Source organism: Pseudomonas sp. yb_9, assembly GCF_043103635.1.
Classification (GTDB): domain Bacteria; phylum Pseudomonadota; class Gammaproteobacteria; order Pseudomonadales; family Pseudomonadaceae; genus Aquipseudomonas; species Aquipseudomonas monteilii.
Genome location: NZ_JBICKA010000006.1, coordinates 171,317 through 228,987, shown reverse-complemented (window position 1 = coordinate 228,987; position 57,671 = coordinate 171,317). Strand labels below are relative to the sequence as shown.

Here is a 57,671-nt window from a genome sequence, read left to right as displayed (position 1 = left end):
CGTTCGTAGTGCATGGTTTTCCATTTTCGTACGACCCAGCCCTGCTATACAAGGAATATCGAAGAAGCTCGACAACTGTCGCTCCGTATGACAGCGATGATGTGATTAAAATGATCATCCATCGCATTACAACTGCAAATCGAGCGGACGGAAGATCCGATTCCGTACTGGGCATGGATGAAATGCTCAGCCTCTACTATCCGAACATTGTGGACATGACTGCCATCCTGATGTTCATGATGTTCCAAAGCGGCTGGAACAAAGAAACTGCTTTGGCAATTGACCAAAATGACTTCGAACACATTCTGACAGGTACGATCGAGGAAGCTATCAAAGTTGTATGGTCGGAGAAAAATCGCTCCCAAGGCGCTGGTAAACCGTTCGAGTCGCCAAAACGCATCAGCTTGCCAACTCGCAAAGGCGACCCGTTGAGCTTCTACACGCTGATTGAAATGGCAAAAGAGCTCTCCGCACCACTCGCCGACTATCCGTGGGATGTCATCCCCGCCCTGCAAACCGAAGAGCGGATGAACCCGATGTTTGCGTGCATTCGTCCGTGGGGCGAATGGGAAAAGGGTGGGCGTCATACCTCAATTGCTCACCCCAAGACGTTCCGTGTTGGCGTACAACAATTCTTGCGGCAGTACGAGGTCATCGACGATGGTAAAAGGCTGACATCAGCCTCTGAGCTGACCCGCCGCTTCCGGCCAACCTGGCTCCTGTACAAGAAGAAATTCAACCCCGTCGCCCTGCTCTCCCAGACCTTGGGCCATGCCGACCGGGAAACCACTGACATCTTCTACGACAACTCCAGTGCGGCGCACATGGAGCGGCTGAAGCGACTGCGCTCAGAGCTTGAAGAAGTTATCAAGCTGCTACGAACGCGACAATTTAAAGGTTTGCTGGGTAAGCAAGCGCAGGCTGACGCGAAGGCCAACCTCAAAGTCTTTCACATTCCCGGCAAAACCCAACCGCTGTGGAGCTGCGCCGACCAGATGAGGCCCGACTGGACAGGGTCTGAGATCATTGTGAGCACAGGCCGCAAGTGCTTCGCCATTCATGAATGCATCTTTTGCAGCCAGTTGCGTCTGTTTGCCGACTCTCTGCCTTACCTAATGGAACGGGAGGCCCATTTGTCCGAGCTCTTGAACGAGGAGAACGCAGATGGCTTCCGCTCACGCCTTGCCAAAGAAAGGGAGGTCATCCAGTACATCATCGACGAATGGGGGGACGAGGACGATGTGGAGGCCGCTGAGCGCTACCGCCGATACCACTCTCCGCTGCTACCACGCGACCTGAAAATGCTGGAAATCATCTTTGAGAGCGAGGCCCAAAATGTCTAATAACACCGAGCAATTTGACCTGCGTTACACCGAAGATGCCCACCAGCTTGCTGCTGCCAGCGAAACGACGCCTCATCGCTCTGAATCCTATCAGGCCACCCTTGATTTGCAGGAATCTAGCCAGGAGGAGAAGCAAAACCAGAAGCCAATCAAGAACAAACAAAAACCCAAGAACGAAGACAACCCAGAGGATGAACCAGAAGACGATGGCGAGCTCAGCGAAGAAGATCGCCTGCTACAAGAAGCTGAGGAGGACTCTGCCGAGTCGGAGCTGGAAGAAGTTGAAGGGCTAAGCGAGGAGCTCGACACTGCGGTTGCAGAGCCGTCCATCACGCTTGTCAAAAAACTGGAGCTTGCAAATGGAAATTTCCCTGTTTGCGAGGCTTCCAACTATACGGACGCTATCTGGCGCCTTCCCCACGGCCAGCATGCATTCCCTAACAATATTCGTTTCGACCGCAAGCTCCCTGGCTCCAATGATCTCAAGCGGGCATTGATCTATCACGTCGTTCCTGAATTTTCCCCCTTTAGCTACATTCGCTCAGCAGTTACCACAAAACAATGGGCTAATGAGTACAAGAACCTTGAGCAATACCTGTTCGAGCCGAACAAGATCACAGCGCGCCCCGAGCACATCCAGCTAGTTTCAACCCCGATGGTTCTGAAAGCGTTTGAGGCGGCCAAGAATCACGGATCGAAGAACCACTACTTCTCGCTGTTCAAAACAATCCGACTTTGGATCAACCTGTCCCAACACAAGCTGATACCAGAAGAACTGCGTCTCGACATCCAGCTAGAAGAAATCGACACCCCTGAACGCCGCAAAGAAGTGGTCAAAAGCCGCTTCCAGGGCACCATGGACGGCTGGGTGAGCTACTCGGAAGAGGATCTTGAGGCCCTGATGGACTACTCGATGTTCTGGCTCGAAGGTGTGATGCCCAAGCTCAAGGCGTTCAAGGACTACCTTGTAGACACTGAGGTGGCTTACCTGGCCGACCGCGTCTTGACGCGCTCCACTCGTCAGACCGAGATTGAAAGGTTGATGACCATCACGGTCGATGAAAAGACCGTGATGACACCGCAGATCCGTAATCATGTCAAAGATGGCATCCAACAATATTCATACACTTGGTTTGACGGCTATACCCGCGTGCTGGAGGGCATCCGCAACTCAATCTTCGTCTTGACTGCACTGATCACTGGAGCCCGGAAATCAGAGCTTGCGATCATGCACTTTGACGACCTCACCCAAGACGCAAACGGCGATTACTGGATGCGCATTGTGCGCTTCAAGACCGCCAAAAATCCGAAACATGGGGAAGAAGATCAGCTCCCGATCCCTAAGTTTCTGGGTGACATGATCCGGCAGTACCAAGACGTCCGCAGCATCGAACCCTTTAAAAGGGAAGGTTGGCTGTTCCAGGCCCAGCGCTCGGTTCGCGAGGTCAAAAAAGCGACCCCAGGTCTGATCAACTACATCATCCTTCAGTTGAAGGAAGCGCTCCCAATCGAGCGCCTGCACTGCCACCGCTTCCGCAAGACCATCGCCGAGATCCTGATCAACCGGGACGAACGCAACATCGACATCATCCGCGCACTGTTCGGGCACCACAGCTACGCCATGACGCTGCGCTACATCGCTCGCAACCCACTGATGGTGCGCACGGTGGCGATCGCGATCGAGCAGAGCTATACGCGGGAGTTCCACGAGATCGTTGCCGGCATTCGCCTTGGCGCGCACTCCGGCGACGCAGCCAAACGCATCTACAGCCAGATCTTCAAGCGTCCTGACGAGTTCGCCGGCAAGCAGTTCAAGCTGTCGCTGCTGAGCTACATCTCTCACATCCTGGCCAGCGGCGAACCCCTGTTCGTACGTCGTACTGCCGTCGGCACGTACTGCCTCACGGGCGAGCAGTTCACGATGGAAACCCTGCCGCCCTGCCTTCACGGGCGTAAGATCGAGGGTGACTTGATCATGCCAGATCCGAACAACTGCCAATTGGATTGCAAGAAAATCATTGTGCTCGAAACGGCCAAGCAAGCGTTGGTCGACAACGAAACCTTCTATAACCAGGTACTCCAGGCCGGTAATGGCAAGCTCGCCCACCACGTTGAGTATGAACTGCAGCGCCGGATTGCCTCCATTCAGGTGCACTTGGCCAACCTGAACGCGACTGGACATTCATCATCCCAGCTGATCGGGGTACAGCATGTCTAAAATCAAGAGCATCCCCGCCCAACCAACTCCGCCCCCCAGCGCAAGCGGAGTGCCCATAGGCGATTCTGTTGAACCATGGGTCGCCGACCGGCGCGCCCTGCTAGTCAAGCTGATTGTCGACCATTACCTGGCGGGCAATAAAGCCAAGCTCAAGTTAGTCAATCTGGCCAAGGATGCCGGCATTAGCCGGCAGGCGCTGGATCGCTACTACGGCGACCTCAAGCCCTACATAGCTGGCAGGCGTGACGTGGTTGAGTTAGTCGAGGGTACGCCACTGCGAGAGCAGGTCGAAACGCAGACCGCGATCAATGAAATTGAAGCCAAGTACGAGAAAAAGCTCGAAAAGCTGCAGGTCGCCCACGAAAGGGCATTGGACAAGGCCCTGAGCTCGCACATCACGTCCCTCATGAACAGCGATGTCGTGCTTCTCGAAGGCAACAAGATACGCAGCGCCCTGGAGAAACAGACCCTGCATAACGCCGAGTTGCTGAAGCAGATTAGCAGTCTGGAACTCAAATTAATGCAATCTGGAGGTCTCATTGCAGGCGCGACCGCGTTAGGAAGAACGCTGCCTGACCAAAACAAGCTCATATTCAATGTCGATATTGAAACTTTGAGCATGTCCTTCAAACGCAATGCAACGCTTGAGGCGTTCGAAACAGCCAAGTCCAACGAAATCCGCACCATTCGCGACAAAATTTCAAAATATCAAAATACTCCTGACGTACACGTAGTGATGTTTGCCGACCGATACATATCGCGGTTTAGCACCTTTGCCGAAAACTACACAAGCTTGCGCAACGAGCTCAGCATTATCGTGAGACTACCTCTATTCAGTCGCAGCGAATTTCAAAATTTCATTAAACAAATTCCCACCGAATTCAAGCGAAGCATCCACATACCCTACTCCGCCTCTGATAATGAGAAAAAAGCGCAGCGCACCTTTATTTATCAAAAATTCCAACTCCCCCCAACTGAAATCAAGGGCGCCGACACCGCGACGAACCCTAGCATTGAATGGGGCATCGACGAAGTTGTATTTTTTAAAATAAAGCAAGGCGACTGACCAAGGCCTAGAAGAGTACTCACAGATGCTAAAAATCACTACAAAAGACATTACCTATCACAGCCTGGAAATCTGCAAAGAGGTAACTCACACCATTTTAATTGCCGAGCAGCGTGGTCAAAAAATTCTTCTCAGCCATCCAAATATTTTTCTTTACCAAAGAACACGTAGCTCGCTGAGAACCTCAAATCGATATGCGTCAATCATATCCATGTTTTACCGCTTCCTCTCGACTCAGCCGAAGTTCAAGGGGCAGGAACTTGGCGTATACCATATGCTTGCAGACAATCGCGACATCATGCGCTGGCAAGTTCAGCGTCAGGTGGAGCGGATTCAGAGGCAATCTCTGGGCCCAAGCCTGGAAACAACTTTTGAAGACGCCAAGATTCTATTGACATTTTTTGACTGGCTGAATAACAGGGGCTTTCTGACCAATGTCGATGTGTTATTCAAAACCTGGCGTGCGAATTTTCGCAGCACAAGAATGTTGAATTACATTCAAACCCGAAGTCGCATGAAGATCGATAGTGACAACATCAGGGTTCTGGAAAAGAAAAGTCGCCAGCGAAAATCCAATTTCCTCATCACTGATCAGGAAATCGAGTTACTGCTCGGCGCTTACCCTGACCCCGTTTATGCAGTTCTATTCAATTTGGGACTAGGGACGGCGATGCGCCCCATGGATCTTGTGAAGTTTCCACTGTATGGAAACGGTAAGAACATTCATATAATGCCATATTCTGAAATGGATCATACGGGCCCAACCACGAAATACGAAGTCATCGATAGCAAAGGGAATAAAGATCGGCAGATCACCATTAACATGGACGATCTGAAAGCCCTGGAAGATAACTACATTACCCCCTACTATTCGATTCGTAAAAAGCTCTACAAAAAAAGGTACGGACATGATTGCCCACCGAGCATTCTTTTCCTCAATAAAAATGGCAAGCCTGTCAGTGAGTCATTGATTTCCTCACGCACCAATGACGCAAAAGCAAAACTTCTGAAGGAAGGCAGACCATTTCGAAGCCATCTCACATTCTATCAAAACAGACACTGGTGGCCGACACAACACATTATCGAAACCTTTGGCGACCGGTTGCTTACCGAACCTATGGAAGTGCTGTATGCAGCCACGTCACAGGCCATCATCCAGCAGCTTGGGCATGAGGACATCGAGACGACCTACAAGTATTACATCGATATGGCTCGGGTGATCATGATGGTGCACAAGGGCAAAACCTTTGACCTCATTGAGTCGCCCGCTCAAACTATTCGAGGCTTTGTCAAACACCTTGAACTGCCGAAGGACATTGCGGCGGGTGGGCCTCCTGATGGAGAAGCCGAAGAAGCTGCGTGATGCATGCAAACGGCTCCAACCACAAGACAAGCCCACCAATCCCACCGATCGGTCTCTTGGGCGAGACCGGGCGGCGGCTTCGAGCTAGAAGCAGCAAGTCAGACCAACCTTTTCAACCAGGTTGCCAAGGGTTGATGCTATCGAAGCCACTTATACAGACGATAGCCACCGTAGCCAGCCACAGCCACTGCAGCAGCAGGCCATGCAGCAGCTGTGGCTACAGCCATGACCCCAGCCGCCATCCCGCCACCACCCGCCGCTACGGCACCTCCACCCAGTGCTGCTAACGCAGAACTGGTAGCCGCTGCACCACTGAGCCCGGCAGCATTGGCTGCTGCAACCGCACCTCCGTAGACCAACGAGGCATTAGCTACGCCTGCCGCTGCCCCTGTAGCGATCGCAGAGCTCGCTGCTGCTTTGTCACTGAGTGCCATGTGCATACCCTTCCTGGATGTGAAAATCTATTGATATCATTTTGATACCGCTCGGTAAAGGCTCCCGCGATGGGAAAAGATATGCGTATGAAGCGTCACACAGCCCGTGCCTTGTAGGCGAATTAGAGCCTCGTCAAGCAAAGGATACATTTGTACTCCACGCCTAGAAGCCTGCCCGATTGGTTCATCGTTTCAATAAAATTGTGGCTGACGTCAGGACAGGCCAGCGTGCCAAATGAGCCGCCTTCCAAGGCGTCTTAGCGCTAGCGACTGGCTGGCGGGGCAAGTAAGCCCCCTGGGCGGACAAATGGCTTATGCCAATCTCATCCCGCCAGCCCGGCTGTCCTCGCCTTTCATCCTGGCAGGACAATACCGTACCGCCCCCTCCAGCACTTCAAGCTGCAGATTGCCCATCCGATCTAGTGACCGGCGCAAGGTGCTCTGGCATGCTACGCGGTCGACACTTAGGCCGGCTTGGTCGGCTGCTTTTTTCTTTCGTAAGGATCTTCGCATGCTAAAGGCAGGTACCCGCTACAACCTCGTCAGCACCCTGGACGAGTCCAGCCCAGGCCATTTCATCGGTAACGTTTACTATGAGCGAGAGAACGTCCTTGGTGAGCTGCAGGGCGATCTTTTCATCTATCACATGGACATCGACTTCGCCGGCACCCCGCGCTTCCCAAACCGCGTTGCGGGACGTCTTGATGGGCTAGAGATCGTGCGAACCGGCGACGGCGTACGGTTCAAACTGGTCGAAGTAGAAAGCGAAACCGCCTAACGTGAAGGCCTGAGCCCTGCGGGCTCAGGCTGCCCCCCCCTTTGCGAGTATCAGCCATGGATAAAGCTGTAGCGCAGTATCTGGAAGAGAAAAAAGATCGCTTGCCGTTTTTGTATGACTGGAAGTTCGACGAGGCTTTAGCTGCGGAAAAATTCGCTATCGAATTCACGGGCGCCAACTGGTTTGAGAAAACGCTAGAGCTCAAAAACCATCTGCGCGCCCAGGCTAGCACGAATACACATCAGCATGGGGTGATCGCAACCTACTTCATCCGAGACTGGGGCGGCATCAAACGATTCTCCAGAGTCGACGAGACGCTCAGTCTATTCAGCCAGCACGCAGGCAGCCCGGTAGCGCCAGTCACGTTCACTCCCCCGTTCGCGCGAATCAGCAGCTGGTCAAAGTGGGCATCGGTTGTGTGCCCCGACTGGGCCTGCATTTATGATGCTCGCGTGGCGTACTCGCTGAACGCGATCAACTACATGAACGGCGCTGAGCATCCAATTTTCCCGATGCCAGAGGGTCGCAACACTCGTCTGAGGATACTGGATATCAATACCCTGCTCCTGACTAAGCGCCTAGAAAGTGGCGAGAGCAGTGATCCAAAGCGACTGAAGCAAGCGCACTTCATTCCAGATAACCAGGCCTACCTACAATACCTGACGCTCGTGCGTAACGTGAGCACGCTTCTCTGGGATGACACTGAGCATATTCACGAGGTGGAGATGCTCCTGTTCGCTCTAGCGGATAGCGACATCTATCAGGACATCTTCACGCAGTTGGCGAGAGCATAACTTTGGAGGGTGCGGGACGAACCTGAAGGCCTTTTGCGAGCCGTGGTCGTCCAAAAAGAATGTCTCGGCAAAAAAGCTTGAGCGCACTGGGAGACAAGCCTTCCTCTCGCAACCAACGTGGGTAAACGAGAATGCGCGTGAGGTACTACATCTCCCGAATGCGCTTCTCACCCGATGCGATCAGCTTCTCGATGTAACCCGGATCGTCAGATGTCTTGGGTACATGGCTGTCAGTTCTGAGGGACAAAGCTTGAGATCGCCGTGATCGCCCCAATTGAGCGCTTAACCGTGATGGCCGAATGCTAGGCATGCAGCGTGACACCATGACCTCATCGGCATCGGATTTGCAGATCAATCATCAAAGCGCTGGGAGCGAGCAGATTATGCCGGATCAAGGCAGACAAGATGTAGCAGAAATCACCTATTTTATTGACGAGTCCGGAAATACGGGCGACCTGACCCTTGGTGGGGAGAGTTTGAGCTTCGGAGGCCAACCTTATTTTGGCCTGGGGTGCCTAGGTGTCAGGAACATGGTCGAGTTCAACAATGATATCACCGAGTTAAAGGCAAAACATCGGATCCAGACCAACGATCTCAAGTCAACCAAAATTTACAAGGGGAAACCCAAGTTCATCCTAGATCTTGTGAAGCTCATCAAGGACAAGAAAATTCCTTTCTTCGTTGAGCTGACAGAGAAGAAGTACTTCATCGCTACCAACTTAGTCTTCTACCTAGTATGCCCTCCCTACTTCCGAGGCGGCGAAAGCCAAAAGCTCAATTTCATCCGGAATGTGTTCTCCCAATTCTTGACAAAACATGCGCCTAACGAAGTTTTTAAAAGCTACTTTGACGCCTGCAATAGCCAGAGCAAGGAAGGCCTCCTAATGGCTTTCGAGACCTTGCTCCGGTTCGCCCATTCTGGTTCGACTGAGCTGCACCGATCACTCGTGACATCCGTGACCACGGCGATGGAAGATTTCCAGATCATGCTCACCCAAGAGCCCAGCGAAACCGAGGCCGTTCGGCGTTTCCTACCACTTCCGGACACAGGAAAGAAAGGTAAGGAGGTCTGGATCCTTCCGAACTACTCCTCGCTCACCAACATCTACGCCCGCATCAACTATGCACATGATGGGAATATCGAGCGGGTAAAGATCGTCCACGACGTACAGACGCAGTTCGACGACATCCTGTTTTCGGCCAAGGAAGCAGCAGAAAGCGCCACCGTCACGCGAGAGGTTTCACCAACAACAAACTATCGGTTCCTAGAGCAGGCAGAAATGTCCATCGGACGCTCGGAAGAATCTCTCGGCATCCAAGCAGCGGATATCCTCACTGGATTCTTGGTTCGCTACGCTCAAGACATCGTCATTCACAAAGTCGACCCAGCCCCAGAGCTGGTCGCCGCGTTCTATCTGCTGGCCTTAGCAGAGCAATACTCCAACGGCTACGGAGTAAACTACGTCTGGTCTCACAATGATCTAACAGCGCCGGTCTAGCAAGCTGCTGTGACCGGGGCGCAGCAATGCTGCTTCCCGGTCAGCCTCCAAGGGCGCGGCGCAATCGTAGGATAGCCCCCCTCTTCCCCTCTGCCTGCTCTTTAGGCTTGTGCCTACAGCGCGGGAAGCTGGAAGCAAATCAGGTAATCACCGTACTTGCTTAGCATGGGAAACCGAGCGCTACTGTCAGTATTGGAGAACTGGGAAAACAAGCCAAACGCAACCCCAAGTTGGATTATCCTGCCTGCGCCTGATGTGGATGCCCACCGATTCAAGCAAATCGGCAAGGTCTTTAGTACATATGAATAAGTGACATTGTATGCTTCGCGCAAGGATCGTGCGATCGCTGCATCCAAAACTGTGCATAGTTACCCCAGAGCAGGTGGCGCCAATCCACCTTTGGTCATGGAGCTTCTATCCACAATTGATGTATCAAGCGCAGGCAAGGATATGTTTGGACTCGGCCATTTTTATGTTGCGGAGGTGTCCAAGGTTTTTCGCGACCTATTTTACATAGTGAGACATCGTCACAAGCCTGACCAGCGCGCAGGTATGAAAAAGAGAAATGAAGGCTACTGGGTGATAGACTGAGCTGTTGATGATATCAGTAAATCACGGCTACAGGCAAACATACAATAAACTCCAGCATCGCACGATGCAGAGCAGCCAAACCAATCAAACATTAGCCTCAGAGCATTTGATATAAGGCTTAATCCCCCTCAAACCTTTTGAAACCTTGGAGGCCAACTCAACCATTATTTTGGGGTTGGTATAATAGACTCCATAATAGCGGCCTTTTTTCGTAAAATTGAACCGAAGCTTAGAATATCCTTCGACATCAACCACTCCCTCCGACCCTTCGATTTCCTCAGGCTCTAGCAACGAGATTCCGTCTTCGGACAATACCCTCAAAAGACGTTTGGAGTTGAAATACAACCCTCTAAGAACTGGATAAGCCGACAAGCGAGCCTTATTGAGCATCAATTCATTTAGTTGTAAATAGCCCTCTTTGGACACAACCAAGTCCCTGCTTTTTACTTTCCGCATTGCCTCATCGAACTTTTGACCTACTTGAAAAACCTTCCGCAACTCTTCAACAAATTTACGCAGCCAGTCGACAACGCTAGCGTCGACGATTTCCTGCCGACCCAGCTTTTTTATTTCAACTAAATCTGCTTTAGATATGAGTGACTGAATCGCATCGACAGTCTCATGGTTCGGAGAAAAATTGGCGAGATCGACAGGCTTCTCAAGGCTTTCAATTACCTCAGCAAGGCCGCGTAACTCAGCAGGGCTGAAGGAAAAGTCGCAGCCTGGGGGAACCTGAAACCCCCATTTCCATAGCAAATGGGTGCTTTGAGCAAGGTAGCCCCTTATCTCATTCCAACCGACTATATGAAGTTCCGGCATTGCCACCGCAGGCTCGCAGGCATTTTTAAACGAATCACGCCGCCTTTTAATATTCAAAGCATTCTGCTTTTCTATCCATTCTATTAATGTTTTTCCTACAAAATCCTCACTGACCATGAAGAAGTAATGCGAAACTCCCCCTTTGTACCCTTTAAGCTTCTCAAGTTCAGCCTCAAGCATTTTGCAGCTTATCACGCGCTGTTTTTTACATTGAGCCACGGAGAGCGTTGCCGGATCTCGTATATCGATACCATGCTGACTATCTCCGCTCTTCCCATAAAGACCAATTCGGCCACACCCTGGATTTATCACCGAAATATTTCTGGCCTGGAGCACAAACTCAAAAACGTCTTCGCAAAGCGTTTCGAAGTCTCGGGCCTCAACAGGATGATGAAATTTCTTCAATCTATCTTCTGCAGCATGGGCAACCATACTTCTTGTTTCCGAATCCGGTGAGGCACCAATGTAAACTAGATCTTCAATAAAACCAAGCCTGTGCCCGCAGTTGCCGACGGGCTGAGCAACTGATCTGGCTCAGCGTCTCGGAGCGAACACAAGTCTAAGCCTCTTAGCTCCCGACTCCGGAGCTAGACGAAACGAAGAACCATTTGAATAAATTTTAACTTGGATAAACTCTACGCAAAACATTTATGCCAGTGTAACGCCCCAAGCCCCTTCAACTTTATTACCGAAACCTGACAAAACCCAACCTCATCAAACACAACCCCATCGAACAGAGCCGCAATATAACGAACCACAAACCATCATCCACAAGCATATAATCTATTCCGCAAGATTGGAATTTAAACTTCAGAGCAGATGGGGCCTTGACCATCAGCGCTAGACTTAGAAGGGAACTAAATGATTAGATTCGACATCGCTCTGGCACGCGAGCTTGTTTAGGAGTTAAGCAATCAGATACATTCGGAGATCTTGGACAGCAAGTGATCTTTGGATGCGCGCGCCACGTCTCTGACCAACCTTTGGGGGGAATCGAATGATCCAGGCCGTCATTTTCGATGCGTTCGGGACGACCCTCCACATTACCTGCCGCACAAATCCTTATCGCCAGTTGCTCCGCGAAGGCGCAAAGCATGGTCGACGCCCCGCCCTCACGACCTGCATCACTTGATGACCCATAGTCTTGGACTACGAGAGGCTGCCGATAACCTGGGCATCCAGGTGGCACCGATACGCATGATAGAGATCGAGGGAGCACTACAGCGCGAGCTCGACTCAATCGAGGTCTATCAAGACGCTGTAGAAGCGTTCGCTATTCTCCAAGACTACGGAATCGCCATCGCCTTATGCAGCAACCTTGCAGCTCCGTACGGGCCAGCAGTAAAGGCCCTGATGCCAAACCATGCGGCCTACGCGCTGAGCTATGAACTTGGGATGATGAAGCCTGAGCCCGAGATTTACCGGTCAGCATGCAATGAGCTCGGGATTGTGCCTGAGCACTTGTTCGAGGGCACAACAGAAGTGGTCATGATCGGTGACTCCCCGCGCTGCGACCGCGATGGGCCAAGGACAATTGGCATCCATGGTTTTTACTTTGATCGCAAAGGCTCAGGGCCGATTCACGATTTGAAGCAGTTTGCAGAGTTCGTCGTCAATTCTCCAAGAGATAGCCACAGATAGCTCAACGCCAACCAGAGCTCAACGCCCATGCGATTACGCCTCCCGCGCTGAGACTCGCGCCGAATCTCGCTCCGACTCCCTCTCCGCCTGCTCAGCATCGTGCCTGGCTATCAGCCTTCTGAAGTGCGCCTCCATCGCCTCGGCCTCCTTAACCTTGGCCTCATACTCTTCCCTGGATTTCGGGCGGCGCCCGAACTCGTCCTGGAACACATAACGCCCATCATTAGTCTTCAGGAACATACTTCCGCCCTGCATACATACATGCACAGGGTCAGGCATCAAAAACAGCCCTAACTTATTCCACACTGTGGTCTTGAGGTGCTTTTCCGGGTAGAGGTCATCCTCGCTGTTCCCCGCGATGTAGCGCTGCGCGCGTAGCTTCACAATCAGATTCACTTCCCTGACTTGTTTCGCGGACAGCTGCCTTCCTCGCCTCACGTCGTCGTAGCGTACGATTGGGTTATCGAAGAGGCGAGCATTAGTTCGCTTTTTCACCGCCCGACGCTCACCCTGCTTCCGCGCCCATTCAAGGTGTGTGATGACGAGCAGCTTATCGCGACTTAGCGGGAAGACAGTTTGCGTGCCCATCCACGGATGGAGGGCGTCTTGACCTGCAGGCACTCGCCTGTCCTGAGGGAACACAAAGCGATTGAAGAAGGTGACCGGATGATCTGAAAAGATGAAGTCCACACCTGCATTCTCGGAAGAGAAAATCTCCAAGATGCCTTCGCCCCACATCGTACAGTGCATTCTGCGCAGCCGCTGCATCTGCATCATCAGTTCATACTGATCTCTTGCCCGAGCAATCCGCGCCAAAAACGCGAGTCCTTTGGGAGTACGCAGACGCTGCGCATCCATGTACTCAAACACGTCTGGGTAGGTCTTGTGCATTCCGTCCCAGTCTTCATTGACCAACGCATCTATCGCAGCCTTTCCGGCCAGGTCAATCGCACCAAACAGCATCGTTTCGATATCGCCATTCGCCATGCCAAATGCACGCACAGTGTACAGCTCGGACTCGAAGAACCACGCGTTCGGCCCCTTGTCCAAAATCGACCGGCCATACTTGACGTTTCCTGCCTTGTCCCTAAAGACATCAGGCTTCATATCGAGCACTTTGAAAGCGGTACCACCAGGAGCCAGAAAGCGCCGTTGATACCACTGAGGCACGTAATGATGCCGGTACGACTGCTGTGCTGCCATTAACTACCTCTGCGAGACGAAGCGCGCTGGCCGATGCCAGATCACACAAAAATCGGATCAAAAGTAGAGAGGGGACGGCGTAAACCGTCCCTGACGAACACTGATCAAAGACTACCCTTTAGGAGGATGCGGATCGTTACCGTATGAATCCCTGGCGCGGATCTTGTTGTCCTTTCCGTGAATCAAGACTTCACTCTTCTGGTTCTGTGCGATCGCCCTAGCGGCCTCTGCAGCCTCTTTCTGAGTCCGGTGGTGCGAGGTGTCCTTACTGTTCCCCTCACCGAGCACCGCCCAACCATCCTCACGCTTAACCACATGCTGATTTTTGCCTTTGCCTGCCATATGACACCTCGTAGTGGAGACCGTCACTTGAGATTAGCAGGCAAGGCACAAAACACAACATATGCGACACACTTCTAAAAGAGACACACCATATTGTGCCTAGCAGGGATGACACAACCCTCAGGCTTACTAGATTCAGATGAATTTTTCGTAGTGACTGAACACGGTCATCCCAGGGGCCCGATGAACATGAACAGAGGCGATCCCGCCTTTAATGCTAAGCACTTCGATCCGTCCACTGTTGAGCAGCCTTCGAATTTTCGGCAATTCGACGGTCTGCCCAAAGACCGAGATCTGCTTTTGCTCGAAGGCCTCGAAATCATCGGCAGCGATTGTTTGCCCAACCAGTCGATCCACATGGGGCGCCGTGATGACACAGGTACCGGGCAGCGGGAATGTAAGGGTGTCCAAGTCAATGTAGTAACCGCAGATATTCTCCACACCAGCTTCAAGGTCGGCGTACGAGGTGTCGCTGATGGTGCAGTTAACCTCATAAACGATGGGAACACTCAGAAACTCAGAGAGCTTTTTCGCCAGTCTGATATAGGAAATCACATAGGTAAGCGGCTGAAATTCCCCAGGATCCAAATCAAGTTTCATCCCGGCCATGGGCTCTCCGTCCATCTCGACGGTAAGATCAATCAACCACGCATTGGCCACCGCATCGACAAATGAGGCGATCTTGTTGAACCAAGGCAGCCGGGCGACTTCGCAAGACACCCAACGCTCGGTACTTAGCAATAGCTGAATTCTCGACCGCTGACCATCGTGGTTGGCATCAGCCGTCAGGCTCAACATCCCATTCATGGCCTCCCCTTGAAGGCGACATGATTTCGTACCGGACGTGAGCTTCCCTTGCATATCGTCCAAGAAGATCTTATTCCCGGTCGAGGGCTCCGTTGCACACAGCTTGAACACGACATCTTGACCGTGCGGGGAAAAACGTAGCCTACCGCCGTCCTGTCCCACCATTTCCTGAATCACTTGAAAAAGGGGCGAACCTTCAAAACCGACGTTTTTTACGTCGAGTTCAAAGCCGTGACCGGTTTCCATCAGGGCGGCATAGCCAGCAGCCGCAACCTGGGCGTCTTGGCCGCCGACCCGCATGGCCAGCTTCACATCTTCCTTGGCATTTACCTGAAATGAAGTCCCGTGTTCGGGACTGTGCCTGCTCACAATGTCGAAGCGGCGATCAGCATTTGCCAGCACCTGCGCTGATGCCTCATGCGCTTGGCGTATAGCATTAGGAAGGAACTGCCTAGGCATGCCCGTGAGCGTCATGGCCAAGAGATCGGTCGCATCGCTCGCTTTGGGCAACGCTTTCCCAAGCTCGGACTTTGCTGCAGCTTCAGCTTGCCGCTTCCATTCCTTAAGCAACTGGGGAGGATGAGAATCGATGTCCCGATCGATCTCGGCTGCATGGATGGCACACAACCAGATCCCGTTGGAAAAAGCTTTCCGCTCGTTCGGGGTCATGCTCTCGTCATACCGGGGCCCACCGGGCGATGCAGCGCAAATGTGAGCAGCGTTTCCAACGTTCGTCAGGCCATCCTCATCATGGGGTGCCGAGGTCGGAACCCTGCAGCCCGGCTTGGAGCACCGATGCAACACCCTGTCCCTTAACTTGTTACGAACGTTTAGGGAGAAATCATCGCGAGCCATCGATCTAGCACCTACCCAAATCCACAGTGACCGACGAAGTCTACAACAGCTCGCAGCCCTGATAGAGGGGCGCAAGGGCTCAGCTACCTATAGCAGAGCTACCCTCGACTGAAACGGCACAACCTGCTCACCGGCTTTGAGTAAGGACTCCCTGTAATCGGTTGATGGCCAACACCCGCCGCAAATTCCTCATGCCCAAGCCGGTGCACATAGCCGTCACACGCGCCACTGCTGACTTCTGGCAGAGACTCCCCGTACGAGAAATCAGCACTTTTAGAAGTGGGCCTTTTTCCTGCGCGCGATCAACAAACCTCAGTCACTGCTTGAGCTAAATCATGCTTCAGCTCTACCGACCGAGGTCGTAAAGGTTGCCGCACTCAGGGCTGACTGGCGTAGCTGCAAATCAGCTGAGAGATGATGGGTTCCTGAACATACGAGATCATCGCGCTCAGCAGGGCCATCCCGACCACTGTAGATAGCCAGGCGCGAGCCCTCCCGAAGTCATGAAAGCGTCTATGCATCATCACGACAGCCAAGCTGACGAAGAGCGTGTAGCCGATCAACACCGTGGCGTCCGAGGCCCTTGCGACTGGGCTTTGGAGGATCGCTGTCGTGACCGCCTGATCGTAGCTAATCGAAGTACAGCTCTGCGCCATAGCCTTGAACCTTGCGCCGAGTGCCGGCATCTCAAACATCTTGAGTACCACCAGCCAGCCGGAGAGGTAAAAAAAAGTATTCACCCCCGCCAGCACCTCACGTCTACTCCCTAGTATCCGAGCGGACACTGCGAAACACACGCCGTAACACGCCACAAGCAACCAGTTGGCCAAGGTCATCACCACAGCGAACTCAACGGTTGGTGTAATACCCGCTGATCGAGAGGCTGGTAGCCCCAGCACACCCAACCCGATCGCAACGAAGAGGCCGAATAGCCAGGCGCGCGAGCAGATCCCTTTCCGCGCTTTCATGTCTTCAAAAAATGTTGCATTGGACTGGATGAGCGTTCGAGCGTCGCACGCTGATGCACACACCGTGGGCCACATTTTCTCCAGGAAAAATCCTGCTAGTTTCTCCATATTGCTCTCTCTGCGGTTTGGCGACATATCTGGGCGCTCACACACGGGAATTCCCAGACAAGGTTTTGAAGAGCCATGGGCAGCGTAGCCCCGACCTACCAACGCCGATCTGACACCCTTGAGGTGAAGCGCAATTCCGAGTTTCAATTTCAGCGAAAATCTCTGCAAGCTGCTACTCATTCTGTCGAATCAAGGGATCTGTGATGACTGACCGCTTTTTGCTCTACATCGACATTCTCGGGTTCTCTGAGATGACCCGAAAAGACCCGCGAAAGGTTGCTCGTGTCTACGCGATCCTGAACCAGTTGAATTCCCACCATAACGACAGCTTCAAGACCATCGTCTTCTCAGACACCGTGTTGGTCTATAACGTCAAGCCGGCTGAAGGCGACCCTGACCGGGAGGACTACGTATGGTACCTGACCGAGTTTGCAGAGCACTTGCACCACATGCTGACGGGGCAGGACATCTATTTCAGAGCCGCCCTGGTAGCCGGTGACTTTTTCCATTACCGACTTGATAACGTGGAGTGTTTCTTCGGGGGCGCATTGATTGACGCGTACAACGCGGAAAAAGACATACCGTCGCTGGGCTTGTTCATGGACGCCACATGCGTCCGCTACAACCGTTTTTTTCGCCTGGCGTCGTTCAACGACAAATTTTCCTTCGTGTACCTGAACCGGCATCTCGAATACCTGAACCAGCGTTGCAATGGGCAATACCCTGCGATTCTTGGCCTTCTAGAAGACAGCCCCGCGCCGTTTCTTCCATGGCAAGTCCGTTTTCTCCAAGACATTCACTTTCAGATGCGAAACCACCCTTCGCCTCATGTCAGAACAAAGTTTCTCACCGCTTGGGACTTCCACTACAAGCGGTACCCCGAGATGCTACAGACCCTGCTGCAGCACGACTTTTCCCTGAACGCACTGGCGTATCCAGGCGCCTGGAATGCAGAAGCGAGTGCGCTGGAAAAGCACATCAAATACTACAAGCGCATCGGTAGCGGCACTGACCTTTCGATGACGATCTCGGGCAAGAAATCCAAAAGCTCGAAGCTCCCGGTCACCCAGTCGCGCAAGAGCGCTTTGAAAGCCGGCGAGGATTCCAGCTCTCCTATGCGACCACCACCTTCGAGGAAGCTCTGATTCATTTCCTCCACCACAGGCGGTTGACCTGACACCTTTGTTACAGGCCGTTAACCGCCTTGATGTGGTTCACCACTTCATCAGTTATCTGAGGAGTGCTCCACCCTACGACAGTGAGGATAGTGCTCTCGGGGTAGTGGCTTTTTATATGCGAAACGTGGTCATGCAAGCATACAAACAACACGTCATTATTCCTAAGGCGAGCTTTGAGCGCAGGCAGGTAGTCAGGGGGGCTCTCCGAGCCAACGATCATGACCCGAGGAGAAGCGAAGTGCGCGAGAGCTGGTCGATCGATGATGGTGATTGATCGGTTTGAACAACGAATAGCATCACACGAAAATGCACTTATCAGCGATGTGACCAAAGCCACCTCATTGGAATCAAAGATGATATCAATGTACTTCTGAAACCATGCAACATGCCCTACGGCTGAAGGCTCCAGCTCTTGCGCGGTAAAACATGCGCGAACCAACATTTGTGCCAGCTCAGTCAATCTGCCATCGAAATACATCGACTTTGAAACAAGCTCATTGTATTCGTGTTTTTGGACAGGGCTGTTGAGGTTAAGCACCTTAACCGGGTCGGCTTGACCGTAACCTTGTGTGGGTTTCAGACCAAAGTGGGTCGCAACATACGACTTACGTAGCATCTGCAGTTGATGCTCAGAAATCTGGCTCAGGGTGATGATCAGGAAACGCCTACTGCTGCCTTGAACCAGCCCCGCCCCGATAGACGCAGCCAGCCGCCCATAATATTTGGCCTTTTCGTTCTCCATGTCGGCCATGCACCCTGACAGCAAGGCGGTGTAATCATCGGCAGTGAGATGCTCAGTCACCTCAGGGGTGATCTCTCCAGCAAACACGCTCTCGATGAACTCCTGGTAGCGCTGCTCTGACCGACGCTCCATCTGCGCAGCCGCTTGCCGTGTCAGGAGTTGCACTGCTTCATAGCTGGCGGTGAGCAGCCCACCACCGGGAAGCAAGCCGATTCCGGCCTTGGTTGCAATCGAGATCAGCTCGGTAAGGGGATGTTGCGCGTCCTTCGACATTCCACTTCTCCTACTGGGATTCTGGGCAGTGATTACGCCACGCAGGATAGGCTGGCTGCGCGTGGTTAACAATTACCCTCCCTTAGCCGAAGCCCTCTCTGTGCAGCCGGGAAACCTGCGCCCCTCCACTAAAAGTGGATAACAATGCGTGAAAGCTCACAAAGAGTGGATGGCTAAACAGGCTTTCTGGAAAACGGTGCAGAAAAACAGAAAACCTGTACGCGGATGGTTTAATCCATCCACTAAAAGTGGATCGGTACACATTACGTGTAATTTTAACGTTTTGTAAAAAACTCCAACCCACAAAGCGTACACCACGAATTTCGGGGCCTGCAGCGATTATCAAACAAATTGCTTGCCCATCAAAATTTTCTCGCTAAAGTATTCTCGACACGAATCAAATCCATAGGTTAGCCAAGAGGCCGGCCTAACTGCGCCCTTTTAAAAATCCATGAGGAGCCCGCGAGTGGGAGAGTGGTCTAAAAGTATTGGTGAGCACGGGGAAGACATCGTGTACTCGTTCCTCAAATTCATTGGATGGAAAGCAGCAATCAAAGGGATTGACGTGGGCTGCGTTCGCCCTCCTGCTCATCAGGTATCGAGCTCCGAGCGGTCTTCCCATGGGATTGACTACGTATACACGGGACGTTCTCCCTTGGAAGATGGTGTGCTAAAGCACCTGTGCATTTCCTCGAAATTCTCGACCCAAGCCTACCCCAGCTCTCCAACGAATACGTTCAAAAGCCACTTCACAGACTTGGCCATGGCCATCGAATGCTTCAAGCGCTGGCCCCAGAAAAGGCAACTCAACGCCGGGCACACGGGCGTCAGCGCGGAGGTGGTCTCTGGGGTGCTGTTCTGGATCAATGACAAGGACTCCAAAGACCACGACGTGGTCACCGAAGTCGCGAACTGCAAAGGCATAGACGCGTTCAGCTACGGCACGATTTACGTGGTCGACAACCGACGAGCCAGCTTTCTCTACGAAGCCATTTCCTAGGTCCGAACCACCTTCGGGGCAACAAATGTAAAGTTCCTGTACCCGTCTACCGGGAAAAATGTCGACCCCTCTCAGCGCGTCGCGACCGGCGATGTGCTTCCAGCCGAATACCTCACGAGCGGGATCATTCCGTTCTTCATCGATGACGGCGGAAAGAAAAAGCTGGCCGTGTGCTGTGATGACCCATTCAGTGAATGCTTCTCAACACCCCACACACGCTGACGGTAAGGGGCATCAGGCGTACCTAGCGGATAATCCACTCTCTGATGGAGCGCGGTTGACTCTCGACGATTCAACGCACTGGTATACGCAAGCCGACCGACATAGAGCATCGCGTGTACTTCGCGTGCAGATCGCTGCACGCGATTGGCTTTCTGAAAGCCCCACGATTCGTCTAGCCGCTGCAGTGCTTGTTTCAATCCGGCCTCTGAGCGAAAAACATTCCTCTCAACTGACCAAAGCTCTTCCTGAATCACCTGCATTGCATTCGCCAGGTCAGCTCCATTGGCAATCAGTTCTGACGCAGTTCCCCCAGCAGGTACCGCTTCACCTTGCGCGAGGGCAAAGCGAGCCGCCGCTTGGCCAGCCCAGCTACCTGTAGCCATAGCCCAGGCAGCATTCGGCGAACCTCCGCCACTACGGCCACCCACAATGGGTTCACGAGACGCTGCGTCACCGGCGGCGTAAAGACCGGGGAGATTGGTCGAACAATCTCGACCACGCAGCTCAATTCCCCCAGTGCCGCGAACAGTGCCTTCAAGCCGCAGAGACAACTCGAAGCGTTCCCTGAAAGGATCAATTCCCATGCGGTCGAAAGGCATAAACGCAATGGCTTGGCCGCTACGTAGCCATCGTTGAACATCAGCACTTGCTTTGTCATAGCAAGCAAAAACGCGTCCACGACGACTGGCTCTCGCTATTGCAACAAATGGCTCTTCTGCCCCGAGATCAATCTCATACCCCTCTTCGTCGTAATAGCTGGCCCAGTGAAACGGCAAGCCTTTGGTGAACGTGGAGAAAGAAGCAGCCATACCGTACTGGTTGCTGAACTCCATCCCAGAGAACGTGACACCAGCCTCTCCAGCAGCCAGGTGACCATCCCCCGTACAAACATTGGTGCCCAATACGCCACTCAGAAAAGCGCACCCCCCTGTGGCAATCACGGTGGCTGATGCTGACACCTGCCACGGCTCACCGTTGAGTCGCTCCCCGCGCGCCCCGGTCACCTGCCCGTCTGCCACCAACAACTGCTGGACAGGGCTGTGGTCAAGAATGCGGACTTTGGCTTTGCGCAGCTGTGAACGCATGAAGCGCATGTAGTCTGGCCCACGAAGCGTTCCGTAATTCCGGGCTCCCGACTCAGTAACCGGAAACCGATAACCACGTTCGCTCATGAAATGGAGCTGTCTGACTGCTGTTTCCAAAACTGCCTCAACCCAGCTCTGCTCGCTGAGCGAACCACCTGCTAGATAGCCCTCCTCAAAGTAGATGGGGTATTGAGTGCTATCTGGGACGTACCAGATGTTGTTGTTAGATGCCGCCGCAGCACCCGACACGCCGCAATAGCCCTTATCTGCCAATGCAACACTGGTGCCGGCACGTGCCGCCTCCAGTGCCGCCCAAACCCCAGCAGGCCCTCCTCCGAGCACAAGGACTTGGGCTTGGATGAGTTCATGTGCTTGCTGCTTAGCCATGCTCGACACCACTGCAAATCGGTAGAATGAATGTGTATGTCACGGAAGCACCAACCTCTGGTAGGTACAAGCTGCCAACTTGTTCGTACAAGCTGGTGGTTTATCGCTACGATAAAGGGCGTTTTTGATACCAATAAATACGTATTTCTTCGATGTTTATGCCATCGAGGAATATCCTTTTAATGTCGTATCGGGTATCCGAGGAGAGTTCTCATTTCATCCCCAATTGCCGACCCCAACCTTTCCCCTCTCTACGGGCAGATTCAGGCCGATTTGCAAGGGGCGATCGAGAGAGGTGAGTACGCGCCAGGCTCGCGGCTACCGTCTGAACATGAGCTGTGCGCTCGCTATCAGGTCAGCCGTTCCACTGTGCGTCAGGCACTGAACGAGATGCTTCGTGAGGGGATCATTTACAAGGCACATGGACGAGGGACTTTTGTCTCAGACCGACGCCCCTTTCGGGATGTATCCACCCTGGAAGGCTTGTCGGAGGCCCTGAGTGCTCAAGGGCACTCAGTCACCAATCGACTACAAAGCTTCAGACTTGTTAGCGCCGACGCACACCTGGCTCTGCAGTTGAAGGTGCCTGAAGGCACTGTTGTAGCTGAGCTCGCTCAGGTGAGGCTGATCACGATGATACCCGTATCCTACGAGGTAACAATCTGCTCCCAGGAGATCGGAGAACACCTGCTGAGCGCAGAACTCAAGTCACGGGACATTCTGGTCATCCTGGAACAGGACTATGGGGTGTTGATCAGCCATGCGGACATGGAACTGAAGGCGGTCGGCGCCACTACTGAGATTGCCGAGTTGTTGCAACTCCCTGTTCACGAGCCGCTGATGCGAATCCACCGCACGGTAGTCAGCACAGACGGGGCTCCGCTGTTGTACGAACAACTCTTCCTTCACGGCGAGCATCTTGACTACCACATGCGGGTCGAACGCTCCCGGCATTAAGAAGGGCCTAAGACCATCAACAGCATTCACCAGGCTGGCGTTGGCACTGTGAACTTCACAGATTTTTTGATCAGCATCGGCAGGAGCCTGCTGATGGTGTTACGCGCCGCCCTGGGAGCGAGGATTGGTTTTCTGGTGTCCTGGTGGTAACACGACCTGGAGGTAATGAGCTCAGGGGGCATTATTACAGTGCTTTGCTACGCCGGATTCACACGTGTGGTTTGTGTGGTGCCCCGCCTGGACTGATGAAGTGCTTAGAGTTCTTCGGGCAGTCTCCCGATACAGCTGAGCTAGATCAGCCCTCTCACAGCTGTCCCGACCTATTCGGCATAGAGGCACTGTAACGGTGAGTTCAAAAGTGGTTTCCCAAAAGCCCCCGCAAGGTCAATCGCTGGCCTCGGTAATCGCAGCTGGAGAGATACCTCAGCCTGTACTTCATCGCTGACCTGGTCGTAAGATCAGCTGAATATCATTGGTTGGAGTAATCATCTTGCCGAACGTGTTTTTCTCCTATTGCCATGCTGATGAAGCGCTGCGCGATCAGCTTGAAAAGCAGCTGGCGATGCTCAAACGCCAAGGCGTCATTGAAACGTGGCACGACCGCAGGATCGGCGGGGGCGAAGAGATCGATGCTGCCATCGATGACCACATCAACCATGATGAAATCATCCTGCTCTTGGTCAGCCCTGACTTTATCGCTTCAGACTATTGCTACAACATCGAAATGAACCGGGCTATGGAGCGTCACGCGGCAAAAGAAGCGATCGTCATTCCCGTGATTCTCCGAGCCTGCGATTGGCACCACGCACCATTTGGCAAGCTGCTTGGCACCCCGCAAGACGGAAAACCGGTGACACTCTGGCCGGATCGTGACGAGGCATTCCTGCAGGTGGCCAAGGTGGTACGCAGTGCAGCAGAGCGGTGCCGTCGCACGCAGCCAAGCGAAGTGGCACCGACCGAACGCAATGATTACTCGCCCTCTTTACCACCACCCCACCCTACCGCTCCAGGCCCAAGGTCTAGCAACCTGCGGATGGCCAAAAGCTTTACGCAGCTGGATAAAGACCGATTCTTGCTAGACACCTTCGAATACATCGCCCGCTACTTCGAGAACTCACTCGTGGAGCTTCAAGTGCGCAATCCTGGGTATGAAGGCGTTTTTCGACGGATCGATGCAAATCGCTTTTCTGCAGCCATTTACAGAGATGGCCGGGACGTTGCAAGAGCAACCGTTTTCACTGGCGGCCAATTGGGTGCAGGGATCTATTACAGCCAAGGGGAATTGCTTGGCAGTAATTCCTACAATGAGGCACTCTCGGTACACGCAGACGACCAAGCGCTTTATCTGCAAAGCCTGGGAATGTCATTTCACGCGCGCCAAGACCAGAAGCTGTCTCAGGAAGGCGCTGCAGAAATCCTGTGGGGGATTGTAATCGCCCCTCTACAACGAGGCAGGTAAGCTACACGTCTGCTAGGACGAGGCCTCCTAATCGGAGGCCTTACCCGGTAAAGCCAGATTACTTGCTCAGCCAGCTCTCAACTTCGTCGGCGCCATATTCCGCCTTCCATTCCTTCAGCAGCTTATGATTGCCGCCTTTGGTTTCGATAATTTCGCCGTTGTGCGGGTTTTTGTACTGCTTGACCTGACGCTCACGACGCGGCGCCTTGTCAGCAGCCACGGGAGCTGCCGAACGACGACTGGCTTGCGGATCCAGAATATTGATGATGTCGCGGAGGCTGAAACCATATTTATTCAGCAAGTCCCGCAGTTTGGTCTCAAATTCAATTTCTTTCTGCAGTTCGGAGCTTCCTTTCATCGCTTCGAGCTCTGCGAGCTGTGCGGCCAAGGTTTGCTCCAGCTTACGGAATTCTGCCAAACGAGACATAAGTAACCCTCTGTAATTTATAAAGTGACGCTAGCCTAACGCAATTGGAGGCTCAAAGCCTAATGAATATGAGCCTGTATTGCTGAGTTAGTTCGTAAATTAAGGCGTCACGCCATAGCCACGCAGATGAAGTCGACCATCACAAAACTAAATATGCGCCCATTTTTCATGCACCAACCTGAGCCATGCCCTGAACGTCTAACCTGATGAGCGTCCCTAGTCGCCGCGTCCAGCCATGCGGCACTGAACTTTGCCAATGCTCTGGGGCCGTGGATCTCGGGACTGGCCATCAATACGGGCTGGGGTTGGACTTCAACGGGCTAATGGGGGCGGGTTGATTGACCAGCAATAGCCATGAGACAGGGCGATCCAGTGATCACGCAGGCGCACGCTAATCCCGACATCCATTACGTTCAAGGGGAGATTCACGGAAACGCTGAGAAGCCTAGGGAAACCCTCAGGGTAGTCACGAGCAGCTGAGCTCAGCTTCGTAATCATATGCAGAGAGGTCGATAACGGGAAAATTGGTGGTATGCATCATCACGCAATGCATAAAACCTTGATCAGATCGGACTAGCCGCTTGACCTGGTGGGGCGAATTTTAGAAACCGCTTCCGAAAAACGCTGGGTGAGATTCCAACGCGCTGACAGAACAACCGCCTGAACGAATTACTGTCTTCATAACCCACCCTGTCTGTGATGGAATCGAAGCATAGCCGGGTCGTTTCGAGCAATTGCTTTGCCTTCTCCAGACGAAGCGTTTGCAGATATTCAAGCGGGGAGTAGCCGGTGGCCTCTTTAAAACGACGCTTGAAATTTCGCTCACCAAAACCGAAGCGCGTAGCTATGTCGTCGATTTTACATGGTTTTTCAAAGTGTTCTTCCATCCAATCCTGTACTTTGAATATGGCGCTATCCGCATGGCCCCGGGGCATTGACCAAGTGACGTACACAGATTGACTCGTACGCACCCCGTCTAGCAAAAGAAAACTGCTACATTGCTGAGCTAGCTCGCGTGAAGCGAACCTACGAATTATATGCAACATCATGTCCACAACCGAGCTGGCTCCAGCTGAGCTTATGATGCGGCCTCGCTCGCAGAGGATGCGTTGCTCCTCTAAACGAACCTTCGGGAATTTTCGACGGAACAAGTCTGCAAATGCCCAATGGGTGGTGGCCTCAACGCCGTCGAGCAAACCTGCGTGAGCGAGCATGAAGGTAGCAGTACACATCGATGCAATCACCGCACCTTGCTCATGCTGACGGCGCAGCCAGCTCCGATAGTTGCCGAAGGTTGGTAAGGCATCCCGCAGGGTGAAAAGAAAGCCTGGGATGATCACGAGGTCAGTCCGCTCTATACCACTCAACGCACCGTCCACGGCCATGGAACGACCAAGCGCATTGCGCACGGGCTGCCCTTCGAGCGACGCAACGTGAACCGAAAAAGGCTCAGCAGGTACAGCCAGACGGTTCGCAGCATCTAACATCTCAAGTGCCAGCGCGGCGGAAGCGTGTGAGCTGAGATCTGCTAACAAAACTGTTACGTGCATCAAGAACCTCAATGCTGGATCGGCATGGTTTAGGTCATTTCTGCATCTACTTTACGACACTTGTAAAGCCTAAAGTAGGCCGTTTCCAGCCTTGGATGGCCTTGAATATGAATCTCTGGTTCCGACTTTTTTTGATGCTCTTGCGGCTTCCTTGGCGCCGCCCTGTTCCAGGGCTTAGCACTACAACCGTCCGGATGCGCGTTTGGCCTTTGGATCTTGATTTCAATCGGCATGTCACTAATGGCCGATATTTCACTCTGGCTGACGTAGGCCGTATGGATTATGTGTTGCGCAGTGGTGCTTTTCGCGCTGCGCTCCGCCACCGCGCTATCCCGGTCGTTGGAGACGTCTGCGGTAAGTTCCGGCGCGAACTTAAGCTATTTGAGCGCTTTGAAGTTCGCACTCGAATGCTTGGTTGGGATGAAAAGTGGAGCTTTGTGGAGCACTGCTTCGTGAAGGATGGGAGAGTAATCGCTATGGTTGTTATGCGCGGGCTCTTCAGAAGTCGTAGCGGCACAGTCCCTCCGGCAGAACTGGCGCGTGAATTGGGGATGGACGAAAAATCACCGCCTCTGCCTCAATGGCTAACTGAATGGTCGAAAAGCTGTGATGGGCTGAGCATTCAGCTTCGCCAAATGGAGACGCTGTGATCGCGCTCACCGCTAGCAGCAACTGAGCAATCCGAATGTGAGCGCGCAACGATGCCATGCTTTCCTCAACTGGATCGTTTCCCCATCCAGTTGGATCGCCCCAAACCGGCGTACCAGATTACATGCGAAGGAATACGCTGCTGTGTGTGTCACGTTCAGCTGCGCCAGTTCGCTCGGTTCCGCGAACGATGAACGTATGCTGTGCCTGCAGCACTGACCATCCGCTAACGTTGATCAGTTGCCTGCCGATAAAACCTCTATACCCTATCTCGGCAGGACGCCCATGAATTCGCTATCAGCGTTACCGCACCAGGCACAGCCCTTGACGCCCACGCAATCAACCTCTGCCCTTGCCAGCAACGCGACCCCGATCGCCGGCGTCCCCACAATACCGAGCACTAGCGTAACCCTTGGTGAGAACACCACGGTCAACGATTCAGAAACCTACTCGCGGCTGGGCCTTCTATCAGGACAAGTTCGCTATGCCTGGGAAGTCGAAAGCCAGGATAAGCTGACCAGCACGCTTCAGACTGCCTTCGAGGCGTCGAGAACCTCAGGGCGCTTCAAGGGAATTGGCGCAGCCTTGATTGAGCAGCTCGCTCAGAATGGCGGCAAAAATGTGTCTCAGTCAGTGTTTGCTTTCAATGACCGCTCCCTACTCGCTCCTGCTGAGCTGGCACTTCAACAGCAACAGCTGCGCGAGACTCCCGACAATGGCGTTTCCTTCAGTCTCACGACCTCTTCTGGCGCGACCATACGCCTGTTGCTGGCCAGTGGCACCAATGGCTTGGCAGTGAGTGCCGAGGTGGAAGGCGGCACGCTAAGTGTCGAAGAACTCAAGGGGTTAGGTAACCTGGCTGACTCTTTCCAGTCTGCTATCGACGGCCTGCATGAGACGCCACCCCAGCTGAAGCTCGGCGCGCTGGTAAAACTCGATCCCAAGATTTTTACGTCCCTAGAGATGAGCGCGAAGCTCGAAACACCGAGCGGCGAGCAGACATTCGCACTGACGCTTGATGACAAAGAGCGCAGCCTCAGCCTAAAGGGGCCGTCGGGCCAGGTGCAACTAAACCTGGATACACGTGACTCCGAATTGTTGGGCAGTTCGGCCCAGCGCAAGACGGCTATCGACAACTACCTGACCCAATTCGACGCTGCCCAAAATCGAGGACGCGGTGACAAGAACCTGATCAACCTCCTCAAGGTCGCGTTCACTCAACTCAACAGCATCGACGACAACCGTCAGGCTGCGGTACAGCGCCCATCCCCGCTGAACGATAAGGATCGAGCCTTGCTCAGTGGGCTGGCCGACTTCAAAGCATCTATCAGCGAGAACGCGACCAGGCCCAACCCCATGCGCCAGGACGAGGTCGACAGCTTCACCTTTCAAACCTCGCAGACCACCACTATCAAAGGCAGTGCTTTGCGAGACCTTTCGGTTGAGCAGACCCAGACGAGCAAGCTCAACGCATCGTTCCACCGCAGCCTCAACCCGATGACGGAACTAGCGCTAAGCAACGACCGCAAGTCGCAGAACTACACCTATCACCTCATTGAAGATCAGGCGAGTAGCACCACCCGCTTGGCTTACGATGAAGGCCGGCTGGTCGAAGCCAGCGCAACCCAACAGGCGAGTCAGAAAGAGCGGATCCTTTCGTATATGAATGGGGATCTGAAGAGCGACTTGACCACACCTAAATCGGTGACCCAGTCACGCAACGTGCTGAATCTGCTGGAAGAAGCATTTAAACGAGACCGCACCTCCCAACAAAAACTCGGTGTCTCGCTTCTTGATGAACTTTTGCAATCCCAGCGCAGTAGATGGGGACTGCAGGCGGATCCGTCTAAGATCTCCGCGTAATGCAAAGGCATCCTCCTCTTGTGTACCATCTAATGGCGATTGCGCCCGCTTAAAACTACACGAACACGTGAGGCGTGGCCTAAGACCCACTAGCATTGGGCACTTTAAGCTCAAACAACAGCTCATCAGTTGCGCGATCGAAATGCTCGATAAGGAAATCCAGCAATACACGCACGCGGGCAGTCCGGTAACGGTTGCCGTGTAGTACCGCGTAGACACTGGCCTCTGGAACCCAAAAGTCAGGCATTAGGACTTTCAATCGACCAGCACTGATATCGACAGCCGCATCCCAGATGGTCTTACGCGCGATACCATGCCCGGCCAATGCCCATGCGCGCGCGAGTGCGCCATCATTTACGCCAGTACCCCCTTGAATTTCTTCCGATAAGCAGCGGGAGGAATTCCTACGCGCTTGGAGAATAACTGCCTAAAGGAATTGCTATCAGAGTATCCAACCTGTTTAGTTATTGAATCGAACGCCTGATTAGTTGTTTCCAGCAATATCTTCGCACGTTCCAGGCGAAGAGTCTGAATGTAGTTTATAGGTGTATAACCTGTCGCCTCAGAAAATCGCCGCTTGAAATTCCTCACGCCAAACCCGAACATTTCCGCCACGTCATTTACAACAAGCTGAGTGCCTAAATTCCCTTCCAGCCACGTTTGAACTTCCAAAATCTTCAAATCACCGTGCCCTTTCGGCATCGACCAAAGCACGTAGCAGGTCTGTTCCGTTCTAGCCGAGTCAATTAGCAAATAACGGCTACACGTATGCGCCAACTTAAAGTCCGCAAACTTTCTAATTATATAGAGCATCATGTCAAGCGTAGCGGTTGACCCCGCACTAGTAATGTAACGATTATCCTCACTTAAGATTTGATCAGCATTAACAATAACCTTCGGATGCCGACTACTTAAAAGCCCAGCGAATGCCCAGTGGGTGGTAACCCTAATAAAATCAAGCATGCTATTTTCCGCAAGTACAAAAGTCGCCGTACACATTGTAGCTATCTCAGCACCTTGCGCATGCTGCGACCTGAGCCAATTTCCATATTTTTTGAATTCGGGAATCACATCCTTCAATGTTAACAAAAACCCCGGTATCACCACTAAGTCGGTGCACTGAATCTCATCCAAAGATTTTTCGACTTTTATCTGCTGCCCGCCATAGGCATCAACGTTACGCCCCTTCAGCGAGGCCATGCATACATCGAAAATTGGATGTTCGCGCCCCGAAAAATGGTTTGCTAAAGCAAACACCTCCCAGGCAACTGCTGCACTGGCGGCGGAACATTGATCTATGACAAGAATTGTTACATGCATGGGCCAAATTTCACTTATCACATGTTTAATTGCACTAATGACCATTCTCGTGGTAATGGCACATCGCTATAATTAGTGGAAACAACGCGCGCGCCCGTAAAGCGACTAATAGCCTCGGCACCAATATATGTGGCAATTGAGATTGCGTCAAAGGCCGTTGCACCACTGACCCCACCTCAGATAAAGAGCCTTCAATGCTACATATATTGCTGTTGCTACCGACGCTGTTAATCAGTTTCTCTTCACTGGCAGATGAATCTATTGAATTGTACATTCCTAACTCGCCGCCACTGGCATGGTCAAACATTACCAGCCAAGGTATAACCATCACCCCCATAATTACAGCACTTGAGCAAACCAAAAAAAATATAACACTTCGAGAAACTCCTTGGCCAAGAGCCCAGAAGGAGGTCTCCAGTGGGCGGAACAAGTTGATTGCACCTCTTGCACGCACTGCCCTTCGCGAAGATAAATTCACTTGGATAGCCCCGATCTTAGAGACTAAAAATGTGATGTTCACATTAGGCACTCCCGCCCGAAGTTTTTCTGAAGCGCGCAGAATGCATAGCCGTATCGGAGTAGGTCAAGGCTCGGCTCAAGCAGAGACTCTAGTTGAAAATGGCTTTCCACCAGAACAACTCGTACACATCAAGCTCGGTGAAAACCCAGGAAAGCTGCTGCGCTTGGGGCGAATAGATGCATGGTTCACAAGTACAACTGAGGGCAACTACATCTGGCGAAATCGGTTAAACGAGATGAATCCACTGAAATCAAGCCCTATCCTAACGAGCACGACATTATATTTAGCTTGCTCAATTGATTGCGACCCTGAGCTAATCACAGAACTTAGATCCACACTCACCCCCTCAGCCAATCCAACCCAAAACAACCCAGCCAAAAACCAGTGACTGCACATATCAGACACACTTTAAAACCAGGCACCATCTTTTTATACGACCGATATCGCAGCGTCAGGAGTAATCGTGAACCTTAACAACGTAAAAATTGGAACCAGATCCATACTACTTTTTTCTATAGTTGCTGCACTAGTAGTATTAATGGGCGGAATCTCATTATACCAATCAAAAAATATGAACGATGCCTCTGATGAGATAAAAACAGTCTGGATGCCCGGACTCTTCGAGCTATCAGAAATTGGCACAGATATCGGTAGAGGGCGCGCGTTGACGCTGCGAGCATTCCTGCTCAAGAACCAGGAAGATAAAGCATTGACCTTGTCAAAGCTTGCGGAAATCAAGGCTTCAATTCCAGAAGCCTTCACTAGATACAGAACAACCATAAGAAGCAACGAAGAAACAAAAGCATTCGACGATTTCGAAAAGCACTACCTCCGCTATCAAGACCTGCAAGATAACATAGTCAAAAACATCATAAAAAATGATAGCGTCGAGGTAGAAAAGCTTATAAACGGGCCACTTATTGAATATGCGGAATCTATGATATCTGCACTAAAAAAAGTTTCAATGCTCAATTCCGAAGGTGCCAGCGCAGCTGCTGCTGCCAGCGATGATGCCTACACCGAAAATATCATAGCAATTCTAGCAACCATCACTACAATTCTATTGACGATGGTAGCACTGGCAACATATTTCACTAAAAGCATTGTCAAACCATTATCCGACGCAGTTTCAATTGCACATCAAATTGCTTCTGGCAATCTGTGCCAAACAATTAGAATCAGCGGGAAAGACGAAACAAGTGCATTACTAACATCACTTAGCCAAATGCAGCACGAACTGAAGAACACAATCTCTCAGATTGCGAGCTATTCAGATCAACTGGCGTCAGCATCAGAAGAGCTACAAGCGGTAACAGACGATGCAAATAAGGGTCTTCATCAGCAAAACGTCGAAATCGATCAAGCTGCTACTGCCGTCAATGAAATGACTGCCGCAGTGGAGGAAGTAGCGAGAAATGCAAATAGTACTGCCGAGGCGTCTAAGGAAACTGAAAGTGCCACCAAGTCAGGGAGCTTGCAGATTGATCAGGCGTTGTCTCTCATCGAACTGCTTGCCGGCGATGTGACAACAACCTCACAAGAGGTGGAGCTTCTCTCTAGCAATATTGAAGATATCAATAAGGTTCTTGAAGTAATTGGGTCAATTGCACAACAGACAAATCTTCTAGCGCTCAATGCTGCCATTGAGGCAGCTCGGGCAGGAGAGGCTGGTCGAGGCTTTGCAGTGGTTGCAGATGAAGTACGGGCCCTTGCGCATCGGACGCAGCAGTCCACTGAGGAAATTGGTGAGATGATCAACACGATCCTCTCAGGCACCTCTAGAGTGGTGAGCGCGATGTCTACAAGCGAGAAGCGTACACACGAGACATTGATTGCAGCTAAGGCCGGCGGGGATGCATTGCGTGAAATCTATGAATCTATCATGGGCATAAACGAGAGAAACTTAATCATCGCTACCGCTTCGGAGCAGCAAGCACAAGTCGCCAGAGAGGTGGACAGAAACATTGTTAACATAAGAGATTTGGCGACACTCAACTCTGCTGGCTCGAATCAAACAAGCGCTTCGTCGCAAGACCTTTCAAAACTAGCCGTTCAACTCAACAGTATGGTTTTGAAATTCAAGATATGAGGGTTCTCCTGGGTCTTCCGGAGCACGAAAGACCCAGGATACACTCATATTCAAAAATCGAATTTAACTGTTAACCTCTTGCACAGCGGCTTCAGCCTGCTTACGCATCATGAAAACCTCGCAAGCGCACCTGCACAGACTGCAGTTGCAACACCGAAGCTTATGGCAAATGCTTCTGGCGCCTGTAACCACTATCAATGGTGCCTGCGTAGTAATGGAGGCCTGATTTACGGCCTACGAGGGCTCCTTGGGTCTGTAACAGTCGCGTTGCCGACCGTCGAACAAGGTCAACCACCGGCGCTGTACTCACGGCCAGCCCCACCTCAAGCGACAAGTCTGCGCTGCGTTCACTCCCGTCCTATCCGCTATCTGCATGGCATAAGGCTTAAGCACCAAAGACGATGCAGAACAGCCAAGATTGCCAGCATACCTACTAGGTGGTAGGCTTCTGCTGCCTCACGGTGTTGAGCTTGCATTGCTATGCTGCCACAGTGAGAACCTAACGCCAGTCAATGCTTCCCATGGAAATCATCATGAGCAAACAGAAGATCACGTTCCTAAACGCCGAGGGTACGAGCCTTTCAGGACTGCTTGAAGCCCCTGAGTCACCCAGTGCTTACGCATTGTTCGCACACTGCTTCACCTGTGGCAAAGATATTAAAGCAGCTGCGCGTATTGCGAAGGCGCTGGTCGACAATAATATCGCTGTACTTCGTTTTGATTTCACGGGTCTGGGCGGGAGTGGCGGAGACTTCTCCAATACCAATTTTTCATCAAACGTTGCTGACTTGGTATCTGCGGCGGATTATTTACGCAACACGTATCAGGCTCCATCCCTTTTGATTGGCCACAGCTTGGGGGGCGCTGCAGTCATCGCAGCAGCTAAGCACATCCCTGAGGGAAAAGGTGTTGTGACAATCGGAGCTCCTGCTGATGCGACCCATGTTATGAAGCAGTTCAAGGGTCAAGTAGAAGCGATCAGAGACATTGGTGAATATAGAGTTACGCTTGGAGGAAGGGAGTTCACTATAAAAAATCAGTTCCTCGAAGATATTGAAAGTCAGCAGCAGGATAAAAGCATCGCGAACCTCCGACGCGCACTGCTTGTTTTTCACTCACCTACCGACAATGTTGTATCCATAGAACAAGCACAGAAGATTTACCAGACAGCTAAACACCCGAAGAGCTTCATATCGCTGGACTCTGCCGACCATTTACTTACAAACAGCCGAGACGCAGAGTATGTTGCCTCATGCATTACCGCCTGGAGTTCCAGATACTTATAGCCTTATAGAATCATCACATAAAGGAATACCTATATGAGGTACTGCTCAATTTTAATCCTAAAGCAGGCGAGAGAAAAAAGAAGAGTATGTCCTACTTTTTGCGACAGTGAGTCGGCAAAGCGGCAAGAAAAAGCAAATACCGGAAGTAACTCTCTATCAATAATACTCTTGATAATTTTGGTGACGTTTTTCGCGCTAGCTCTAATCGGAGCTAGCTAATTCTTGCGTAAGCTGGGATACGAGAAGTTGGAGCACCGGCTACTAATATTGCGTCCATTCATTATAAGCCCAGCCCCAAGTCTAATCTTGAAGCCCTAGTGCTCTACCGCTGGCCACTCACCTACCGATCAAACCAACCGCAACAGCCTAAGCGCTTACCTGAAATGCCGGATCCACTCACATCCGTTACAGGAGCCGCCTAACCTACCGACAGCGCTGAGAGCAAAGATAGCTGGATCCCAGGGGAGCAGCTACGCACCTGAAATGCATTGAAATCGAGATGTGGAGCCGCTTGCAGACCTCAGGCTCAGCGTCGCATGGGCTGCTCCTGCCTGCTGACCGGACGAATGCAGGTTGAAAAGGGCATTGCGACCTCTACCTACTGGATGGTAGGCTAAGCCTGCACGCAAGAATCCACACTCAACATTTTCATTTCTACGCCTTGGCGTAGCTGCGAGGATCACATGCAAGACTGGAAAAAAGCACGACAAGACATTAATGCTCGCGTTATGCAGCTCGGCTCGCTTTCACCGGAAACCATCAAGGGCGTGATGGCGCTTGGCGGGGCCGGCGCGAAAACCAACCACCTCGATGCGAAGACCCGCGAACTGATTTCTCTTGCAGTGGCCGTAACCACTCGCTGCGACGGCTGCATTGCTTTCCACGTCGCCGAAGCCAAGAAGCTTGGTGTCACAGTTGAGGAGGTCTCAGAAGCTCTCGGAGTCGCAATCAACATGAACGCAGGCGCAGCCTTGGTTTATAGCACTCACGTGCTGGACGCCTTCGACAAGGAATGACCTGAGGAGGCTGCTCCCGTAACGAGCAGCCCATTTTTTCGAGTTCGTCCCGCACACTCATAGCGAGAGTGCTGAGCATCTTAAGGTGATACAAATGAGCGCAGAATCCAAATTAATCACGATTGACGTTTGGTCGGACTTCGTCTGCCCTTGGTGCTGGATTGCGAAGAGCCGGTTCGAAAGTGCTCTTGCCGATTTTGAACACAAAGACTTGGTTCAAGTTAACTACAAGGCCTTTCGGCTCGCTGCTGGCCAAAAAGCCGCACCGATAAAGCAAGTGCTTGTGCAAAAGTTTGGCAATGAACAATCTGCAAACGGGATGATCCAAGCTGTCACTTCTAATGCCAGGGAAGTCGGCCTTGTTTACAACTTTGACACGATGCTATTTGGAGACACTACTAAGGCACACGCTCTTGTCAAAGCGGTCGACGATAACGATACCAAGAAGGCTCTCAGCGAACGCCTTTATAAGGCCTGCACCACAGATGGACGCTCCATCTTCGAAGAGAACTCGTTGTCGGAAATTGCGGCAGAAGTAGGTATCTCAGCAAGCTTCGTACAGCACGCCTGGAATGATCAGACGCTGCCCAATCTAATCGCTAAGGATGAGAAAGAGGCTCGCGAGGTCGCGAACGGCGTTCCTCTGTTTGTCTTCAACAACGGTTTCTACATCTCGGGAGCTCAAACCGTTGACGCGTTCAAACTGGCGCTACAGCGAATGTATTCAAGTGCCACCGAAGGTGAGTCCTTCCAAGGGCAAACCTGCGGCCTTAACGGATGCGACAGCTGATCAACATGTCCGCACGCTAACGATAAATATTAATTTCTGTAGGCCGTCAGTATGAGCAACATTGTGAATGGTATCAACGTTACTAATCTAGAAAACTTCGCTCGCGACCTAGCAGCGGATCACACAAACGCTGAAGCCCGCTTCAATGTCCAGACTAAATGGATGGGCCGAACCAAAAGCGTTACGAATGTTACTCAATGCAGTCTCTCCGGTCGGCAAATGGAGCGAGACTTCCAGATCGTCTCGGACGAACCTGTTGAACTATTAGGTGAAAATACAGCGCCTGGCCCAATGGAGTTGTTACTTGCTGCCTTGAATGCATGTATGTCGGTAGGCTACGTAACAGGCGCTGCGGCGAGGGGCATCAAGATTAAAAGTCTTGAGATTGAAACGGACACTGATCTCGACCTGGGTGGTTTCTTGGGACTTGATGAAAATCTAAATCCTGGGGTCAACGAAGTACGTTACAATGTAAAAATTTGCGCAGACGCCTCACAGGATCAAATCGAAGAGCTTCATGCCCACGTCATGAAAACCTCACCAAACTTCCATAATATGGCGAGAGGGATTAAAGTATCGCCAAAACTGGAGATAATATAAATCTGGCAGCATCACAGCTGAAGGGTCGTCGAAGCATCTGGCGACCTTGCGCTGCACTTTGAAAAAACTGGTACATATATCCATGAATGGAAGTTACGAATTAGATACTGATGGACTCCATAGAGAACTCAGTGCACCCAATAGAATTCATGTTATTTGCTTTTCTTCCCCTTGGTGCGGCCCTTGCACCGGAATGAAGCCAGTTTTCGAAAAACTCGCTGATGCATACTCTCAACTCGCGACATTTAGACACGTTGATGTCTCACAGTCTCCGACGGTCGCGAAAACAATGAATATCAATGGTGTTCCGTCAATCGCAGTATTTAGAGACGGGATTCTCTCTAAGCTGATCATGGGTGCGAGCTCATACAGCGAACTGCAGAAAACTCTGGAAATCGAACTAAAGTACATAGATTGAATCGTCCTGAAAGTTCTGAGGCACGTTCAACGGATGCTCATTTAGGAAATCTCACCCTACCCAGTGGAAGAATTCTCTTGAATACCCCTCTATCTCCAGCTTTGACCACCAAACAAGTACATCGCGTTGTGTTCCTGACGGCCATCGCGATGATAGCGTTTGCAGCGAACTCAGTTCTGTGTCGGGTAGCATTGCGGCACAGCGCCATCGATCCGATTAGCTTCAGTGTCATACGTTTGGTGAGTGGTGCACTGATCCTATGGATGATTCTCAAATTTCAGCGACCAGCAAAAAAGAGCGCAGGCTCTTGGGGAGGCGCTGTATCACTCTATGTCTATGCCTTCGCTTTTTCCTACGCGTATTTGAAACTGGATACCGGTACCGGCGCGCTTGTTCTGTTCGGCGCAGTGCAGCTAACCATGCTTGGGTACGGATTTCTCCATGGAGAGCGCATGGGCGCCTTGGCATTGCTAGGCTTACTGCTGGCGATTGCAGGCCTTGTCATACTACTTCTTCCGGGATCCAGCGCCCCGCCCCTGGCAAGCGCAGTGATGATGCTCGCGTCAGGGGTGGCATGGGGAGTCTACTCAATCCTAGGAAAAGCCTTAGCTGATCCGTTAGCGGCTACAGGTGGCAACTTCATGATGTCTGTTCCGCTAATCGTGCTTACCGCACTGCCCTTCATGTCCTCTTTCCATGCAGACGCTGTCGGTATTACTTATGCCATCGCATCAGGCACCATCGCATCAGGCGCGGGATACGCTATCTGGTACGCGGCGGTTCGACATCTCTCATCTTTCCGAGCAGCCACTGTGCAGCTAACAGTCCCAGTGATTGCCTCCATTGCCGGAGTTCTACTGCTGGGGGAAACCTTCACCACTCGCCTTGGCCTGAGCTCACTGACCGTACTAGGTGGCATAGCCCTGGTATTGTCGGCTAAGCAAACACCTTCGCTAAAGCCGCGAGACTGAAAAGCATCGAAACGTGCAACTCAGTGGATTTTGGGCTGCACGCACTGCATCAATTACTGGAACAAGTTACACACTGCGCTTCACATTGGCACTTACAAAGGAAGCGTCGGACATCTTTTTATCTCTTTGAGAGAAAAGCCCGTATACATCTCCTTAATATTCCCCAAACGGCGTATCTTGTACATAGCCAGCTGATGGAAATCGTCCATATCTTTAACCACCACCTGCAGTAAATAGTCATACTTCCCAGATATATTATGACAAGAGAGCACACTCGGCAGGGAATTTATCCCCTTCTCAAAGTTATCCATCGCCTCCTCTGAGTGTGTATCCAACGTAATACTGATGAAAGCAAAAACATTCAAACCAATAGCTTTTCGGTTAAGCGAAGCGTGATACCCCTCGATCACCTCCTCTTCAAGTCGCTTCAATCGCTTCCAGCTTGCCGGGGCGGAAAGCGAGACGCGAGCTGCGATCTCAGCGTTGGTGAGACGACCGTTCAACTGAACGATCTCAAGGATCATGCGATCCACCTTATCCAGCTCAATCATCGGCATGTCTCGGGCAATGGCAGAAAAATCTGAGTTAATGGGACAAGAATCCGCACTAGAAACACCTAATAATATTCACCAATAATCCGCTTAGCAAGAAATATACGAAAGAAAATTTCTCTGCAGAACAAATATAATTAGCTTATCTAGTCATGTATCGATCAGAGAGAAAAGCCTTGAATAACAATAAGTTAACTGCATCAAGCGCGACGGTCATTGCTCACGCAGGTAGTCACCCTGAAGACCACTACGGGTTCGTCAACCCTCCTATCTACCGAGGTTCGACAGTCGTATTCCCAAACGTCGACTGTATGCAGAATGGCGACCAGCGCTATCAGTACGGGCGGTGGAACAATCCATCGACCGATGCCCTTTGTGAAGCTATATCAGCGCTAGAAGGCGCTACTGGGACTGTTCTGTGCCCTTCCGGCCTGTCCGCATGCGTTACCGCGATACTGTCCGTGGTGGGATCAGGCGAACATATCCTGGTACCTGACAGCGTTTACGCCCCGACACGCCATTTCTTGGATACCGCAGGAAAACGGCTGGGCATTCAGACAACCTACTACGACCCTCAAATTGGAGCAGGCATTTCTGAGCTTTTCCAATTTAATACTGAGGCAGTGCTTACTGAGTCGCCTGGCTCACATACCTTCGAGATTCAAGACATCCCAGCAATCGCCAAGGCCGCACACGCCCATGGCGCGCTGGTTCTGCTCGATAACACCTGGGCGACACCGCTGTATTTCAAAGCGATCGATCATGGCGTTGATCTCTCGATTATGGCCGCCACCAAGTATATCGTAGGTCACTCTGATGCTCTTATCGGCACTATCGCAGCATCATCACGCGCATGGCCTCAACTAAAAGCCTACCATTTCCAATCGGGCACATATGTAAGCCCAGACGACGCGAATCTGGCTCTACGAGGACTCCGGACATTGGACGTCCGTCTGGAGCGCCATCAACGCAGTGCCCTATGTGTGGCCAAGTGGCTGGAAGAACAAGACCAAGTTTCTCGCGTCATTTACCCTGGTCTACCATCCCACAAAAATCACTCGCTATGGCGCCGAGATTTTACCGGAGCAACCGGCCTCTTATCGTTTGTTACCAAATCCGCCCCCATTGAAGCAGTCAAAGCCCTTCTTGATGATCTGAATCTTTTCGGACTCGGCTATTCATGGGGTGGCTTTGAAAGCCTAGCAATGACAGTAGATCCACGGAAACTGCGCACTACAACGCTTTGGGAGGAAGAAGGTCACCTCATTAGACTTCATGTCGGCTTGGAGAACCCAGAAGATCTTATCGCCGACCTAAAACTTGGCTTTGATAGATTCGACCTAATTCGCCATCAGTCTTAAGAATGATCTATCACTAGTTAAACGAGCATGAGAACGAACCTTGGCACATGTTACGACCAGGGACACCGGCAGCTTACACCCGTCATCACGCACTGCCGCAAATAATAAAACTGGAGGCAAATGTGAGCATTTTTAGAACAAAAAGCTTAGAAGAAATAAGCAAATTACAGCACTCCAAAGCATCTCTGAAAAAAGTACTCGGGCCAGTCGATTTGATTTTTATCGGTGTGGGCGCCATTGTAGGAACAGGTATTTTTGTGTTAACGGGCACAGGAGCTCTAACAGCTGGGCCCGCATTAACAATTTCATTTATCATCGCTGCTTTAGCATGTGGGCTTGCAGCACTCTGCTATTCAGAGTTTGCATCAAGCATTCCAGTAGCAGGCTCCGTCTATACGTACAGCTATTTCACACTTGGGGAGATCGTTGCATGGATGATCGGCTGGGATCTTATGCTCGAATACGGCCTGGCGAGCGCAGCAGTCTCTGTTGGTTGGTCTGGTTACTTTCAATCCCTGCTAAGCGGGTTCGGATTATCGTTACCCACTGCGTTGACTGCAGCACCTGGGGCGCTACCGGGCGTTAGCACATTCTTCAATCTGCCTGCGTTTATCATCATGATGGTAATCACCTGGCTGCTTTCTATTGGAATACGTGAATCTATTAAAATCAACAACATTATGGTGGCACTCAAAATTGCAGTAGTGCTTTTGTTCATTATCGTCGGCGCCCGACACGTAAAGCCCGAGAACTGGCAGCCCTTCGCGCCTTTTGGGTTCAATGGAATCATGAGCGCAGCAGCGTTGGTCTTCTTTGCGTTCATTGGTTTTGACGCAGTATCTTCTGCAGCTGAGGAAGTCAAAAGACCTGGGCGTGATTTGCCTATCGGGATTATTGGTTCACTGGGAATATGCGCGATATTGTACGTAGTTGTATCCATGATCATGACAGGTATCGTTCCATTCCGTGAGTTCCTCGGCATCGACCATCCCGTCTCGCTCGCCCTCCAGTATGCAGGTGAGAACTGGGTAGCGGGCTTCGTCGACCTGGGTGCTATTTTGGGTATGACAACGGGCGTGCTTGTAATGCTCTATGGGCAATCCAGAATTATCTTCGCTATGTCTCGCGATGGACTGGTACCCTCTAAGTTCTCCGAAGTACATCCTAAATATGGCACACCATTCTTCACTACTTGGGCGATCGGCATCATTTTTGGTCTTATCGCAGCAGTAGTCCCACTGAATGTACTTGCCGAACTTATGAATATAGGCACGCTAGCTGCATTCTGCCTAGTTTCGTTTGCTGTAATCGTGCTTAGGAAGAAGCGCCCCGATCTGCCACGCGCCTTCAAGTGCCCGCTCGTACCGCTCGTACCAGCACTCGCAATTATTTCCTGCATTACGCTGATGTCGTATCTAAAACTGCACACATGGATTGCATTCGGCGCATGGCTGCTCGTTGGAGCCGCAATTTACTTCCTATATTCCAAAAAACACTCAAAACTCAATACTTCTGCGGACGGCGCATTGAAAGGAGGCATTCGCTCGATCTAATTCACTAGCGCCCCATTTTGGCCAGTCTCGTTGAATACGCGACTGGCCCTTCATTTAGCTCAGACTATGGAGAGCACATGCCACATCGGATAATTATTGTCGGCGGCGGTATTGGCGGCACAATGACTGCCAATCATCTTGCCACCAAACTCTACCCTGAGATACGCAGTGGCAAGGTGGAAATCTTGATGCTGTCAAACTCTCCCTGGCATTATTACAAACCTGCGTTCATGTACATTGCCTTTGACAGTTTCTTCAAAAATGAGCTCCGGCGGCCTCAGCGCAGCCTACTCCGCCCTGAGATCGACTTCCTTATAGAGGAGGTCGAGGAATTCCAATACAACCAGAACCGCGTGAAATGTAAAAGCGGAAAAGTATACGGATACGACCAACTCGTTATCTCCACAGGCTGCGTACCAAGCCCCGAGCGAATCGATGGCCTAAAAGAAGGCGGTGATCATTTTTATCAATATGATCCTGCGCGGCAGCTTGCAGATAAATTGAAGTCTATAGAAAAAGGCAGAATTCTAGTCACCGTAACATTCCCCAAGACCCCCAATGTACCTCACCAATGTGGTATTGCACCCATTGAGACTACGCTAATGCTTGACGACCTGCTACGTAAGCGCGGCGTTAGAGACAAAGTGGAAATCGTCTATACATACCCTACCGTAGCTCAACTGTTACGAAACTGTCTTTTTTTGCAGAAGGACACCTGCGAAGTATTACCGAGCATATTTGAACAGAGGGGCATTAAGCACCAGAGAAGCTTTACGCTTAACAGAGTTGATCCGGGAAGCAATATCGCGTTCTCAGAAGAAGGCGGAGCCGAAGATTTCGACATTCTTATGGCCACTCCACCTATCCGCGCAGTAGACGCAGTTAGAAACTCCGGACTGTCGCAAGCTCAAGATGATGAAGGGTGGCTCCCTACAAACTATCAAACCATGAAAGTATATGGTTTAGAGAACGTATATGTCCTGGGCGATACCGTTGATCTTCCCGTGAGCAAGGCCGGGGGCGCGTGCCATAGCCAGTCCCCTGTTGTAGTAAATAACATAGCCTCCGAGCTTCGTTTCGGGCGGACTTGCGACAGTTATGAGGGTAAGGTTGCTGCAATTGCGCAAATGGGATTAGAGGCAGGAATGCCGCTCTGGTACGACTATGAAAATGATGTAAAGCCTACGCCCCCCACCAAGATTGGCGGACTTATGAGGAAAAGCTTCAATAGAGGCATATATTGGGCGGTCGCGCGCGGCCTGGTGTAACACGATCAATAATTTTACAGGACACCTCAGATGAGCTCACTCCCTGAACAAGGAAGCCTCTCGAAAAATAAACCGGGAGCGCCCTCGATTTCGGAATCGTTGGAACTTAGCGAGGCTGCGCTCGAAGGGCTCAGGTCGCTTGTCGTAAAGCTTGAGCCCCTCTTGGCCGGAGATCGACTCTCAAGACTGGTCGACCTAATGTCAGTTGCGACCGACATCGTCGACATGAGCGATTCTTACATGGTCGAAAAGCTAGCAAATGTCTTCGAAGAAGGCTCGTCTGCTGCATGGTTAGCGGGTAACGCGGCTCGCGTTGCAAGCGCCCAGGTAAGCAAGCTTTCGGAACCCCCCTCTTTAGTCCGTTTGGTTCGGATGACCTCTGATCCGGATGTCAGACGGGGACTAGCATTTGCGTTGGAATTTTCGGGAGCACTCGGAAAGCAACTCAACCATGGCGTTACTAACCATCTCGAAGACTGACACCGTTTTCGCAGACCAAGACGCAAAGCGCCCGATGCATTGCATCGGGCGCGATTGACTACGCAGAAAAACACCTCAAGGTACTAACAGCAACGTGGCTGACCGTTGCCGCCGCCGTATCGAGCTTCCTGTCTCTCCCGAAAGAATTCCTCATACGACATCAGAGGTTTGTCAGGGTGCTTGTTTTGCATGTGCTCGACGTAAGTGTCGTAGTCAGGCATGCCCACCATCAGACGCGCTGCCTGACCCAGGTATTTACCGAGGCGACTCAGGTCATTGAACACGTTACACCCCTCCTTTATGCATCAGGCAGTGCTAGGTAAGGCGACTCTTTATCCGTACGCTCCTTGCTACCCCACGCTGCAATCCCGACCTTGAGCGCGTAGAACAAAATGCTAAACATAACAAGCAAGAACAGGGCTGTGAGCGTAGCGTTCGTATAGGCGTTGAAGATCACATGCTGCATCTGCGAAATGTCCTTCGCCGGCGCCAAAATCTGACCATTGGCCTGCGCATCACTGTACTTACGCGCCAACGCCAGGAAGCCCATAGCAGGGTTAGCATCGAACAGTTTGATGAATCCTGCAGCTGTAGTGCATATCAGCAGCCAGATCGCTGGTAGCAGGGTCACCCAGACATACCGATGACGCTTCATTTTGATAAGCACGACGGTACTCAGCATCAAAGCGATGCCTGCCAACATCTGGTTGGAAATGCCGAACAGCGGCCAAAGCGTATTAATACCACCCAACGGATCGATCACGCCCTGATAGAGCAGATAGCCCCACAATGCCACGCAGCCAGCGGTGGCAATAAGGTTTGCAGTCCAGGACTCTGTACGGCGCAGGGCAGGCACAAAGGAACCTAACAAATCCTGCAGCATGAAGCGGCCTGCCCTGGTGCCAGCATCCACAGCGGTCAAGATGAATAACGCTTCGAACAAGATTGCAAAGTGGTACCAGAACGCCATGGTGTTCTCGCCCGGCAGGACGTGATGCAAAATTTGGGCAATGCCCACAGCCAGCGTTGGTGCCCCTCCTGCGCGAGCGAGGATGGTGGTTTCACCTATATCTTTAGCTACCGACTCTAGCTGATCCGGGGAAATGGTGAACCCCCAACTGCTAACCGTCTGCGCTACGGACACTGCGTCACCACCAACGATAGCTGCAGGGCTGTTCATGGCGAAGTACACACCAGGCTCAATCACCGACGCAGCCACCATAGCCATGATTGCTACGAAAGACTCCATCAACATGCCACCGTAGCCGATGTAACGGGCGTGGCCTTCGCTCGCAAGCAATTTAGGTGTTGTGCCAGAGGCTATCAGCGCATGGAATCCCGAGACGGCACCGCAGGCAATGGTAATAAAGAGGAACGGGAACAAGCCGCCTTTCCACACCGGCCCTGTACCATCGGTGAACTGAGTCAACGCCGGCATTTTCAGCTCGGGCATAGTGACGAGAATTCCGACAGCAAGCGCGAGAATCGTGCCAATTTTGAGGAACGTGGACAGGTAGTCACGCGGAGCCAAGATCAGCCAAACGGGTAGCACCGCAGCGACGAAGCCGTAGCCAATGAGCATCCAGGTGATTTGAATACCGGTGAAGGTAAAAGCCTTGGCCCAAACTGGATCGCCAGCAATCTGCCCCCCCAACCAAATCGAGCCCAACAGCAGCAACACCCCAATTACCGAGATCTCTCCGATGCGGCCAGGACGAACATAGCGCATGTAGACGCCCATAAACATGGCGATCGGAATGGTGGCCATGACGGTGAAGATACCCCAAGGGCTCTCGGCCAGCGCCTTGACCACAATCAGCGCTAATACGGCAAGGATGATGATCATGATCAGGAAGCAGCCGAACAGCGCGATCGTTCCTGGAACTCTGCCCATCTCCTCTCGCACTATGTCCCCCAAAGAGCGACCGTTGCGGCGGGTAGACAGAAATAGCACCATGAAGTCTTGTACCGCGCCGGCAAGCACCACGCCGGCTATCAGCCAAAGCGTACCAGGCAAATAGCCCATCTGGGCAGCGAGTACCGGCCCAACCAAAGGCCCCGCACCTGCGATGGCAGCGAAGTGATGCCCGAAGAGCACGTGTTTGTTGGTCGGCACATAATCCAGGCCGTCGTTGTTGACTACGGCGGGAGTGGCTCGACGAGGGTCTAGCTGCATCACTTTCTGGGCGATGAACAGACTGTAGTATCGGTATGCGACAAGATAGATGGCGACTGCTGCGACTACGATCCAGAGAGCATTGATAGCTTCGCCGCGGCGCAAGGCCACGACGCTAAGCGCGAATGCTCCCAGAACAGCCACGGCAAACCAGGCAATGTGTTTGGCCATATGGGTCATTACGTGTCTCCTGTCGACAGCCTGTAGGTCGTCGACCGTGATTTTTATATTTGTGTCCGCTTCGCGGCAGCGGCCAATATCCGCGTATACCCACTACAAATAAATCCGCAGAACTACGCCCACAAGCCTACGTAGTTCTACTGAGCTACCGGCTATGCGATCGGGTCTATCGACCGCTAGCCGCTTTCGGCTACTCGGTGCATCGGGGATTGACATAAGATGCTGAAGTCTCAGTGGCCTCTGATCGCAGCATCCAAGACTGCTGGTCGCGTATAAGGTCTGGACAGGAGTAGGAATGCAGCTCAAACACAAAATTGTCGCCCTGGGGATCTTGCCACTTGTACTGGCTATTGCCGCTATCTGCGCGCTTGTCATCTCCCTGAACAACCAGCTGGGTGACCAGCAAGCACAACTGATCGAAGACAGTATTTTGGTCAGTAAGCGCGCAGAGCTTGAAAACTACGTAGCGATGGCGAGGAGCTTGATCGCCCCCCTCTACAACGATGGCCATGGCGATGACCATGCTAAGCAAAAAGTCCTAGACGAGCTGAGGAAGCTGAGCTTTGGCATCAATGGTTATTTTTTCGTCTACGATCGCCAAGGCCGTAGTCTGATGCATGCACGGCAGGCAGAGCTGGTCGGCAAAGACCTCATGGATATGAGGGATCCACACGGTCTCCTAGTGATTCAAGCGTTGCTCCAGAGTGCCAAGTCTGGTGAGGGCTTCCAACGCTATGCGTGGAGCAAGCCTTCCTCCGGGAGAGTGACCGAAAAGCTCGCCTACGTCGTAATGTTGGAACAATGGGGGTGGATGATCGGTACGGGCATCTACCTTGAAGACGTTGAAAAAGCCACTCAGCAAGCTCGTGATGAAGTGGCTCATGGCATCCGCAAAACGATGTTGTCAATTGCTGTCGTAGCCCTTGTGGCAGTCTTGTTAGTATTTGCAAGCGGAATGACGTTGAACCTGAGTGAGCATCGGCTAGCCGACACCAAGCTACAACGCTTGAACCAGCGAATTGTGAGCCTTCAGGAAGAGGAGCGTTCGCGCGTTTCTCGCGAGCTGCATGATGGAATTAGCCAAGTCCTCGTGTCCATAAAATACAAACTTGAGCTAGCAAGCTTTCTGCTCGAAAACGGAGAAAGCCCAGGGGCAGTTATCTTGAAAGAGGCTACCGAGCGGCTTGGAGAGGCCATTGGTGAGGTTCGGAGCATCTCACACGACCTTCGCTCTTCGCTCTTGGACACCCTGGGGCTTCCTGCCGCGATTGGACAATTGTCTGAGGAGTTTGAGCAACGCAGTGGACTGCGGGTAACGTTTGAGACTAATGAGTTTGAGTGCCTGCTGGACGATGGGGTGCCCGTCTCGCTTTTTCGAATTGTTCAGGAGGCGTTATCCAACATCGAGCGACACGCTCAAGCTCACGATGTTGCCATTACGCTGTATGGAACCGAGCAATCTGTTCGCTTGAGAATAAGCGACGATGGAATTGGCTTCAATGTTGATGAAGTTGAGCGTCGCCACGCTGGGATCGGGCTCAGAAATATACGGGAACGCGTCGAACACCTGGGTGGTCGACTACATCTGGCCTCTGCACCAGGCCGAAGTGAGGTCGATATTGAGATTCCAATGAGTATTCCCTGTAAAAAAGTTTGACTCACCTAATTCGATAACAATGGACACCCCCATGAGCCTAACAGCACAAATTCGTTTAGCCCTGGTCGATGACCACTCGCTCGTTCGCGACGGGATTAAGGCGCTGCTTTCGGTAGTACCCAACGTGGCTGTTGTGGGTGAAGCTGAATGTGGCGCACACGCCATGGAAATGGTTGATCAGTGCAAGCCTGATCTACTTCTAGTAGACATCAACCTACCGGACATAAACGGTCTTGTACTCACACGAACATTACGCGAAAGGTATCCTTTACTGCGGGTTCTAGTACTCAGCATGCATGACAGCAAGGAATATGTCAGCGAATCACTGCGTGCGGGTGCAAGCGGCTATGTGTTAAAAAACTCACCCTCAAGAGAAATCGTCGCTGCAATTGAAGCAATCGCAAATGGAGGTACTTTCTATAGTGCAGAAATAGCGCAAAAACTTCTCCTTGATGACGGCAACTCAAGCGAACTAACACCGAGGGAAAGCGAAATTCTCTATAAAATGGCTCAGGGACTGAATAACAAAGAAATGGCCCGAGAGCTTAACATAAGCGTCAGGACTGTAGAGACTCACCGCCTGAGTATTCGACGAAAACTAAAAATCGACAAACCTGTAGCGCTGGTAAAATATGCCATCGACCATGGAATAATTTCCAGCCAACCAGCGGCGAAGACCTGAATAATTAGCTAACACACCCGACTACACTGAAATCAAACCGATTAACATGCAATATGAAACAGCTCAGCATCACCGAAATTATCATAGCCCGCGATAATAATTGTAGATTTCGTTTTGAGGGTTGACGCGACTATGTTATCAGCAGTCGCGGATAACAGCGCGTAGGGTTCGCCGACTGAGTTTTTTACTAATGCATAGCGCAGCCTTGCACGAAAAACTCTCACTATCATGTACAGAATCTCTTCTACAAGGGCATACACCATGCCTTTTGCCTCGGTCAAACGCTCAACGGCCTAGGTGAGAGCCTCCCTTGATGGGCAGTTCCACCTTCGATAGGTGTGCTTTGTGCGAACTTCGCGCATCGAATCGCATACGAGGAGGGCTAGGCTGATAGCCGGTAAGCAGGTGTGTTGGCGTCTTCATGATACCGCTCCGACCTCAATGGATGCCCAGGCAACCTGGGGCTGCACACCCTTGTACTTTCTCCATGCCTGCATCCATTTCCTATCCTGGTACGCTTCTCATATTCATAAGCCCCTGCTGGGCGAAGACAAAAGTGCTGCCAGCCTCAAGCATTTCCCACCTCGCTAATTTTAATAATAAAAACAGTAACTTGGAATTTTTTCCTTGAACCGCTACCGCCTCATCCTACGGGATCACCTCGATACCCGCTGCTGACCTTGGAAGGATGCGGCCTGCTGATCCTGCGTTGATCTAGATGATGCGAAAGAAAGGGTTTGCAGTCGCCTACCCGGCTCGGGAGCCATTATCCCGCGCGCCCGCCAGGTACGAAGCGCTAAGGATGGAAAGGTCGTCACATGGGGACATGGCGCCTTGTTTGAAATAATTCCTTGCAAGCCACCCTACCAGTTGGTAGAGTGATTCCTCAGCGAACACCCCACCCATAAATGTGTTGCACATAGGACTTATCAAATGACAAACAACCTGAACGGTATTGACGTAGCAGCCCTGCAACAGTTTGCCCAAGGCGTTGCTGAGGATGCGAGCAAGCGTCACGCCAGTTTCAACGTTAAGACCGCGTGGAAAGGCCAGACCCGCACTGTGGCCAAAGTCAGCCGTTACAGCCTGGCCGGTGAAACCTACTCGCGTGATTTTGAAATCGCCGCCGATGAGCCAAATGAATTGCTGGGCCAAAACACCGCACCTAACCCTCAGGAGCTGCTGATGGCTGCTCTCAACGCCTGCATGTCGGTCGGGTATGCCGCCAATGCCGCGATGATGGGCATCAAGATCCACAGCCTGGAAATTGAGACTGACGGCACTCTCGATCTCCGTGGCTTCTTGGGCATCGATGAAAGCGTTAACCCAGGTTACGACGAGGTAAGTGTCGTAATCCGCCTGCACACCGATGCCTCCCGTGAGCGTGTGGAAGAGCTGCACAAGGTGGTGCTTAAGACTTCGGTGAACTACGCGAACTTCTCCAAAGCCATTCGTATGGTGCCTACCCTCGAAGTGCGCGAGGGCTGATCCTTAGCCGCGTCACATCCAAGTCCAGCGTGCATCAGCAGAAAACCTGCTGGTGCCGCTCTTAACGAAGTCGGGATAACCGGAGTCTGCAATGATTGATTTTTTTAATGGCAAAAAACTGTTGGTCGTCGGCGGCACGAGCGGCATGGGCCTGGAAACGGCGCGCCTGTTTTTGAAGGCTGGTGGCAGCGTGGTACTCACTGGCAGCAAGCAGGACAAAGCCGACGCTGTTCGCGCTGAACTGAGTTCATTGGGGAACGTATCGGTGATCGTTGCGAACCTGATGACCGAAGAAGGAATGAATTTCGTACGCAACGAAATCAATGCAAACCACAGCGACATTGGCTTCATGGTGAACTCTGCAGGCATATTCATTCCGAAGCCTTTCATCGAGCACGATGAGGCTGACTACGACATGTATCTGGATTTGAACCGCGCCACATTCTTTATCACTCAGGCCGTGGTCAAGAATATGCTTGCCGCCAAGCGCGAAGGTTCCATTGTCAACGTCGGTTCGATTGGCGCACAAGCTGCACTGGCCGGCTCTCCAGCGACTGCTTATTCGATGGCCAAGGCGGGCCTGCACGCAGTCACCCGAAATTTGGCAATTGAACTGGCGCACTCTGGCATCAGAGTCAATGCGGTGTCGCCTGGCATCGTCCATACCTCAATCTATGAAGGTTTCATGGACAAGGACGCGATCCCCGATGCGATGAAGTCTCTTAACGATTTCCACCCGCTGGGGCGAGTCGGTGTTCCCGAAGACGTGGCCAACACCATCCTCTTCTTGCTCTCGGATAAAACTTCCTGGGTGACAGGTGCTATCTGGGACGTTGATGCAGGAGTGATGGCAGTACGCGCCTAATACCCTAGCAAGCCCTGCGTATGGCGCCTCCTGTTGAGGCGCTTTCTCAGTGCGCTGACTTCGGTGAAAGGTGCTGGCTGTAGGAGTTTCAAATGTCTATTACGACAAAAGCTGCGCTTATGAGTTACGCGGAAACCCAGATGCGTTCAAAGGGTTACTCAGCATTCAGTTACGCTGATCTCGCTGCGAAGATCGGTATCAGAAAAGCCAGCATTCACCATCATTTTCCTACGAAGGAGTGCTTGGGCGCAGAACTGATCAGCGATTATATCTCCCGGTTCAATGAAACGCTGGCATCAATCGAAGCCTTGCATCCCGAGCCATTGCAGCGCTTACAGGCCTTTTCCCGACTATTCGTGATCAGCGCGAATGAGGGGCTGCTGCCTTTATGCGGCGCATTGGCTGCGGAAATGGCTGCGTTGCCATTGTCGCTCCAAGGGCTCACGCGGGACTTCTTCAACTCTCAGCTCGCCTGGCTCCAAAGCACTCTGAATGACGCAGTCCGCCAGCACGGATGGTCGCTGGGAACAACGGCTGAGAACTTCGCCTTCATGCTGTTGAGCATGCTGGAGGGGGCAAGCCTTATTGATTGGACACTCGGTCGATCAACCGACCCTCTGGCTGGCTTTAACCATTTGCTTGAAATGGCGGCAATGCAGGCTTCCCTCCTTCGCGCAGGCTAAATTATGCAAAACTCATCGAAAAAATATGTAGTCGACATCTGGTCTGATTATGTGTGCCCTTGGTGCTGGATAGCCAAGCGCCGCTTTGAGAAAGCACTTGAAAGCTTCTCAGAGAAGGACGACGTGCAAGTCAACGTTCGGGCCTATCGGCTGGCTGCTAACCACACTCCTGAGCCGATGATCCCGGCCCTGAAACGTAAGCTCGGCAACGCAAACTCCGCTTTGGCGATGATGGGTACAGTCAGTAACTATGGCAAGGTCGACGGGTTGGATTACTGCTTTGACACCATGATGTTTGGCGATACCACTGACGCTCATGTGCTAGTGAAAGCTGTTGAAGATTTGGCAGTAAAAACGCGGCTCGTAGAGGCGCTGTACGAGCAAAGTACCAGTCACGGCAAGTCCCTCTTTGATCGCACCAGCTTGGCAGCGATTGCTAAAGACGCAGGTGTGTCGGACGAGTCAATCCAACTGGCTTGGTCATCTGCAGAGCTGCGCGCTGAAATGGAGGCGGATGAGCAGTTTTCCGCCCAATTGGGCGCTGGCGTACCGCTTTTCGTGTTCAACAATAAATTTTCAGTGGTAGGTGCGCAGCCTGAAGCTACGTTTCTTAAAGCACTTAATCACATGGTTGAGAGCATGCAAGTCGACGACAGCTCACCCACTGGACAGGTCTGCGGCATCGATGGCTGCAAGATTTGATTGGCAATGAATGGAGGCACTCTGAAGGTGCCGCCTGCCCTTAATACAGAACGAGAAATCCAGATGAGTCGTATCGTTGAGTTGAGCGCTCCCCAATTTGCTCGCTTCGTAGCCAAAGGGAGCAGTGTCGTAATGTTCTCAGCCTCCTGGTGCAAACCTTGTAAAGAAATGAAGCCGATCTTCTTGGAGCTGGAGGGGAAACTCCATTCATTAGCGGTATTCGGAAAGATTGATATTGCGGTGTCTCCGACAATTGCGCCGATGTATGGCATCCGCTCTGTGCCATCCTTGGCGGTTTTTCACGAAGGCCGATTACTGAAAATCTTCGCAGGGTCTAAGTCAGTTTCATCCTTGAAGAAAGCGATTATTGCTGAGCTGGAAGATGCTTGCTGACCGAGCATCCTCCGTAACTCGTCAATCTGTTCGGTCATTATTCTCGCGGTTTCTTAGACCATTTTCTCCTGGGCCTGTGTCAATTGGGTGAGCACGATCTTCGTTGAAAATTTCCGTCAGTAAAGCGTTCGCTCGTTTGTAAGCGTCGTACTTGAATTCGGTGTCATCAACAGGTTGAGCGGCCATTTCTTCCAGCATTTCCAAATTCAGGCGACGGAACCGATCCGCACGCTCACGAGCCTCGTAGCGCCCTACACCCAGTTGCTCCAAGGCTCTTCGCCCAAGAGACAACGCGCTTTCAAAGGTTTCCCGTTCCACGGCCTCTATGCCCATCTGGCGCAAGGTAATGCTGTGCCCCATATCACGAGCGCGCACCACCAGTTTTAGGGATGGAAAATGCTCTTGGGCCAGCTCGGTCAGTGCCAGGTTATCGTCCTGATTGTCGATAGCGTTGATCAGCACCACGGCTTTCGCGGCACCCGCAGCGTGAAGTAGATCGAGACGTGTAGCATCCCCGTAAAACACCTTCACCCCGAACTTTCGCAGTGTCTCAATGTGGTCGGGATCATGATCCAAGACCACTACCTCAAAGCCACAGGACATCAGCAGACGCCCAGCGATTTGACCGAACCGACCGAAGCCAGCAATGATGACCCGAGGATTGCTCTGATCAATGATGTCTGATTCCTTGCTGCCCTGTTTGCCCGACGAGTCCAAGTGATTGAGCAAGAGGATCAGCAGAGGCGTTACACACATGGACAGCGCAACCGCCAACGTCAGACTTTTACCCCAGGGGTCGACCAGGATGCCGGCGACTGTCGCTGCGCCAAATACTACAAAGGCAAACTCACTGCCTTGGCCCAGGAACACCGCCTGCCATGAGCGCTGATCACTGGGGACACTCAGGAAGCGCCCCAGAAGCTTGATCACGAGCAGTTTGATCAGGATAAAGCCCAACGTCAGAGTGATGACCTTCAAAGGGGCATCGATCAGCGTTCCGAAGTCAATCGACATGCCTACGCCGATGAAGAACAGACCCAGCAAGAGTCCCTTGAAAGGTTCGATATCGCTCTCCAGGGCGTGACGGTATTCCGAACTGGCCAATAGAACGCCCGCTAAGAAAGCCCCCATGGCCATGGATAAGCCTGCCCCTTCCAATAAGAGGCCGAACCCGAATACCAGGAAAAGGGCGACAGCACTAAAGATCTCCCTCAGGCCAGAGCGCGCTACAAAGCGAAGGACGGGTCTAGATACGTACTGACCCAAGAGAACAACTGCGACAATTGCACCAACGATTTTGGCGATGGACAGGGCCAGCTCCGAACCCGAGGGCGTACCGCCATTTGCGGCCAGCAGTGGAATCATAGCCACGAGGGGAATCGCCGCGATGTCTTGGAAAAGCAACACGGCAAAGCTGCTTCGACCCACCGCAGTCGAGGTCACGTTCCGCTCATTCATGGCCTGCATGGCGATGGCTGTAGACGAGAGGCTCAGCGTCAGTCCCACAAGCAGCGCAGCTGTCCAGCTCAAGCCTAGTGCAGCGCAAAATATTGCGATGGCTGCACCACATGCAAGCATCTGCAGCGCACCTCCACCGAACACCATTCGACGCATAGACCAAAGACGCTTGGGGTCGAGTTCAAGACCGATGATGAACAGCATCAACACCACGCCAATTTCAGCAAAGTGCAGTATGGACTCAACATCGGTTACAAGCTTCAAGCCCCACGGGCCAATTAAGCAGCCGGCAATCAGATACCCCAGAACCGGGCCTAAACCTAACCGAACGGCAATTGGGACTATCAAGGCAGCTGAGCCCAGATAGATAAGCATTTCAATCAGGCTGTGAGTGTCCATTTAATCTTCCTTCCACGAGGCCAAAAGCTCGCCGTAATGACGGATCTGCCTGAGCAGTCCGGCTTGATCTGCTCTGTATGTGCCGTGAACTGCTACTGGACTTAACCAACGCATTCCACAGTAATTTGCGGTTGCTTGAAGGGGCTGGGACAGCACGGCGAAACCTGGGTGGTCGCCGCCTTCAAAATGATCATGGTCTCCGCCCGTGGTCACGACCCACAGTAGATTTTTATTTTTTAAAGCAGTAGCACCATTGCCGTATGCCCAGCCCCGTGTGAAGACCTTGTCAATCCACAACTTCAAAAGTGGCGGGTAGCTATACCAATACAAGGGATGCTGCAGAACCAGCAGGTCTGCTTGTTCAACGGCCTCCTGTTCAGCTTCAACGTTGATATTGAAATCTGGGTATAAATCGTACAGGGAGCGGATTACAACATCGGGTCTATTTGCTGCGAACCTGAGCATCAACTTGTTTACGTTGGATTTCTCAGGATAAGGATGGGCGTAAATGATCAGAATCATGGCGTGATACCCCACCAACCTGGCGTTCTACAATAACGGAAAAAGCCCCCTGGTCGTTGAGCGTAAAATGCACTCAACGATCAGGGAGCTATTGGTTCAGCGATGAAGCTTTACTGGCCTGCTTGCAGCTTCAACACATCCTGGGCAGTGACTGGATTGCCAGCAATGCCCCAGTCTCCGCTCTTGACCTCTTCGAAAATTACCCAGGTCAGGGCACGCATATTTTCCCCTTCCACCGACACCATGGCGTCAGTCACTTTGCGAATCACCTCAGCTTTTTGCTCGTCAGAAAAAACCCCTTCAATACCCTTGATAGTTACGAGTGGCATGGTGTTCTCCTAAATGTTTGGGATGGAATATCAGGCTTTTGCTGCTGCGTATTCCGGGTAGTCGGTGTAACCCTTGTCAATCGAATCGCTTACGCCGTAGTAGGTCGCACGATCACCCTCGGCTAGAGGCCAATCGTTCTGCATACGCTCTACAAGATCAGGATTAGCGATATAGGCGGTGCCGAAGGCAATCAGGTCTAGCTCGCCTTTAGCCAGCTCAGACTCTGCAATTTCCTTGGTGAAGCCGCCCGCAGCCATCAAGGTGCCTTTGTAAGCCTCGCGGAACGCAGCACCGAAGCCTGGTGGCGTTTGCGCGGCCAAGATGGTTGGTTGGTAGTTCAGGTGAACAAATGCCAGCTCTCGTTCATTGAGGGCAGCCGCCATGCTCATCCAGGTTTCTTCTTCGCCTTCGTAAACACCGAAGTCGTACAGGCGACCAAACGGCGAGAAGCGAACGCCAATCTTCGAACCACCGATCTCAGCAGCAATGGCGTCAATCGTTTCCAGCAGGAAGCGCTGGCGGTTGGCAATAGAGCCACCGTACTGATCAGTCCGAGTGTTCAGGGCGCTGCTCAGGAATTGATCGAACAGGAAGCCGTTGGCTGCCATGATCTCAATACCGTCAAAACCTGCATCCATCGCCATCCGCGCGGATTTAACGAAATCCGCAATGACGCGTTTCACTTCTTCAGTTTCCAGGGCGCGTGGTTCGCTTGGTTGAACAGGCCCAGATTTGCCCGGTTCGATCCAGGCATACACCGTGGTATCCACCGCAGGCACCGTACCGGAGGATACAGGCACCATGCCATGTACCGAAACGTGGGACATGCGGCCCACGTGCCAGAGCTGTGCAAAAATCTTCCCGCCCTTGGCGTGCACCGCGTCAGTGACTTTGCGCCAGCCTGGTAGGTGCACATCTTCGTAAATGCCAGGGGTGTACAGATAGCCACGAGCCTCATCGGAGATAGGCAGGCCTTCGGTGATCAGCAAGCCGGCAGAAGCACGTTGCGCGTAGTACAGCGCGTTGGACTCATTTGGAATGTTGTTCAGAGTTCGGGTGCGAGTCATGGGCGCCATGACAACGCGGTTTTTCAGGGGAATGCCAGCCAGATCGTAAGGTGTGAAAAGCTTATTCATGATTACTCTCGAAATCGTCTAGGAAGGAAAGTCGGCGTTATGCTTAGGACTTATCGAAAGCGTCGAGTACATGGGTGCTGTACACCAAAGCGGCACCGGCGTTCATGTTGATGGCTACACCCAGTGCTTCGGCGACTTCTTCACTTGTAACGCCGAGCTTCTTAGCCTCAGCAGCGTGGAAGGCGATGCACCCGTCGCAGCGAGTGGTCACAGCTACAGCCAAAGAAATCAGCTCGCGGGTTTTGGCATCCAGATGATTCGTCTTCCCACCAGCAGCGCCTAGCGCAGCCATGCCTTTCATGGTTTCAGGGGACAGGCCATTGAGCTCTACGAGGCGAGTGTTGATGTCTTTGCGGGTTTGCTTCCAATCTTGCATGAGGCTCTCACATGGGCGTTAACGCCCGGCAGGTTCGCGGGTTTGTTTCGACAATGGACATACGCTACCATCTAGTTGGTAGGCTTGCAACGCCTCATGCGAAATTCACGTCATTACGCATGATTGAGGTGACAGTATCGATACGTGGCCAGCGAAACGTGGGACGAAGGCGCCTGTCCATGACTGCGCGCCTACCTACAGGTAGCTCACTGTAAGCATTGAATGGACGCTGAACTGCACACCCAAGGTGTATCGAGTGACTACAGCTCGGGAGCGGGTTCGGTGCCCCTATCGGGTCGACGAAGCTCACGATGCCCTCGCTAGCGTCTCCAGAAACAGCTTGAGCAAATTACTGCCGGGCACCTACGCCAATGCCGATGAGACTGTTGTTCTCATCTGCGGCTGGAAAACGGTGGGAAACACACAAATACCGACCGATAGGTAGCTTTTCGACCGGTATCGTTAAATCACCTGATTTAGGTCTGCTCAGCGACGTCGTCTCTGCTCTGAGCATTGGTTATACGCGCGGGGTATGCACCGCTCGTCCGGATGGGCAGCAGGTGATAAAGAATCGTAGGAACAAATGGCCGTAAGGCTGGGAGAACGGAGGCAGGCAGAAGGAGAACGGGCTACAAAGGAGATCTACATAGGTGACGCCCACCCTGGCAGGTGGGCAATCAGGTACGAATTACGATGCATTGATAGGTGTGAATCGCACCGATCAGACAATGATACTTCTCATAATCAAGCTGAAGCCGGATTGCGAGCCTACTTTATCGCTCATCGCCCAAGAAACAAAACTGTCACCTTCTAGAATGTTCAAAATCGCTCTTGAAATTTCATTTGGATTTAGATCGCCGCGTATCAGATTTTCAGCTTGACCTTTGATCAAATTGCTTTCTAACCACAGGAGATGAATTTGGAAAAACTTTTGAGTAAGCTCTTTGAGACTTTCTGGCAAGGCGGACAACTCTGCTGCAAGCGCACCACAGAGAGGTAGCATTCCATTTTCCGAGCTATCAACAAACAATGAGGCGAAAGCCTCTAAGCGGTCTAGCGCATCAGCGTTTTGTTCATTGATTAAAGCTAGATTTTTCTCAAATCTAAAGAGATAGCTCTCAATCACCGCGATCCCGAGCCCTTCTTTCGTCGGAAAGTGGTGATGAATGCTTGCTTTCTTAATACCAATTTCATCCGCTAAATCTGCATAGCTAAATGCTGCGTAACCCTTGGTACGCAATAGTAATTCAGCAGTAATGAGGAGATCGGAACGCGTGCTCATGACTTTACCTTGATTTTCTGATAGAGCCATATTAACTGCATTAGGGCAGTGATTCAACTCATAGAGCGATAAGGGGACACCATGAAACGCCCCCTAATCGCCCAAAACCGTTTTTACGTGGCCTGTACGGCTTTCACCTCTTCATCAGCCCTGACTTTCGCACGAACGACTCTCGACCACCCAATGAGTAGGACAACTGCTATCACCGGAATCGAAAGGACAGTATACGTACCATTAGGGTAGTCAAAGCCCAATAGAACTAGTACAGCAAGCAGGAAAGCAAGGGTCAACCATGAAGTGAACGGCGCGCCTGGCATTTTGAAATCCACCATTGCGACCTCCCCTTTTTTTACTGCACGCCGATACCTTAACTGCGACAGAACAATAAAGGCCCATGTAGAAAGTATACCTAAGGAAACCATATTCAACAGCAATTCGAACAATTGTGATGGAATCAAGTAATTCAGAAATACACCAAATACGTTAATACCCATGGTCA

At 52.0% G+C, this 57,671-nt stretch carries 53 protein-coding genes and 2 pseudogenes (2 of these 55 running past the window's edge); 34 read left to right on the top strand and 21 right to left on the bottom strand.

What is annotated here, in order from left to right; genetic code table 11:
* The 7 genes from ACF8MI_RS01340 to ACF8MI_RS01310 all read left to right on the top strand — a co-directional run.
* Positions 1 to 1,343, top strand: the 3' portion of a protein-coding gene (locus tag ACF8MI_RS01340; RefSeq protein WP_392517345.1) for a hypothetical protein. Its footprint begins 946 nt before the window's first position; 1,343 of the gene's 2,289 nt are visible here — the last part of the coding sequence; the start codon falls outside the window, past its left edge; the stop codon is at positions 1,341 to 1,343.
* Positions 1,336 to 3,561 carry a tyrosine-type recombinase/integrase gene (locus tag ACF8MI_RS01335; RefSeq protein ID WP_392517344.1) on the top strand — a complete coding sequence of 742 codons (2,226 nt, stop codon included), beginning with the start codon at positions 1,336 to 1,338 and terminating at the stop codon, positions 3,559 to 3,561. Before ACF8MI_RS01340 ends, ACF8MI_RS01335 begins: the two co-directional genes overlap by 8 nt.
* A complete protein-coding gene (locus ACF8MI_RS01330; RefSeq protein ID WP_392517343.1) occupies positions 3,554 to 4,627 on the top strand; it encodes a hypothetical protein in 1,074 nt (357 codons plus the stop codon). The genes ACF8MI_RS01335 and ACF8MI_RS01330 overlap by 8 nt, the downstream gene beginning before the upstream one ends.
* 25 nt (positions 4,628 to 4,652) lie before the next feature.
* A complete protein-coding gene (locus ACF8MI_RS01325) occupies positions 4,653 to 5,990 on the top strand; it encodes a site-specific integrase (RefSeq protein ID WP_392517342.1) in 1,338 nt (445 codons plus the stop codon).
* A 945-nt stretch (positions 5,991 to 6,935) separates the two neighbouring features.
* Positions 6,936 to 7,202 carry a hypothetical protein gene (locus tag ACF8MI_RS01320; protein WP_392517341.1) on the top strand — a complete coding sequence of 89 codons (267 nt, stop codon included), beginning with the start codon at positions 6,936 to 6,938 and terminating at the stop codon, positions 7,200 to 7,202.
* A 56-nt stretch (positions 7,203 to 7,258) separates the two neighbouring features.
* On the top strand, positions 7,259 to 7,996 hold the full coding sequence (locus tag ACF8MI_RS01315; RefSeq protein WP_392517340.1) for a hypothetical protein: 738 nt from the start codon (positions 7,259 to 7,261) through the stop codon (positions 7,994 to 7,996).
* Positions 7,997 to 8,304: 308 nt separating this feature from the next.
* A complete protein-coding gene (locus ACF8MI_RS01310) occupies positions 8,305 to 9,495 on the top strand; it encodes a DUF3800 domain-containing protein (protein WP_392517339.1) in 1,191 nt (396 codons plus the stop codon).
* Positions 9,496 to 10,170: 675 nt separating this feature from the next.
* On the opposite strand, the gene ACF8MI_RS01305 is transcribed toward ACF8MI_RS01310, so the two are convergent.
* A complete protein-coding gene (locus ACF8MI_RS01305) occupies positions 10,171 to 11,337 on the bottom strand; it encodes a hypothetical protein (RefSeq protein ID WP_392517338.1) in 1,167 nt (388 codons plus the stop codon).
* Between the two features lie 699 nt (positions 11,338 to 12,036).
* Between ACF8MI_RS01305 and ACF8MI_RS01300 the strand changes: the two genes are divergently transcribed.
* The gene (locus tag ACF8MI_RS01300) at positions 12,037 to 12,546 is read left to right on the top strand and encodes an HAD family hydrolase (RefSeq protein ID WP_392517337.1); all 510 of its coding nucleotides are present in this window, start codon (positions 12,037 to 12,039) and stop codon (positions 12,544 to 12,546) included.
* A gap of 33 nt (positions 12,547 to 12,579) precedes the next feature.
* Here ACF8MI_RS01300 and ACF8MI_RS01295 read toward each other — a convergent pair whose 3' ends face one another.
* From ACF8MI_RS01295 to ACF8MI_RS01280, 4 genes are all read right to left on the bottom strand, one after another.
* Entirely contained in the window at positions 12,580 to 13,749 is a 1,170-nt protein-coding gene (locus ACF8MI_RS01295; protein ID WP_392517336.1) for a DUF4238 domain-containing protein, read from the bottom strand.
* A gap of 111 nt (positions 13,750 to 13,860) precedes the next feature.
* Positions 13,861 to 14,091 (bottom strand): DUF2188 domain-containing protein, encoded by a 231-nt coding sequence (locus ACF8MI_RS01290; RefSeq protein WP_392517335.1) that lies wholly within the window; start codon positions 14,089 to 14,091, stop codon positions 13,861 to 13,863.
* Between the two features lie 135 nt (positions 14,092 to 14,226).
* On the bottom strand, positions 14,227 to 15,567 hold the full coding sequence (locus ACF8MI_RS01285) for a hypothetical protein (RefSeq protein ID WP_392517334.1): 1,341 nt from the start codon (positions 15,565 to 15,567) through the stop codon (positions 14,227 to 14,229).
* Positions 15,568 to 16,130: 563 nt separating this feature from the next.
* Entirely contained in the window at positions 16,131 to 16,829 is a 699-nt protein-coding gene (locus ACF8MI_RS01280; RefSeq protein ID WP_392517333.1) for a hypothetical protein, read from the bottom strand.
* A 203-nt stretch (positions 16,830 to 17,032) separates the two neighbouring features.
* On the opposite strand from ACF8MI_RS01280, the gene ACF8MI_RS01275 reads away from it, so the two are divergent.
* Complete coding sequence (locus ACF8MI_RS01275) at positions 17,033 to 17,974, top strand: hypothetical protein (RefSeq protein WP_392517332.1); 942 nt, start codon at positions 17,033 to 17,035, stop codon at positions 17,972 to 17,974.
* 40 nt (positions 17,975 to 18,014) lie between these two features.
* Here the strand turns inward: ACF8MI_RS01275 and ACF8MI_RS01270 are convergent, their stop codons facing one another.
* On the bottom strand, positions 18,015 to 19,022 hold the full coding sequence (locus ACF8MI_RS01270) for a hypothetical protein (protein ID WP_392517331.1): 1,008 nt from the start codon (positions 19,020 to 19,022) through the stop codon (positions 18,015 to 18,017).
* Positions 19,023 to 19,785: 763 nt separating this feature from the next.
* On the opposite strand from ACF8MI_RS01270, the gene ACF8MI_RS01265 reads away from it, so the two are divergent.
* Positions 19,786 to 20,022, top strand: a complete 237-nt coding sequence (locus tag ACF8MI_RS01265; protein WP_392517330.1) for a hypothetical protein — start codon at positions 19,786 to 19,788, stop codon at positions 20,020 to 20,022.
* 71 nt (positions 20,023 to 20,093) lie between these two features.
* Here the strand turns inward: ACF8MI_RS01265 and ACF8MI_RS01260 are convergent, their stop codons facing one another.
* Positions 20,094 to 21,716: an FAD-binding protein gene (locus ACF8MI_RS01260; protein WP_392517329.1), complete on the bottom strand. Its 1,623-nt coding sequence runs from the start codon at positions 21,714 to 21,716 to the stop codon at positions 20,094 to 20,096.
* 189 nt (positions 21,717 to 21,905) lie between these two features.
* Between ACF8MI_RS01260 and ACF8MI_RS01255 the strand changes: the two genes are divergently transcribed.
* Positions 21,906 to 22,673 (top strand): GntR family transcriptional regulator, encoded by a 768-nt coding sequence (locus tag ACF8MI_RS01255; RefSeq protein ID WP_392517347.1) that lies wholly within the window; start codon positions 21,906 to 21,908, stop codon positions 22,671 to 22,673.
* 490 nt (positions 22,674 to 23,163) lie between these two features.
* Positions 23,164 to 24,132 carry a toll/interleukin-1 receptor domain-containing protein gene (locus tag ACF8MI_RS01250; protein ID WP_392517328.1) on the top strand — a complete coding sequence of 323 codons (969 nt, stop codon included), beginning with the start codon at positions 23,164 to 23,166 and terminating at the stop codon, positions 24,130 to 24,132.
* Between the two features lie 58 nt (positions 24,133 to 24,190).
* Here the strand turns inward: ACF8MI_RS01250 and ACF8MI_RS01245 are convergent, their stop codons facing one another.
* Together ACF8MI_RS01245 and ACF8MI_RS01240 are read right to left on the bottom strand one after the other, a co-directional pair.
* Positions 24,191 to 24,559 (bottom strand): histone-like nucleoid-structuring protein, MvaT/MvaU family, encoded by a 369-nt coding sequence (locus ACF8MI_RS01245; RefSeq protein ID WP_392517327.1) that lies wholly within the window; start codon positions 24,557 to 24,559, stop codon positions 24,191 to 24,193.
* 563 nt (positions 24,560 to 25,122) lie between these two features.
* On the bottom strand, positions 25,123 to 26,109 hold the full coding sequence (locus tag ACF8MI_RS01240; RefSeq protein ID WP_392517326.1) for a GlxA family transcriptional regulator: 987 nt from the start codon (positions 26,107 to 26,109) through the stop codon (positions 25,123 to 25,125).
* A 107-nt stretch (positions 26,110 to 26,216) separates the two neighbouring features.
* Here ACF8MI_RS01240 and ACF8MI_RS01235 point away from each other — a divergent pair, with 107 nt between their 5' ends.
* A complete protein-coding gene (locus ACF8MI_RS01235; protein WP_121162297.1) occupies positions 26,217 to 26,759 on the top strand; it encodes a thioesterase family protein in 543 nt (180 codons plus the stop codon).
* A 283-nt stretch (positions 26,760 to 27,042) separates the two neighbouring features.
* Positions 27,043 to 28,620, top strand: a complete 1,578-nt coding sequence (locus ACF8MI_RS01230; protein WP_392517325.1) for a hypothetical protein — start codon at positions 27,043 to 27,045, stop codon at positions 28,618 to 28,620.
* Between the two features lie 79 nt (positions 28,621 to 28,699).
* On the opposite strand, the gene ACF8MI_RS01225 is transcribed toward ACF8MI_RS01230, so the two are convergent.
* Together ACF8MI_RS01225 and ACF8MI_RS01220 are read right to left on the bottom strand one after the other, a co-directional pair.
* A complete protein-coding gene (locus ACF8MI_RS01225) occupies positions 28,700 to 28,945 on the bottom strand; it encodes a LysR substrate-binding domain-containing protein (RefSeq protein ID WP_245150098.1) in 246 nt (81 codons plus the stop codon).
* 29 nt (positions 28,946 to 28,974) lie between these two features.
* Positions 28,975 to 29,940: a GlxA family transcriptional regulator gene (locus ACF8MI_RS01220; protein WP_256819390.1), complete on the bottom strand. Its 966-nt coding sequence runs from the start codon at positions 29,938 to 29,940 to the stop codon at positions 28,975 to 28,977.
* A 194-nt stretch (positions 29,941 to 30,134) separates the two neighbouring features.
* Between ACF8MI_RS01220 and ACF8MI_RS01215 the strand changes: the two genes are divergently transcribed.
* The 9 genes and pseudogenes from ACF8MI_RS01215 to ACF8MI_RS01175 all read left to right on the top strand — a co-directional run bounded on the left by ACF8MI_RS01215 (position 30,135) and on the right by ACF8MI_RS01175 (position 37,630).
* On the top strand, positions 30,135 to 30,848 hold the full coding sequence (locus tag ACF8MI_RS01215; RefSeq protein WP_392517324.1) for a substrate-binding periplasmic protein: 714 nt from the start codon (positions 30,135 to 30,137) through the stop codon (positions 30,846 to 30,848).
* 75 nt (positions 30,849 to 30,923) lie between these two features.
* A pseudogene (locus ACF8MI_RS01210) lies at positions 30,924 to 31,691 on the top strand (MCP four helix bundle domain-containing protein); the annotation flags it as partial.
* A gap of 351 nt (positions 31,692 to 32,042) precedes the next feature.
* Positions 32,043 to 32,549 (top strand): annotated as a pseudogene (locus ACF8MI_RS01205) (methyl-accepting chemotaxis protein); the annotation flags it as partial.
* 533 nt (positions 32,550 to 33,082) lie between these two features.
* Positions 33,083 to 33,835 (top strand): S9 family peptidase, encoded by a 753-nt coding sequence (locus ACF8MI_RS01200; RefSeq protein ID WP_121161193.1) that lies wholly within the window; start codon positions 33,083 to 33,085, stop codon positions 33,833 to 33,835.
* Between the two features lie 683 nt (positions 33,836 to 34,518).
* Positions 34,519 to 34,851 carry a carboxymuconolactone decarboxylase family protein gene (locus ACF8MI_RS01195; RefSeq protein ID WP_014860742.1) on the top strand — a complete coding sequence of 111 codons (333 nt, stop codon included), beginning with the start codon at positions 34,519 to 34,521 and terminating at the stop codon, positions 34,849 to 34,851.
* A 94-nt stretch (positions 34,852 to 34,945) separates the two neighbouring features.
* Positions 34,946 to 35,641: a DsbA family oxidoreductase gene (locus ACF8MI_RS01190; RefSeq protein ID WP_392517323.1), complete on the top strand. Its 696-nt coding sequence runs from the start codon at positions 34,946 to 34,948 to the stop codon at positions 35,639 to 35,641.
* A 51-nt stretch (positions 35,642 to 35,692) separates the two neighbouring features.
* Entirely contained in the window at positions 35,693 to 36,241 is a 549-nt protein-coding gene (locus ACF8MI_RS01185; protein WP_392517322.1) for an OsmC family protein, read from the top strand.
* A gap of 82 nt (positions 36,242 to 36,323) precedes the next feature.
* Positions 36,324 to 36,659 carry a thioredoxin family protein gene (locus ACF8MI_RS01180; protein ID WP_392517321.1) on the top strand — a complete coding sequence of 112 codons (336 nt, stop codon included), beginning with the start codon at positions 36,324 to 36,326 and terminating at the stop codon, positions 36,657 to 36,659.
* A gap of 77 nt (positions 36,660 to 36,736) precedes the next feature.
* Positions 36,737 to 37,630, top strand: a complete 894-nt coding sequence (locus ACF8MI_RS01175) for a DMT family transporter (protein ID WP_264309585.1) — start codon at positions 36,737 to 36,739, stop codon at positions 37,628 to 37,630.
* A 92-nt stretch (positions 37,631 to 37,722) separates the two neighbouring features.
* Here ACF8MI_RS01175 and ACF8MI_RS01170 read toward each other — a convergent pair whose 3' ends face one another.
* Positions 37,723 to 38,181, bottom strand: coding sequence for an Lrp/AsnC family transcriptional regulator (locus ACF8MI_RS01170; protein WP_099429028.1), 459 nt, complete (start codon positions 38,179 to 38,181; stop codon positions 37,723 to 37,725).
* A 152-nt stretch (positions 38,182 to 38,333) separates the two neighbouring features.
* Between ACF8MI_RS01170 and metC the strand changes: the two genes are divergently transcribed.
* The 4 genes from metC (at position 38,334) to ACF8MI_RS01150 (ending at position 42,843) form a co-directional block, all read left to right on the top strand.
* Positions 38,334 to 39,542 carry a cystathionine beta-lyase gene (metC, locus tag ACF8MI_RS01165; protein ID WP_392517320.1) on the top strand — a complete coding sequence of 403 codons (1,209 nt, stop codon included), beginning with the start codon at positions 38,334 to 38,336 and terminating at the stop codon, positions 39,540 to 39,542.
* Positions 39,543 to 39,589: 47 nt separating this feature from the next.
* Positions 39,590 to 41,095 carry an amino acid permease gene (locus ACF8MI_RS01160; protein ID WP_014860746.1) on the top strand — a complete coding sequence of 502 codons (1,506 nt, stop codon included), beginning with the start codon at positions 39,590 to 39,592 and terminating at the stop codon, positions 41,093 to 41,095.
* A 77-nt stretch (positions 41,096 to 41,172) separates the two neighbouring features.
* Complete coding sequence (locus ACF8MI_RS01155) at positions 41,173 to 42,363, top strand: FAD/NAD(P)-binding oxidoreductase (protein ID WP_392517319.1); 1,191 nt, start codon at positions 41,173 to 41,175, stop codon at positions 42,361 to 42,363.
* A gap of 30 nt (positions 42,364 to 42,393) precedes the next feature.
* Positions 42,394 to 42,843, top strand: coding sequence for a DUF1641 domain-containing protein (locus tag ACF8MI_RS01150; protein WP_121161179.1), 450 nt, complete (start codon positions 42,394 to 42,396; stop codon positions 42,841 to 42,843).
* Between the two features lie 83 nt (positions 42,844 to 42,926).
* On the opposite strand, the gene ACF8MI_RS01145 is transcribed toward ACF8MI_RS01150, so the two are convergent.
* Together ACF8MI_RS01145 and ACF8MI_RS01140 are read right to left on the bottom strand one after the other, a co-directional pair.
* Positions 42,927 to 43,127 (bottom strand): YbdD/YjiX family protein, encoded by a 201-nt coding sequence (locus tag ACF8MI_RS01145; protein ID WP_014860748.1) that lies wholly within the window; start codon positions 43,125 to 43,127, stop codon positions 42,927 to 42,929.
* A 14-nt stretch (positions 43,128 to 43,141) separates the two neighbouring features.
* Entirely contained in the window at positions 43,142 to 45,199 is a 2,058-nt protein-coding gene (locus tag ACF8MI_RS01140; RefSeq protein WP_392517318.1) for a carbon starvation CstA family protein, read from the bottom strand.
* 295 nt (positions 45,200 to 45,494) lie between these two features.
* On the opposite strand from ACF8MI_RS01140, the gene ACF8MI_RS01135 reads away from it, so the two are divergent.
* From ACF8MI_RS01135 to ACF8MI_RS01105, 7 genes are all read left to right on the top strand, one after another.
* Positions 45,495 to 46,856 (top strand): cache domain-containing protein, encoded by a 1,362-nt coding sequence (locus ACF8MI_RS01135; RefSeq protein ID WP_181097902.1) that lies wholly within the window; start codon positions 45,495 to 45,497, stop codon positions 46,854 to 46,856.
* A 31-nt stretch (positions 46,857 to 46,887) separates the two neighbouring features.
* Complete coding sequence (locus ACF8MI_RS01130; RefSeq protein WP_392517317.1) at positions 46,888 to 47,538, top strand: response regulator; 651 nt, start codon at positions 46,888 to 46,890, stop codon at positions 47,536 to 47,538.
* 933 nt (positions 47,539 to 48,471) lie between these two features.
* A complete protein-coding gene (locus tag ACF8MI_RS01125) occupies positions 48,472 to 49,026 on the top strand; it encodes an OsmC family protein (RefSeq protein WP_014860752.1) in 555 nt (184 codons plus the stop codon).
* Between the two features lie 91 nt (positions 49,027 to 49,117).
* Complete coding sequence (locus tag ACF8MI_RS01120; protein WP_063427211.1) at positions 49,118 to 49,891, top strand: SDR family NAD(P)-dependent oxidoreductase; 774 nt, start codon at positions 49,118 to 49,120, stop codon at positions 49,889 to 49,891.
* A gap of 92 nt (positions 49,892 to 49,983) precedes the next feature.
* The gene (locus tag ACF8MI_RS01115; RefSeq protein ID WP_063427213.1) at positions 49,984 to 50,574 is read left to right on the top strand and encodes a TetR/AcrR family transcriptional regulator; all 591 of its coding nucleotides are present in this window, start codon (positions 49,984 to 49,986) and stop codon (positions 50,572 to 50,574) included.
* Between the two features lie 3 nt (positions 50,575 to 50,577).
* Positions 50,578 to 51,276: a DsbA family oxidoreductase gene (locus ACF8MI_RS01110; protein ID WP_121161168.1), complete on the top strand. Its 699-nt coding sequence runs from the start codon at positions 50,578 to 50,580 to the stop codon at positions 51,274 to 51,276.
* A gap of 63 nt (positions 51,277 to 51,339) precedes the next feature.
* Positions 51,340 to 51,669 (top strand): co-chaperone YbbN, encoded by a 330-nt coding sequence (locus ACF8MI_RS01105; protein ID WP_063427272.1) that lies wholly within the window; start codon positions 51,340 to 51,342, stop codon positions 51,667 to 51,669.
* Positions 51,670 to 51,690: 21 nt separating this feature from the next.
* Here the strand turns inward: ACF8MI_RS01105 and kefC are convergent, their stop codons facing one another.
* From kefC to ACF8MI_RS01070, 7 genes are all read right to left on the bottom strand, one after another.
* Positions 51,691 to 53,526, bottom strand: coding sequence for a glutathione-regulated potassium-efflux system protein KefC (kefC, locus tag ACF8MI_RS01100; RefSeq protein ID WP_014860755.1), 1,836 nt, complete (start codon positions 53,524 to 53,526; stop codon positions 51,691 to 51,693).
* On the bottom strand, positions 53,527 to 54,048 hold the full coding sequence (kefF, locus tag ACF8MI_RS01095) for a glutathione-regulated potassium-efflux system oxidoreductase KefF (RefSeq protein WP_121161166.1): 522 nt from the start codon (positions 54,046 to 54,048) through the stop codon (positions 53,527 to 53,529).
* 110 nt (positions 54,049 to 54,158) lie between these two features.
* The gene (locus tag ACF8MI_RS01090; RefSeq protein WP_014860756.1) at positions 54,159 to 54,377 is read right to left on the bottom strand and encodes a 4-oxalocrotonate tautomerase family protein; all 219 of its coding nucleotides are present in this window, start codon (positions 54,375 to 54,377) and stop codon (positions 54,159 to 54,161) included.
* Between the two features lie 30 nt (positions 54,378 to 54,407).
* The gene (locus ACF8MI_RS01085) at positions 54,408 to 55,514 is read right to left on the bottom strand and encodes an alkene reductase (protein WP_014860757.1); all 1,107 of its coding nucleotides are present in this window, start codon (positions 55,512 to 55,514) and stop codon (positions 54,408 to 54,410) included.
* A 43-nt stretch (positions 55,515 to 55,557) separates the two neighbouring features.
* Entirely contained in the window at positions 55,558 to 55,890 is a 333-nt protein-coding gene (locus ACF8MI_RS01080; RefSeq protein WP_014860758.1) for a carboxymuconolactone decarboxylase family protein, read from the bottom strand.
* A 721-nt stretch (positions 55,891 to 56,611) separates the two neighbouring features.
* On the bottom strand, positions 56,612 to 57,172 hold the full coding sequence (locus ACF8MI_RS01075) for a TetR/AcrR family transcriptional regulator (RefSeq protein WP_063427219.1): 561 nt from the start codon (positions 57,170 to 57,172) through the stop codon (positions 56,612 to 56,614).
* A 113-nt stretch (positions 57,173 to 57,285) separates the two neighbouring features.
* Positions 57,286 to 57,671 carry the 3' end of an amino acid permease gene (locus tag ACF8MI_RS01070; protein WP_063427221.1) on the bottom strand. It continues 1,093 nt past the right edge of the window, so only the last 386 of its 1,479 coding nucleotides appear in the window; the start codon falls outside the window, past its right edge; its stop codon occupies positions 57,286 to 57,288.

Excerpts from the sequence above, each read along its gene's own strand:
- ACF8MI_RS01335 (WP_392517344.1), top strand. The coding sequence starts at position 1,336 with ATGTCTAATAACACCGAGCAATTTGACCTGCGTTACACCGAAGATGCC.
- ACF8MI_RS01330 (WP_392517343.1), top strand. The coding sequence starts at position 3,554 with ATGTCTAAAATCAAGAGCATCCCCGCCCAACCAACTCCGCCCCCCAGC.
- ACF8MI_RS01325 (WP_392517342.1), top strand. The coding sequence starts at position 4,653 with ATGCTAAAAATCACTACAAAAGACATTACCTATCACAGCCTGGAAATC.
- ACF8MI_RS01320 (WP_392517341.1), top strand. The coding sequence starts at position 6,936 with ATGCTAAAGGCAGGTACCCGCTACAACCTCGTCAGCACCCTGGACGAG.
- ACF8MI_RS01315 (WP_392517340.1), top strand. The coding sequence starts at position 7,259 with ATGGATAAAGCTGTAGCGCAGTATCTGGAAGAGAAAAAAGATCGCTTG.
- ACF8MI_RS01310 (WP_392517339.1), top strand. The coding sequence starts at position 8,305 with ATGCAGCGTGACACCATGACCTCATCGGCATCGGATTTGCAGATCAAT.
- ACF8MI_RS01305 (WP_392517338.1), bottom strand. The coding sequence starts at position 11,337 with ATGGTTGCCCATGCTGCAGAAGATAGATTGAAGAAATTTCATCATCCT.
- ACF8MI_RS01300 (WP_392517337.1), top strand. The coding sequence starts at position 12,037 with ATGACCCATAGTCTTGGACTACGAGAGGCTGCCGATAACCTGGGCATC.
- ACF8MI_RS01295 (WP_392517336.1), bottom strand. The coding sequence starts at position 13,749 with ATGGCAGCACAGCAGTCGTACCGGCATCATTACGTGCCTCAGTGGTAT.
- ACF8MI_RS01290 (WP_392517335.1), bottom strand. The coding sequence starts at position 14,091 with ATGGCAGGCAAAGGCAAAAATCAGCATGTGGTTAAGCGTGAGGATGGT.
- ACF8MI_RS01285 (WP_392517334.1), bottom strand. The coding sequence starts at position 15,567 with ATGACCCCGAACGAGCGGAAAGCTTTTTCCAACGGGATCTGGTTGTGT.
- ACF8MI_RS01280 (WP_392517333.1), bottom strand. The coding sequence starts at position 16,829 with ATGGAGAAACTAGCAGGATTTTTCCTGGAGAAAATGTGGCCCACGGTG.
- ACF8MI_RS01275 (WP_392517332.1), top strand. The coding sequence starts at position 17,033 with ATGACTGACCGCTTTTTGCTCTACATCGACATTCTCGGGTTCTCTGAG.
- ACF8MI_RS01270 (WP_392517331.1), bottom strand. The coding sequence starts at position 19,022 with ATGTCGAAGGACGCGCAACATCCCCTTACCGAGCTGATCTCGATTGCA.
- ACF8MI_RS01265 (WP_392517330.1), top strand. The coding sequence starts at position 19,786 with ATGGCCATCGAATGCTTCAAGCGCTGGCCCCAGAAAAGGCAACTCAAC.
- ACF8MI_RS01260 (WP_392517329.1), bottom strand. The coding sequence starts at position 21,716 with ATGGCTAAGCAGCAAGCACATGAACTCATCCAAGCCCAAGTCCTTGTG.
- ACF8MI_RS01245 (WP_392517327.1), bottom strand. The coding sequence starts at position 24,559 with ATGTCTCGTTTGGCAGAATTCCGTAAGCTGGAGCAAACCTTGGCCGCA.
- ACF8MI_RS01240 (WP_392517326.1), bottom strand. The coding sequence starts at position 26,109 with ATGCACGTAACAGTTTTGTTAGCAGATCTCAGCTCACACGCTTCCGCC.
- ACF8MI_RS01235 (WP_121162297.1), top strand. The coding sequence starts at position 26,217 with ATGAATCTCTGGTTCCGACTTTTTTTGATGCTCTTGCGGCTTCCTTGG.
- ACF8MI_RS01230 (WP_392517325.1), top strand. The coding sequence starts at position 27,043 with ATGAATTCGCTATCAGCGTTACCGCACCAGGCACAGCCCTTGACGCCC.
- ACF8MI_RS01220 (WP_256819390.1), bottom strand. The coding sequence starts at position 29,940 with ATGCATGTAACAATTCTTGTCATAGATCAATGTTCCGCCGCCAGTGCA.
- ACF8MI_RS01215 (WP_392517324.1), top strand. The coding sequence starts at position 30,135 with ATGCTACATATATTGCTGTTGCTACCGACGCTGTTAATCAGTTTCTCT.
- ACF8MI_RS01200 (WP_121161193.1), top strand. The coding sequence starts at position 33,083 with ATGAGCAAACAGAAGATCACGTTCCTAAACGCCGAGGGTACGAGCCTT.
- ACF8MI_RS01195 (WP_014860742.1), top strand. The coding sequence starts at position 34,519 with ATGCAAGACTGGAAAAAAGCACGACAAGACATTAATGCTCGCGTTATG.
- ACF8MI_RS01190 (WP_392517323.1), top strand. The coding sequence starts at position 34,946 with ATGAGCGCAGAATCCAAATTAATCACGATTGACGTTTGGTCGGACTTC.
- ACF8MI_RS01185 (WP_392517322.1), top strand. The coding sequence starts at position 35,693 with ATGAGCAACATTGTGAATGGTATCAACGTTACTAATCTAGAAAACTTC.
- ACF8MI_RS01180 (WP_392517321.1), top strand. The coding sequence starts at position 36,324 with ATGAATGGAAGTTACGAATTAGATACTGATGGACTCCATAGAGAACTC.
- ACF8MI_RS01170 (WP_099429028.1), bottom strand. The coding sequence starts at position 38,181 with ATGATTGAGCTGGATAAGGTGGATCGCATGATCCTTGAGATCGTTCAG.
- metC (WP_392517320.1), top strand. The coding sequence starts at position 38,334 with ATGTATCGATCAGAGAGAAAAGCCTTGAATAACAATAAGTTAACTGCA.
- ACF8MI_RS01160 (WP_014860746.1), top strand. The coding sequence starts at position 39,590 with ATGTTACGACCAGGGACACCGGCAGCTTACACCCGTCATCACGCACTG.
- ACF8MI_RS01155 (WP_392517319.1), top strand. The coding sequence starts at position 41,173 with ATGCCACATCGGATAATTATTGTCGGCGGCGGTATTGGCGGCACAATG.
- ACF8MI_RS01150 (WP_121161179.1), top strand. The coding sequence starts at position 42,394 with ATGAGCTCACTCCCTGAACAAGGAAGCCTCTCGAAAAATAAACCGGGA.
- ACF8MI_RS01140 (WP_392517318.1), bottom strand. The coding sequence starts at position 45,199 with ATGACCCATATGGCCAAACACATTGCCTGGTTTGCCGTGGCTGTTCTG.
- ACF8MI_RS01135 (WP_181097902.1), top strand. The coding sequence starts at position 45,495 with ATGCAGCTCAAACACAAAATTGTCGCCCTGGGGATCTTGCCACTTGTA.
- ACF8MI_RS01130 (WP_392517317.1), top strand. The coding sequence starts at position 46,888 with ATGAGCCTAACAGCACAAATTCGTTTAGCCCTGGTCGATGACCACTCG.
- ACF8MI_RS01125 (WP_014860752.1), top strand. The coding sequence starts at position 48,472 with ATGACAAACAACCTGAACGGTATTGACGTAGCAGCCCTGCAACAGTTT.
- ACF8MI_RS01120 (WP_063427211.1), top strand. The coding sequence starts at position 49,118 with ATGATTGATTTTTTTAATGGCAAAAAACTGTTGGTCGTCGGCGGCACG.
- ACF8MI_RS01115 (WP_063427213.1), top strand. The coding sequence starts at position 49,984 with ATGTCTATTACGACAAAAGCTGCGCTTATGAGTTACGCGGAAACCCAG.
- ACF8MI_RS01110 (WP_121161168.1), top strand. The coding sequence starts at position 50,578 with ATGCAAAACTCATCGAAAAAATATGTAGTCGACATCTGGTCTGATTAT.
- ACF8MI_RS01105 (WP_063427272.1), top strand. The coding sequence starts at position 51,340 with ATGAGTCGTATCGTTGAGTTGAGCGCTCCCCAATTTGCTCGCTTCGTA.
- kefC (WP_014860755.1), bottom strand. The coding sequence starts at position 53,526 with ATGGACACTCACAGCCTGATTGAAATGCTTATCTATCTGGGCTCAGCT.
- kefF (WP_121161166.1), bottom strand. The coding sequence starts at position 54,048 with ATGATTCTGATCATTTACGCCCATCCTTATCCTGAGAAATCCAACGTA.
- ACF8MI_RS01090 (WP_014860756.1), bottom strand. The coding sequence starts at position 54,377 with ATGCCACTCGTAACTATCAAGGGTATTGAAGGGGTTTTTTCTGACGAG.
- ACF8MI_RS01085 (WP_014860757.1), bottom strand. The coding sequence starts at position 55,514 with ATGAATAAGCTTTTCACACCTTACGATCTGGCTGGCATTCCCCTGAAA.
- ACF8MI_RS01080 (WP_014860758.1), bottom strand. The coding sequence starts at position 55,890 with ATGCAAGATTGGAAGCAAACCCGCAAAGACATCAACACTCGCCTCGTA.
- ACF8MI_RS01075 (WP_063427219.1), bottom strand. The coding sequence starts at position 57,172 with ATGAGCACGCGTTCCGATCTCCTCATTACTGCTGAATTACTATTGCGT.